We start from the raw sequence: 57,671 nt of genomic DNA on the forward strand, positions 1-57,671 counted from the left end.
ACCTCTCGTAAACCAAAACCTGCTACCCCTGCACACCCACTAAACTGCCTGATGCGCTGAGAAGCAAAACGTTTAGGTTTACGTCCCTGCTTGGTACTACCTACCACCTGCTACTTGCCTTGTTCTGGCTAGCGACATAAGCGCTGCTGGAAAAGCCAAGCCTTTAACTATAGCACCGCTTTTATAAAAAAGTCAAATTAATTTTTTGAACCATTTAATCAACGGTGCTTCAACACTTGTCTAAACATTGCGTTGAACACTGCCCTTTGGGCTAGGTGTCAACTGCTGTTAGCTAAAAACCGAAGTTTCATTAAGTGCTGTTGAAGCAGGAATGAAACTATAGGACAGCGACAACGCCTTGTCAAGCGATAGCTGCATTTATTATGCAAATACCTTAGGCCCGCCGTACCGCATGCGGACTTTATCTTCGCTTCACGTTAATAAAGATGATGTGACGAAACAATAATAAGCCTTATTAGCGTGCTTTCGGCTAGACGCTCTGACGTAACAGATTACTATTGTCTTTATAGTACTGCTGTAGTCTGCTCTATAACATCTAGGGTAAACCAGCGACTAACGCGCTTCGATGCAGCGTTTAAGCACAGACGGAAAAAAACAGTCTGTCGTTTCCTGCCTTACTCAAGTAAAGACTAGCAGAAGCGAGTTGATGCGCCTACACTGAAATTCTTTAAAACGATCAAATAATAACTATGCCTGAAGACATTCTCATTAATGTAACTCCTTTTGAAACACGTGTAGCTTTGGTGGAGCAAGGCTCGGTACAAGAACTGCACATCGAACGCAGCATACAAAGGGGGTACGTGGGTAATGTGTATTTAGGTAAGGTGGTACGCGTACTACCGGGGATGCAAAGCGCTTTTATTGATATAGGCCAAGAACGTGCCGCTTTCGTCCATATCGCTGACTTACGACAAAACCGCTCTGAACGCATGAACGGTGCCAACCCTACCCCCATAGAAAAAATACTCTTCGAAGGTCAGTCCCTGATAGTGCAAGTGACTAAAGACCCATTGGGCACGAAAGGAGCTCGTGTTTCCACGCAAATCAGTATTGCTGGTCGGATGTTGGTGTACTTGCCTTACGATCCTCATATAGGCGTTTCGCAACGCATTGAGGGCGAAGAGTTTAGAAATGAACTTAAAGCTAGAATTCAGCGTCTTTGTGACCCCGATGAAAAAGGGGGTTTTATCGTACGTACACAAGCAGAACAAGCCACTGATGACGAGCTGGCGGCCGATTGTAAGTATTTAAAGAAACTGTGGGGAATCATGCAGCAACGGTTGCGTAGTCAGCCAAGCCCCTCAACCCTTTATACCGATTTAGATCTGGCTCAGCGCGTATTGCGCGATATGGTGAACCCCGAAACTGAAAATATTATTGTTGATTCGCGTACGGTAGTGCAGCACCTTCAACACTGGGCTTCCACCTACACGCCATCTGTTTTGAATCGAATCCATCACCACACGGGGAGTCGCCCCCTATTCGATACGGTGAATGCGGATGAAGAAATTGCAAGGGCGTTATCCAGACGTGTGGATTTAAAATCAGGTGGGTACTTAATTATCGATCAAACTGAGGCCCTAACCACGGTGGACGTGAATACCGGTGGTTACGTAGGTGGACGAAATTTCGGCGACACCATTTTCAGGACCAACTTAGAGGCGACTGAAGCCATTGCACGCCAATTACGCTTACGCAACTTAGGAGGAATCATCATTCTCGATTTCATTGATATGGAGAATGATGAACATAAGCTAAGCGTTTTACAGGAGTTGCAAACGGCGCTGGCTAAAGACCGAACTCGTGTGACGGTTAGCGGTTTTAGCCAGTTGGGCCTAGTTGAGATGACAAGGAAGCGGACTCGCGAGTCATTAAGAAACCAGTTATGCGAACCTTGCCCAACTTGTCAGTCGCGAGGCTCTGTGCGCACAGCGCGGACCATTTGCTATGAAATATTGCGCGAAGTGTTACGAGAGGCCAAGCAATTTAATCCCAAAGAGTTTAGAGTTTTGGCTTCTCAAGATGTGGTGGATTTGTTTTTAGAAGAGGAAAGTCAGCACTTAGCTCAAGCGGGTGATTTTATTGGTAAGCCCATATCGTTAGAGGTTGACCCCATGTACACACAAGAGCAATACGACATTATTTTATTCTAAGCCGCTCGACCCACCGAGACCGTCACGTCGCTACCGCAACCGTGTAGAAAAAAGCCATCCGTATTCTTAAGGTCACGGATGGCTTTTTTCATTCAGAGGTCTGCATCGGACATATCGTAGGGTCCGCTAGGCCGTTCAATACGTCCCGTGGGTTTAACTCAAAGGAAGCATAGTAACTGTAAGCTTTGGCCAAAACATTCCCGTTACTAAAAGAGGTAAGGTCCACTAACACCGATCGACTTAAGGGTGCATCAGTGTGGGGTTGATAAATAACGGTGCCATAGCTGATTTGGTTCGGATCCAAGCGCCATACAAAATCCCCACCACACAGTTCTTTATTTCTAAACAAGTTACGCTGTACTTCAGCTAAGGTCATGCTGAACTTTTGATCTCCTCTGAAAAACGCGTCTTTGCGCAGATCAAACTCACGTAAGTTACTGGGTGCAGGTGAGGATGCACAACCCGCCAACAACGCTACTACACCCGCAATTACTATTTTTTTCATGAACATACCTTGCTTAACCTTATCTCTTGTTGACTGGCTGAATGCCTGACACTTAATTTGTGGCTTCATCTAAAAACTGCATTTTATAGAGTGAGGCATAGACACCATCATGTTCTATTAATTGCGCATGATTACCTTGCTCGATAATCTCACCCTTATCAAGCACCAATATTAAGTCTGCCTTCTGAATGGTGGTAAGACGATGGGCAATCACCAATGTGGTTTTGCCCTGCATGAGTAGATCCAAAGAGGCTTGTATCTGTCGTTCGGACTCATTATCTAGTGCTGAAGTGGCCTCATCCAATATTAAAATGGGGCTGTTTTTTATTAAGGCTCGTGCAATCGCTAAACGCTGACGCTGTCCGCCTGACAGCATATTGGCCTTTTCGCCGACGGGTGACTCTAGCCCATTGGGTAAGGCACGAACGTAGTCCGCTAAATTCGCTGCTTCCAAAATAGCCCATATTTCATCATCACTGCGACTGGCGTAAATACCATACGCAACATTCTCGCGAATCGTCCCTTCAAATAACACGACATCCTGACTGACCATTGATATTTGCTGACGTAGCGACAGTAGATCTAGCTCTTGTATATTGATGCCATCAATTCGTATCTCGCCGCTGGTGGGGATAACAAAGCGAGGCAGCATATTGGCCAGTGTGGTCTTACCGCTGCCTGAACGCCCTACCAACGCGACGGTTTGCCCAGGCTCGGCTTTAAAACTTAATTTATTAATGACCGGTGTGTCACTGCCTTCAAAGTAATGGCTGACCCCTTGATATTCAATGCTTCCCTTCACTGGCTGCTTAAATGAACGCTTGGCCTCCGTCGGCTCGACTTCAAAATCGATCAACGCAAACACACTTTCAGCTGCTGCTAACATGCGTTGCGTGGTTCCAGCGATTCCAGTGAGCCGACGAATGGGATCAAATAGCTGAGCCAACGCGCCCAGAAACGCGGCGAAACTACCGATCGTTAAGGTATCAACCGAGGCTTGATACAACGCCACCGCAATAACGCCGGCGGTAGCAATCGATATAAAAAACTGCGTAATCGGTGATAAAGCGGCATTGGCTGTGGCCGCTCGCATTGCAAAACGGCGCAACCTACCGTTTACATACACAAAGCGGTTGTGCTCTCGCTCGTAGCCATCGAATAACTTAATAACGCGTTGCCCTTCAATGGTTTCGCCCACTACTCGGGCCAACTCGGCATTCATGTTGACCGTTTCGCGGTTGATCGCCCGTAGACGTACAGAAACGATACGTGCCGTTATAAACGAAATCGGCAACATGATAAAAACAATGAGTGTTAGCTGCCATGACATATAAAGTAGCACGGCGATTAAGGCCACGATGGTTAGCGCTTCGCGCACTAATACAGTGATGACTTCGGTGGCAACGCTGGTCATGGTGCCGGCATCGATCGTAAAGCGATTTAATAACCGCCCACTATCGCCGCGCTTAAAGACCAAATCGGGTAAGGCGAGCAAACGCTCAAACATATCCGTGCGCATTTTCCGCAGCATATTGTTAGCGACTAGGGCAAGAAGGTATTCACTGGCGAACGACGCCACACCCCGCACAAACATCAAGCCAATTACCGTTAATGGAATACTCCAAATATATGACGGTTTGTTTCCAGTGAAGCCATCATCCAATAAGGGCTTCATAATGATGGCGAGTAAGGGCTTGGTTGCTGAAACGATGGTCACCAAGAAAATCGCGACTACAATTATCTTCCAGTACGGAGCTAAGCGACGATAAATGCGGGGCCAGATATCCGAATCGAATAAGCGTTTTTTATCGATGACGGTGGATTTCGGTTTTTTCAACAGTAAGCTCACTTATATACTAGAGGTTTGCACGCATTTTAGCCCTGTTAAGCAATGCGCTGCTAACCCATTTTTTGTCATGAAGTCGTTATCTATGACCACTGAATTTAATCGCTCTGAAACGGTAGTCTACTTACGCTTGCCAAATTGGATTGGCGATCTGTGTATGTGCCTCCCTATGTTACATGAGCTGATGAAGCAAGATCTACGTATCGTTGTCTGCGCACGGCCTTGGGCGAAATCGTTGCTCTCGGCCTATTCATTTGAAGGATGGGTGGATATTACGGGTAAGACTCGTCAAGACGCCGCAAACGTTCGTAAGCACAAACAGCAACATCATCATGGAAAAACGGTGGGACTTATTGTTCCCGATTCGATCTCAAGTGCTTTGGTGTTTTGGCTAGCGGGCATTCCTAGCGCTGGCTATAAAGATGAAGGGCGATCCATTATTTTAAAATGGCCTTTAGAAAAACCCTCCACTCCCATGCATGCCGTCGAGTTTTGGTACGATCTTGCCGTACGCAGCACCTCGATCTGGGGTGTAGCGCTGCCATCCACTCCTCCCGCCACGCTTGGACTAAAATTACGCGATGAGGCGGATGATTTAAGTGCCGAGGCGATTAGCGGAGCCGGTTTAACACCTGACAACTATGTGCTAATCGCCCCCACTGCCACCGGTCTGCATAAGGGGCAAAATAAAACGTGGAGTCAGTATGCAGAGCTTCATGAGTTGTTAACACTGCACGGTATGGCTGTTGTGATGTGTCCGCCTCCGAATGAAATTGAGTCCGCGCAAGCTGCTGCCCCCAAAACACCCACCATTCCGTCGCTGCCTTTAGATGCATTTAGCGCTTTATGTAGAAAAGCCGCCCTTGTTGTGTGTAACGACTCGGGTGTCTCTCATTTAGCGGCTGCGGCGGGGGCTAAGCAACTCACGCTGTTTGGTGTATCAAGCCTTTCTCGCACCCGCCCTTGGTCAGACAAGGCTCACACCTTAGGCGACTTAGGGTCATGGCCAACATTGCATGACGTCTCAGAACACGCCCTTGATCTCGTGAAATCAACCAGAGCCATAACATGAGTCTTTCCTCGTTTCTAACGCAGTTGATACTTCCTTTAAATTTAGGCATTGCCCTTTTACTGATCGCCACGATTTTCTTCATTTTTCGTGCTCGAAGGGTCGCTCTATGCTTATGCATGTCAGCAGCGCTTTGGGTTGGCGCCTGGTCGATGCCGATTACCTCAATTTGGGCTGGCGGCCATCTTGAGCAACGCTACCCATACGTGACAGCCGATGCCGCGCCTCATGCTGAAGCTATTATTGTCTTAGGGGGGCACACTGCAAACAATCGCAAGAATTGGTTTGAAACGCTAGAAACAGCAGGCACTGAGTCCAGAGTAGAGCGTGCTGCAAAGCTGTACCTAGCAGACAAAGCACCACAAATCGTCGTTTCGGGTGCCGCGCTGGATGGCGGCTTTAGCGAAGCGCAAATGATGGCACGATCATTAGAAGGATTGGGCGTTCCGACATCTGCTATTGTGCTTGAGACCGACAGTCACAATACGCGGGAAAATGCCGTATATAGCGTACGGCAACTGGAAGAAAACGACATTAGTACGGCATTGTTGGTGACCTCGGCACTACATATGCCCCGCTCTATTGCCACTTTTAACAAACAAGGCGTGAACATTATCGCTGCACCGGTAGCGCCACAAATCGTTGCCTCTAAACAACCGGGGTTCTCACGATGGAAACCGTCCATGCGCGCACTTCAAGCCAGCAGATCCATCATTAAAGAATATGTAGGCTTAGTCGTGTACTGGACTCGAGGCTGGGTGTAACCCCAAGAGCCCCGAATGAATGCCCTTTTCCGTCCAGTGGCTTAGGTGTAATGGATTTCAATGGCCTCTTCGCCTAGCCAATCATGCAGTTGCTCGAACATGGTATCGGCTAGTCGTACACGCCACTCTTCACCTAAGCGCACCGTACATGAGTAACGGGGGTACTGCAGCTCGACATCCACTCTGACCCCTGGAATGTTGTTCTCCGGTTCGGCACGGAAAGGATTCAATACTTTGCGTAGCTGCGCAACGTCTACCCCTTCTCCTACACTTAGGCATAAGCTTTTGGCTCGTGCCTCTCGCGCTGATTGCAAGTCCAGTATTTCATCCGCTGTGACACGTAACCCGCCCGTGTAGTCGTCGTGACTGACTTTGCCTTGAATAATGACGAGCTGATCCTCTCGTAAGTGCTGTCGGTTGGCCTCAAACACTTCGTTAAAAATGGACACCTCGACTTGCGCTGAACCGTCATCCAACAGCGCATAAAGCATGCGGCCGCGTCGTGTCATCCGAACTCTTACGGAAGCCAGTACGCCTGCAAACCACTGAGGCGACCGAGACGGTTCGAGACTGGCTAAGGGCCGCGGTGCGAATCGTCTAACCTCGTCTCGCCACGCATCGAAAAGATGTCCGCTGAAGTAAAAACCCATGGCCATTTTTTCTTGTCGCAATTGCGTTTGTAAGTCCCAGGGGCGCGTGCGGGCTAGCTCTTCCTCGACAATATCATCGGCATTATCGTCAAATAAACTGGCTTGATTCGCATTTCTTGCTGCCTGTTCCGCACCTTCCATCGCTCGACTAAGTGAGGCAATTAGCGCGGCACGATTATCAGAAATCGTATCAAAAGCACCGGCTCGAATGAGCGCTTCCACGGTACGGCGGTTTACCTGAGTACGATCGGCTCGGCGGCAAAAATCGAATAGGCTGGTAAAAGGCCCACCCTCTTTTCTAGCGGCGATGATGGCCTCAATCGCCGCTTGCCCTGCCCCTTTAATCGCCCCTAAGCCATAACGAATGGTTCGAGGAGGTTTACCTTGCTCGGTATGGCGGTCACGCACAGGCTCGAATCGATAGTTCGACTCGTTCACATTGGGCGGCAGAACGTCAATGCCATTTTGCAGGGCGTCTTGCCAAAAAATTTGCATCTTATCGGTGTCATCCATATCGGATAACAACGTTGCCGCTAGAAACTCTGCAGGATGATGTGCTTTTAACCACGCCGTCTGATAGGCGATTAACGCATAGGCCGCCGAGTGACTTTTATTAAAGCCATAACCCGCAAACTTCTCCATCAGGTCAAACAGCTTCACGGCTAAATCAGCATCGTAGCCTTTCTCTACAGCCCCTTTCTCGAATATCTCGCGGTGCATCGCCATTTCTTCTGGCTTTTTCTTACCCATCGCACGGCGAAGCAAGTCGGCTCCGCCCAGTGAGTAACCACCGATAATTTGGGAAATCAGCATGACTTGCTCTTGATAAACAATCACGCCATAGGTACTGGTAAGCACAGACTCGAGGTCAGAGTGGAAATAATCCACCTCAGCCCGTCCATGCTTACGATTCACAAAGTCCACCACCATGCCAGACTCGAGTGGGCCAGGGCGGTACAACGCCAGCATCGCCACAATGTCTTCAAAATTGCTGGGGCGTAAACCACGCAACAATTCTTTCATGCCCCGCGATTCAAGCTGGAAAACCGCTGTGGTATTGCCATCACATAAAATACGATACGCCCCCTCGTCATCTAAGGGGAGGGACATGAGATCAAACTCTTTTTGGTCTTCGTTAAAGGCCCGTACGTATTTCACCGCCCAATCGAGAATAGTCAGGTTACGCAGGCCTAAAAAGTCAAACTTCACCAACCCCGCGTCTTCTACGTCGTCTTTATCGTATTGCGATACCGCGTTCGCCTCTAAGCCGGGCTGACGATATAAGGGGCAAAAATCCACCAACCTGCCAGGTGCAATAAGCACCCCACCCGCGTGCATCCCCACGCTACGCGTCAACCCTTCAAGCGGACGCGCCAAATCGATCAAGGCTTTAACTTCTTCGTCCGTTTCATAGCGTTCTTTAAATGCGGGTTCATCAGAGAGAGCTCGACTTAAGGACCAAGGGTCTGCCGGACTAAAGGGGATGAGTTTAGACAAGCCATCGCACATACTGTAGGGCAGTTCGAGTACCCGACCTACATCTCGTACCACCGCCTTGGCCCCTAAGGTACCAAAGGTTGCGATTTGACTCACCGCTTGCTGCCCATACTTTTGCTTCACATAGTCGATGACGCGTTCGCGGTTATCTTGGCAAAAGTCGATATCAAAGTCAGGCATGGAAACCCGCTCGGGGTTTAAGAAGCGCTCGAACAGTAAGTCATAACGCAACGGGTCTAGGTCAGTAATGCCTAGGCTGTAAGCCACCAATGAACCCGCACCGGAGCCTCGTCCTGGTCCCACAGGCACACCGTTGGCTTTACCCCAGTTAATAAAGTCAGCAACAATCAGAAAGTATCCTGGGAAGCCCATTGAGATAATGGTGTCACACTCCCAATTAAGTCGCTCTAAATAGGTGGGGTGTTGCGCCGCGCGTTCTGCTTCGTCTGGGTACAACTGCTCAAGGCGTATATTCAGGCCACGCTCGGCCTCATGCTTAAGGAATTCATCCAGTGTCATGCCGTCTGGCGTAGGGAAATTAGGCAGCTTAGGCTCACCCAATACCAAGGTGAGGTTACAGCGCTTGGCAATTTCAACCGTGTTTTCCAAAGCGGATGGAATATCAGCGAAGCGCCGCTGCATTTCCGTAGAATCTAAGAAATACTGATCCGTGGTGAAACGGCGCACCCGTCTCGGGTTAGCCAACTGTTCACCTTCAGCAATACACACCCGCACCTCATGGGCGCGAAAATCTTCTGGATGAATAAACTGTATAGGGTGTGTGGCAACAACGGGTAACTGCACCTCGGCTGCTATGCCGCATGCTGCTTGAACATAGGCATCATCGCCTTCACTACCGGCGCGTTGTAATTCCACATAAAAACGATTGGGGTAGTGCGTTGCCCAAAACTGCGCATGTTCACGAGCGAGATCAACGTTTCCAGCCTCAAGTGCCAAGCCGATATCACCCAAGCGACCGCCCGAAAGCATAATTAGATGCTGTTGTCCTACCAACCACTCGCGCTTGACTTCACCCCTGCCTTTGAACTGATTTTCCAACCACGCCCGCGTTAGCAGTTCACACAAATCCAAATAGCCTTGGCTGTTCATCACCAACACTAAGACTCGACTGGGCTTGTCTCGATCAATGTCATTTTCCACCCAGAGGTCGGCACCAGCAATTGGCTTAACCCCGCTTTTACGAGCGCTTTTATAGAATTTGATTAAGCCAAAAAGGTTGGCTAAATCAGTAACCGCTAAAGCGGGCTGCTTCGCATCCACCGCTTTGCGAATTAAATCAGGGATACGCGCAATACCATCAACCACTGAAAACTCAGAGTGCGAACGTAAATGTACAAAAGCTTGGGTCATAAATATCTTTTAAAGAATAAGCGTCGTGGGCTGTATGGAAAATCGGCCTATCGTTGCATCGCGGCCCATGCCCGCTCCAGACGTTTAGCCGATATGGGCATAGGAGTGCGTAACTCTTGCGCAAAAAGCGAAACACGTAGCTCTTCCAGCATCCAGCGGAAATCATCCAGTTTAGGGTCGCTCGCCCCCTTGGCACTAACAACCGCTTTGAGATAACGGCTTTGCAAAGGCGAAATCTCTGCCATCCACTTAGCATCGCGCGCCGGATCAGCTCGTAATTTATCAATACGCGACTGCGCCGCTTTTAAATATCGCGGAAAGTGCGTTAAACGCGAGAGGTCATTGTCTCGTAGAAAGTGCTTATGAATTAAACGAGATTGATGCGCCTGCATATCCTCTACAACGTGTTTGTGACTTTTAACCGTGACTAACTTACGTTGCAGTGTAGTCCATTCCGCTAAGATTACTGCGCACTGTCTCGCAATTTCTTGAGTCAGTAACCCAAGACGAGAACGGGCTTGCTCTACCCGCTCGGCAAAGCTTACTTCGTTTGTTGGCAAGGGTTCAACAACACACACGGCATCAATGGCGGCATCGATAATTTGATCTCGCAGTTCTTCTTGGGTGCCTAAGGACATGTACAACAAACTCATTTTCGTAAGCTCGGGAATGTTCTTTTCTTGATATTTCACTTGCTCGCGCAAGGCGATTCGAAACAAACGTCGTAGACCGATACGATGCGTACGAGCGGCTACATCGGGGTCATCAAACACATCGACATCACAACTGTCTTGTTTATCTACCAGTGCTGGGTAGCCCACCACTGAACGCGGCCCGCGCTTTATCTCTAGTAACTCAGGCAGCTCACCAAAGGACCACGAGGTAATTGACTCATGATTCAGCGCTTTAGCCACCTCTCGGTCTGAAGAGGCGATACGTTGAAAGGAGGCTTGAGCTTGTTTCCCGTGCTCGGCACGTAACTTTTCGAGATTACGCCCACCGGAAAGCATACGCCCATGCTCGTCGATGACTTTGTAATTCATGCACAGATGTGGAGGCAAGGTCTCGATTTTAAAATCGTCGCGATCAAAGCGTTGTCGACGTTCTTGCCACACATCAGCGATGATGGCATCCACCAACGACAGAGTGGGTTGGCTTGCTCTCTCGAACCAACGCTCATGAAAACCCGCTGCGTAATCGGGGATGGGGACGCAATGACGACGTAGGCGCTGCGGCAATGACCGTAACAACCATTGCACCTTTTCCTTGAGCATTCCGGGCACGAGCCATTCGCACCGTTGCACATCAATTTTATTCAAATGATAAAGTGGGATGGTTAAGGTGACGCCATCACGCACAGAGCCTGGTTCAAAGTGATAGTCCAACGCCATACTAACGCCGTCCCACTCCACCTTGCGGGGAAACACGTCTGTGGTGATACCCGCCGCATCGTGTTGCATCAGATCGTCGCGACTTAGCCTTAAGGTCGCTGCCTGATCATTACTTAAGCCTTTAAACCATTTCTCAAGACTGGCAGTTTGGGAAATGTCGGCAGGGATCTTTGCATCGTAGAAAGCATAAATTAGCGCATCATCAATCAAGATATCGGGTCGTCTGGATTGATGCTCTAGCTTTTCAATTGCCTGAATTTGTTGACGATTATGCTTTAAAAAAGGCAGATTGGAATTGATGTCACCGGTTACCAAGGCATCACGAATAAAGATTTCACGCGCCTCAGTTGGGTTAATTCGACCATAATGCAGGCGACGCCCGTGATAGATCAGCAATCCGTATAAGGTCGCTCGCTCATTTGCGACAACGCGGCCAGCCCGCTTCTCCCAACGCGGATCGGACCAACTTTTCTTCAGCAAATGGCCTGCCACTTTTTCGATCCATGTGGGTTCAATACGCGCCACACATCGTGCGAATAAACGTGACGTATCCACTAATTCGCCTGCCATCACCCAGCGTCCGCCTTTTTTACCAAGTGTAGAGCCAGGATGAATAACAAAACGGATGTCTCGCGTGCCTTGATACACCGCCGCATCCTCTGATTTATGCCCGACATTGGCCAATAAGCCTGTGAGCAAAGCACAGTGAACCTGCTCGTAGGTGGCCTCTACGGTGTTGCTGCGCCAACCTAATTCGCGCACTAAGTTTAGCAACTGCTTATGGACCTCTCTCCACTCTCTAAAGCGCATCGGGGACAAGAAGTTCTGTTTTAATAAGGCGCTAAGCTTACGGTGAGAAAGCCGACTTTTCACCTGCTCACCGTACCAATCCCACAGTTTTACGAAGGACAGGAACTCGGATTGCGGGTCAATAAAGCGTTGATGTGCTCGTTCAGCTGCTTCCCGGTCATGCATGGGGCGCTCACGAGGATCTTGCACTGACAACGCCGATGCTATGATCAGCATTTCGTGTAGACATTGCTGATCCCTTGCTGCCAACACCATTCTGGCGATACGCGGGTCGACCGGCAACCGTGATAGCTCTCGTCCAACTTTCGTAAGGTTTTGCTGTTCATCAAGCGCGCCTAGTTCTTGGAGCAACTGGTAACCGTCGGCGATGGCTCGCCCTGAAGGTGCCTCGACAAAGGGAAACTGCTCGATGTCGTTCAGCCTAAGGGCTTTCATCCTTAAGATGACGCCGGCCAGTGACGAACGTAGAATTTCGGGGTCACTGAATGCCGCACGCTGCTTAAAATCATCTTCGGAATACAGGCGTATGCATACGCCCGGCCCTAAGCGGCCGCAACGCCCCGCCCGCTGGTTAGCCGAAGCCTGACTGACAGGCTCGATACGCAACTGTTCAACCTTGTTGCGCCATGAGTAACGCTTAACCCTTACCAAGCCGCTATCAATAACGTAACGGATACCCGGTACCGTTAATGACGTTTCAGCAACGTTGGTCGCCAGCACCACTCGCCTACTATTACCTTGCGGTTTAAAAATACGTTCTTGATCCGCGTGACTAAGTCGCGCATACAGCGGCAACACCTCGGTACCCAGTAGTTGTTGCTTACGCAAGGCCTCTGCAGCCTCGCGAATTTCCCGCTCACCCGGTAAAAAAACCAAAATATCGCCAGAACCGTATCGACCGCATTCGGCAACCGCTTCCACAATAGCGTCGTTTAGATCGCGCTCATCGTCTTTGCTTGTTTCTACGTCGCCTTCGGCACTCTTTTTATCAAGCAATACCGGACGGTAATGCACATCAACAGGGTAGAGACGCCCAGAGACTTCAATAACAGGCGCTGGCTTACCTTGAATTGCGAAGTGTTCAGAAAACTGCTTGGCATCAATGGTGGCTGACGTAATGATCAGCTTAAGATCTTTACGCTTGACCAGTAACTGCTTTAAGAACCCCAGGAGAAAATCAATGTTTAAACTGCGTTCGTGCGCTTCATCGACAATAATGGTGTCGTAGCGACGTAGCAAAGGATCTCGCTGGCTTTCGGCCAGTAAAATGCCATCTGTCATTAACTTAATGGCCGAGCGCGGACTTGTTCGATCAGCAAAACGAATTTGATAACCGACCCAATCACCGATTTCAGTGTTAAGTTCTTCAGCTATACGTTTTGCCACCGAGGTCGCTGCTAAACGACGTGGCTGGGTATGCCCTATTGTCTTATTAAGACCACGTCCGAGCGCTAAGCATATCTTAGGTATCTGCGTGGTTTTTCCAGAACCGGTTTCGCCACTTACAATAACAACCTGATTCGCTTTAATCGCCTCGGCGATTTCTTCTTTTCGTGCACTGACAGGTAGGTCTGGTGGATACGTAATGACCGGAGGGGTTACGGGTTTTCCCGAGACTTCAACTGGCTCTTGCATGAAACTCGCTTTTCATAAACAAACCTTCATTATAATTTTCTATTTTACGTTGATCACAGAAAGCACCCAACCTATTATGAGCAACACCGATAACGATACACTTTCTGCACTTGATGCGCCTGAGTTCGCGCCGGCACAGTTCGTACGCTGGTTTAGAGAGGTCGCACCCTATGTACATCGATTTCGAGGCAAAACCTTCGTCATCGGATTCGGCGGGGAGTTAATTAATGAAGGGTTATTAAACACATTAATTCCAGATTTATCGTTGCTTTCAGCGTTAGGGATTAAATTGGTTCTGGTTCATGGCTCTCGCCCTCAAGTTAACGAGCAGCTTTTGCTAAAAGGCGAGCAAACCATGTTTGGACGCAGTACGGCGCCCACCAGCCCTGCTGCCCTAGAATGCGCTAAAGAGGCTGCTGGTGAAATACGTTTAGATATCGAGGCCGCTTTTAGTCAAGGCTTACCCAATACCCCCATGTCCCATGCGCAAATTCGCGTTATTTCCGGTAACTTTGTTACCGCTCGACCGGTAGGGGTTATTGATGGGGTCGATTACCAACATGCTGGCACTGTACGAAAGCTAGATACCGATGCCATGCGCAAAGTGTTAGATCAAGAAGCCATTGTATTACTATCGCCACTTGGCTTCTCACCCACTGGTGATGCTTTTGATTTAGCCATGGAAGACTTAGCTCTTAAAGCCGCCGTAGCCTTAAGAGCCGAAAAACTGATCTACTTAACCCCAGACCATGTTTCCACCATTAGTGGAGAAACCGCTGTCGCAGGTGAGCTGGCACGGGTGGAAGCCGATCGCTTATTAGAAACCGCTACCTTAGATGTTGATTCTACTGTATTTGTGCAATGCGCATCGTTAGCGGTAAAGCGCGGCATACCCCGTGCGCACATTGTTCCCTACCCCTTAGACGGTAGCATTTTGCTGGAAATTTTCACGCATGATGGCGTGGGAACGATGGTCGTTGAAGATGCTCTTGATGATTTACGCCCCGCTACCCTTGACGATGTCGCCGCTATTTTACAGCTGATTGAGCCACTAGAAGCCGATGGGACGCTACTTCCTAGGGGGCGCTCTGTGGTCGAACGTGAGGTAGAGCGATTCACAGTGCTTGAACACGATGGCATTATCTACGGTTGCGTCTCTATTTCACCTTACCTAAGCGAAGGCATGGTAGAAATGGCCTGCTTGATCGTTCATCCCGAGTGGCAAGGCAGCGGCGAAGGCGAAATACTCTTACGCCATGCAGAAGGCCGTGCACGGGCGCTGGGCGCCAAACGTTTATTTGTTTTGACCACCCGAACCTCACATTGGTTTATGAAACGGGGGTTTACTCAAGGCGGTGTGTCCGACTTACCTAAAGAGAAACAAGCACTATACAACCGCTCTCGAAACAGTTTGGTCTTCATCAAGAAACTGTAGGCCTACCGCACGACATGACGCAAACGTCTACAATGCGAGTAGTACTAAACAATAGAATCAATGAGGTTTAAGCAATGACTCGAATGGTTGACTGTGTAAAGCTTAAGAAACAAGCTGAAGGTTTAGATTTTCCACCATATCCGGGTGACTTGGGTGTGAAAATCTGGCGCTCTGTATCCAAACAAGCTTGGAGCGAGTGGATGGATATTCAAACTCGTTTGGTCAATGAGAACCGGCTGAACCTAGCCGATGCACGTGCGCGCAAGTATTTGGCCGAACAAATGCAGCGCTTCTTATTTGACGGTGAAAATGTCGAGGCAGACGGTTTTGTACCGCCCCCTCAATAATAGTCTGTCACGTGGCACATAAAAAAACGGGTTCATTGATGATGAACCCGTTTTTATTACATCGCATTAAGGCGAAGCCATTAAGCGTCTTCTTGCTGATCTGCCTCTATCTGCTCACCGCGCGCCGTACGCTCTGCGTTCTTAGCACCGGTATGACGTACGTCATCGCCACGGACCATATAAATGATACGTTCAGCCATGTTCTTAGCATGGTCGCCAATACGCTCAAGGGCTCGAGCAATAAAGATTAAATCGATAGAGTGAGAAATGTAGCGCGGGTCTTCAATCATATACGTAATGACATGACGAAGCGCCCCTTTCCAGGCTCGGTCTACTTCTTTATCGCTGCGTACAATTTCTGCCGCATGAATAGCATCCTGACGCGCAAAAGCATCAAGAGCACTGTTAATCATGCCTGCCACTGACGCGCTCATGTGGCTCAGTTCTACCACAGGCTCGTAACTACGATGGCTTTCATGCAAACGACGCGCCATTTTTGCAATGCGCTCGGCTTCGTCTCCGCAACGCTCCATGTCGGTAAGCATCTTTGACACAGAAAGTAAGGTGCGAAGGTCGATCGCGGTAGGCTGATTACGCGCGATGATATAGGTAATGCGTTCGTCAATTTCAACTTCGAGCGCATTGACCTCTTTTTCACGTTCGCGCACTTTATCCACAAGTGTCAAATCACCTGTAAAAAGCGCTTCCATGGCTTCACGCACCATCGATTCGACGATTCCACCCATTTGTAAAAACAAAGAGCGGGTTGCTTCTAGGTCGGAATGAAACTGTTTATTGGTATGTTCAATCATAGGGACATGATACCTTCGAAAACACTGCGCAACAAAAATTAGACTACTAAGAATACAACGTAATTATGACAAAGGCATTAAGCCGATGGCAGCTCACGTTGCAATACACCGTTTTGCGTAGCAATTAACGCCGTTGTAGCCCCCTTTAACGCAAACAAACCACAACACACGACACCGGGAATATTGTTAATTTGCGCTTCTAAGGCCTTCGCTTCACGGATACGTAAACCCGCCACATCAATAATTTGACACCCGTTATCCGTAACAAACCCAGCACGTAATGTAGGCTCTCCGCCCAAGGCTTGCAACTGACGCATAACGGCTTCGCGTGCCATAGGAATGACCTCGATAGGCAGGGCAAAAGCCCCTAACACATCGACCTCTTTGCTATCGTCTGCAATACATAAGAAGTGCTCTGCAACAGAGGCTACGATTTTTTCGCGCGTTAGCGCCCCACCACCGCCCTTCACCATTTCAAGCTGGGCGTTGATTTCATCGGCCCCATCGACATACCACGTGATGGTCTCAACCTCGTTGAGATCAAAAACCGTAATGCCTTGCTTTTCCATGCGCTGGGTTGATCGCTCTGAGCTGGAAACAGCCCCCTTAAACAACGATTTATGCGGCGCCAAAGCATCGATAAATAGATCAACAGTAGAGCCGGTTCCCACCCCTAACACACTAGAGCCCTGAAGGCGGGGCAAGATAAATTCGACGGCTGCTTGGGCAACCTGCGCTTTTAATTCGGATTGGCTAACCATAGCACCATTAAAGAAAAATAAGAGAATTCAGTAAAACGTAATGTCATACCAGCACAACGGCTAGAGAGCCAGAAACTCGGCCATCTTAGCTTCGTTAAAACCCACCATGACAGAACCATCTGGCTTTTGTGTCACCGGACGACGCACTAAGGTAGGGTGATCCGCAATTAATGCCAACCACTCTTGATCCGATGTAGGGTTCTTGTCAGCGTCGTCTAACTTGCGCCACGTCATCGAGGCCCGATTCACTAACTTCGGCCAATCACCCAGTTGTTTCGCCCAGTCTAAAAATAGGTCGGGACGAATGGGGTTTGCTCGGTAATCGATAAACTCGACGTTTAGCTCATTCGCTTGAGCCCATTTAATCGCTTTGACACACGTGCTGCAATTTTTAATACCGTATAACGTAATCATTTGTATACCCTAAACCATAAAGTCATTGTTCGCGCCGAGAAGCACGCTGCTGCATACGGCTAGCCACAATCACAAACAGCCCCACCGTTACGATAAAGAGGGTAGCTAACGCATTGATTTCAGGCTTAAGTCCCAAGCGAACCCGCGAAAAAACCTCGACTGGAAGTGTTGTATAACCCGGCGCAGAAAGGAACGAGGCAATCACCACATCGTCTAAAGATAACGTAAATGCCAGTAACCATGCGGCCATCAGAGCTGGCGCGATCAAGGGCAAGGTGATCGTGAAAAACACTTTTAACGGGGTAGCACCGAGATCCAACGCTGCCTCTTCGAGGGAACGGTCGAAATCGCGAAGGCGAGATTGGATGACCACCGCAACGTAAGCCATGCACAATAGCACGTGCCCCACCCAAATGGTAAAAATGCCGTTGCCGTCGGGCCAACCGAAAACATTAGAGAACTCGACAAACATCAGCAATAGCGAAATGCCTAAGACCACTTCGGGTATCACCAGTGGCGCGCTCAGCAACCCCACATACAAAGGAAAGCCTTTGAACTTGCCCATACGGGCTAGAACATAGCCTGCCCACGTTCCTAATATCACCGCTGCTGTTGCCGTCAGTGCCGCAATAAAAAAAGAAAGCTTTGCTGCGGTTAATAACACGTGATCAGACATCAATGCCTTATACCAGCGGAACGAAAACCCAGACCACGACGTCATGATGGCCGAATCGTTAAACGAAAAAACCATCAAAAACAAAATAGGAAGGTATAAAAAGCCAAAACCAATAAACAAGCTAATGGCCTTTAACCAACGATTTGGCTTAACCATTAGGCTCTCCTTTGGTTTTGCAAATGACGCGCTTGGTTGTACTGGAACAGGATCAACGGCACGATCAGCAATAACACCATTACACACGTCACCGCCGCTGCCATCGGCCAATCGGAGTTATTAAAAAACTCGGTCCACATGATGCGGCCCATCATTAAGGTATTGGCACCACCCAACATTTCGGGAATGACGTACTCTCCAACGGTGGGGATAAAGACCAGCATTGAACCCGCCGTAATACCAGGTAGCGATAAGGGCAGCGTGACCGTTAAGAAAGCGGCAATAGGGCGAGCGCCTAAATCAGAGGCAGCCTCAAGCAATCGAGTGTCTAACTTCACCAAGTTGGCATACAACGGCAAAATGAAGAATGGCAAATACGCATACACCAAGCCGATGTAAACCGCCAAGTCGGTACGATAAATTTCGAGAGGGGTATCAATCACACCCAACCACATTAAGGCGCTATTGATTAAGCCATCGTTGCGCAACAACCCCACCCATGCATAGACGCGTAAGAGCAACGAGGTCCAAAATGGCAAAATCACGGCTAACAGCATGTAGTGACGTATAGAGGGGTCAGAACGTGCGATGTAATACGCCATCGGATAGCCAATCAGTGCACACCAAATCGTGGTGACAGCGGCCATCTTTACTGAGCTTAAATACGTTGCCAGATAAAGGTTGTCACTTAGCAATAAGGCATAGCCCCGTAAGTGCAACGTAAAGGACAAGCTTTCGTCTTTAATTTCGGCTAACGGTGTGTAAGGGGGAATACCAAACTGCAAATCAGCAAAACTGATTTTAAACACCAGCAAAAACGGCACAAATAAAAAAACACACAGCCACGCAAACGGAAGAGCGATAACCCACGTTCGCCCCGACGGTAAGTAACGACGCCAGTTAAACAATTTCATGATGGCAATACAATAGCGCTGTCATCCGACCAGCTTACATAGACTTCATCATCGATGGCAGGAGCGTCTGCTTGTGCCAAGGTTTGACTTGGCATATGGCACTCGAGCAATTTGCCTGAATCAAGGCGAACTTGGTAACGCGCGTAACTTCCCATCCAGGCGACGTGGCTAACCATACCGTGGCCCCAATTTTTTTCAAATGTGGGTTGATCATGATTTACAGTGATTTGCTCGGGCCGAATGGATACATGAACCTCCATGCCTAAGGGCTCGCTGACACCATGATTAACCAGTAACGAGCGAGAGAGGTCTTCGCTTTCGATTTCCACATGATCGGGCTCATCCACAACGATGGTACCGGTAAACAAATTAGTGGACCCGATGAAACCCGCGACAAAACGCGTCGCGGGGAAGGCGTAAACATCGTAAGGCGTACCACACTGCACGATTTGCCCTTCAGTCATGACGGCAATACGGTGGGCCATCGTCATGGCCTCTTCTTGATCATGTGTGACCATAATGCAAGTGACCCCTACCTGATCAAGAATCTTAATCAGCTCAAGCCGGGTCTTCGTACGTATTTGCTTATCTAAAGCCGACATGGGCTCGTCAAGCAACAGCAGCTTAGGACGTTTCACCAAACTTCGGGCTAAAGCGACCCGTTGCTGCTGCCCGCCCGATAGCTGATGCGGCTTACGACGAGAATACCCCGCCATTTGGACCAGATCCAACGCCTCGAAAACGCGTTCGTGAATTTCATTACGAGCCACGCCTTCTTGTTTCAGTCCAAAAGCCACGTTCGCCTCGACCGTCATATGCGGAAATAGTGCATACGACTGAAACATCATATTGATAGGACGCCGATAGGGCGGCAAATCGGTGATGTCTTCGTTATCAAGATAGATACGGCCCGAGGTTGCTTCCTCAAAACCAGCCAACATTCGCAGCAGCGTTGACTTGCCCGAGCCCGAGCTACCTAACAAGGCAAAGATTTCATGTCGTCGTACGGATAAGTTGACTGACTTCACAGCCACCGTGTCGTCAAAAATTTTGACGACATCATCGAAACGAACGAACTCATCTTCTATGCCTGACCATGACGAGGCGGAACGATTTTCCTGCATGCTAATTAACGCCCTGACTTAAGCTCTGCCCACAAACGCGTCTGCAAACGCTGCAAGGGCAAGGGCTGAGGCTTAATAACAAACAAGGTTTTTGCGACATCCGCAGGCGGATAAATCATTGGGTTATCGGCTACCTCTTTTACGACATGCTCGCGTGCAGTTTTGTTAGCATTTGGGTAAAACATGGTGTTCGTAATCGCTGCATGGACTTCGGGTGTCTCGATGTAATTGATGAACTCATGCGCTTCATCGACATTCGCCGCCCCTTTGGGTATAGCCATGGTGTCAAACCAAACGGGAGCGCCACCTTCAGGAATGTAGTAATCGATACGATAGTCTTTATTCGCTTCTGCAGCGCGGTGCGCGGCAATCATGACATCACCTGAAAAGCCATACACCATACAAAGGTCGCCTGCAGCGAGCTCGTCAATATAGCCGGACGAGCTGAACTGACGAATATAAGGACGTATTTGCTTTAATAAATCCAAAGCAGTGCGGTAGTCATCGGGGTCGCTACTGTTTGGGTCTTTACCTAAATAATGCAACACTGCCGGAAATACCTGTGCCGCTTCATCCAACATTGAAATGCCACAGCCTCGCAGCTTTTCAGCATTTTCAGGCTTAAATAACATATCCCAATCGCCCAGTGCGACATCCTCGCCCATCACTTCCTTAACCCGAGTGACGTTATAGCCGAGGCCATTCGTGCCATAGCCCCAAGGGATCAGGTACTCGTTGTCTGGGTCAACGTCGGCCAATACCGCCATGATGTCAGGATCAAGGTGTTCCCAATTCGGAATTTTTGTCTTATCGAGCTTCTGAAATAGACCGCCTTCAATCTGCCGAGCCGCATAGTGCGTAGACGGCACCACTACGTCGTAACCGGATTTTCCGGTTAACAATTTAGCTTGTAACGTATCATTGCTATCGTAGACGTCATAACGAACACTGATACCTGTGGCTTGTTCAAAGCCTGATAGCGTATCGGGCGCTGTATATTCAGCCCAGTTATAGACGTTAACGACTTTTTCTTGAGCTAAAACAGCGGTAGAAGACACCACTAACGCAGCCCCTAGCATTACCTGCTTGGCAAAAGCGAAATTCATCGCGGCCCCCATTAAATTCAAAAGCTTAGTAACCAAAAGGCGTGATGATATCGCTTTTTAGTTGCGATTGGGCGAGATTGCATGCGGGTGTTGTAGATAAGCCCGACTTAACTTTGTCCACCATGCAAAACCCTGTTCACCCTGCACTTTTACGAGTGAACGACGTAGACGATATAAATTACTCTGACGCCGCTGTTTTGTCATAATCACACGACGCGCACGATCAAAATCGATGATCCAAGCCTGCCCACTTTCGTTCAACAATATATTGTAAGCGTTCAGGTCAGCATGCCAAACCCCAGCATCATGCATCGCACGAATGGCCGTGGCGACAGCGTCTGGGTCTGCTGTACTTAGCACATCGGCCAAGGGCTGAACTTGCGGAATGCGTTCAACCAAAATGGCCGCGCGATACAGCAAACCAACACGCTGGTACGAGGCCGCCAAGGGTGCTGGTACGCAGTCTAATGTCTGACTTAGGTACAGCATGATTTGGTATTCGGCCCAAGATCGTGTCCGTGACGCGCCCGTCCAGACATACTGGTTGTGTATGAGCTTAGCGATGAGCCCACCGCGGCGATAATGGCGTAACACAGCTTGAACTTCTGACGGCAACGATACAAACCAAGCCGACTGTCTTCCACCACTCGACACCTTTTGGGCCGCTAACTCTGGAGTCAGGGGATCAAAAAAACGCTGTTGAAAGTTTGGCACGCGCTTTGTATTAATTAAGCAATTGCCGTCGATTCGCGTCGTTTCATTAACGTTGGTGGTGTTTGGCGGCATAGTTAGCTCTTTATTAAAAGCAGCATCATGATTACCAGCAACATGCAGGCAAAAATCAACTTCAGTTTGGGCTCAGACATTCCGTGGGCCAGCCGCACTCCGACGGGCACCAATAGGATACTTCCTAGCGCCAAGGGTAATCCAATAAACCAATTAACCTGCCCATGCGAGGCGTACGTAACCAGAGCCACTACTACGCCCGGTGTAATCATGGTCAAGGCAATGGCTTGCGCTCCGACCTGAGACAGCGCTAAAAAGCTGGTCAAAAAAGGAACGGCGACAATTGACCCACCCACCCCAAATACCCCGCCAGCAATGCCAGCAATGACACCCACTAAAGCAAAGTAAAACGGAGGGTGATCGGAGGCGGTCTTTCGGACTGAGGGCTCTTGTGTCCTAGAGCGTAAGCTTTGATACAGATAATAAATGGCCACCACCAACACAAAGCCAGCGTAAATAAGTCGCAGCGTAGAGGAAGGCATGCCAAGGGCCAGTTGCGCCCCCAACCAGGTGCACACTGAGGCACTTACCGCTCCGGCCAAGGCAGCTTGTCGGTCAATACGCGCGTACTGGTTGTACTTACGGATGGTAAGCAAAACGGCGGGTAACACCATAATTAGCGCAGTACCTTGAGCTAATTGCTGATCCATCTGTAGCAGCAAAACCAACAAGGGGATAGCTAAGAGACCGCCACCAATGCCCAGCACTCCACCCACAAAACCGATGCTAGCCCCGATGAATAAAAAAACGGGGATGTTCCACCCTACGCTGAGCGCAAGCATAGCCGTTAAACCTGTAAGCGAGACACCGCATCTTCGATGCGATCCACAGCCCAGATATCCATGCCTTCAATCGTTTGCTTAGGCGCATTGGCTTTGGGGATTAATGCAACACTAAAGCCCAGTTTTGCAGCCTCTTTTAAACGCTCTTGCCCGCGTGGTGCTGGCCGAATTTCCCCCGCCAACCCGACCTCACCAAACACAATCATTCCTTTGGGCAAGGGTCGGTTATTTAACGAGGACATAATGGCCAGCAATACTGCTAAGTCAGCAGCGGGTTCAGCAATGCGCACTCCCCCCACCGCATTAACAAAAACGTCTTGATCATAGGTCACAATGCCAGCATGGCGGTTCATGACCGCTAGCAACATCGCCAAACGGTTGCCTTCCAAACCCACCGACAAACGCCGTGGGTTAGGTACATGTGCCGTATCCACCAGCGCTTGAATCTCTACTAACAACGGACGCGTACCCTCTTGCGTAGCCATGACGCACGAGCCCGGCACATTCTGCTGATGCTGCGATAAAAACAAAGCCGAAGGATTCGTGACGCCACGCAAACCACGATCGGTCATCGCAAAAACGCCCAGCTCGTTAACCGCACCAAAGCGATTTTTAAAGGCTCGCACTAAACGAAAAGACGAGTGCGTATCTCCTTCAAAATACAAAACCGTGTCCACAATGTGTTCAAGTACACGAGGCCCAGCCAGAGAACCATCTTTCGTGACATGGCCGATAAACACCATGGAGATGCCCTGCAGCTTGGCAAAGCGGGTCAACTGAGAGGCGCATTCACGCACTTGCGATACGGACCCGGGTGCTGCACTGAGCTCGCCCGAATACAGTGTTTGAATGGAATCAATCACAGCCACTTTGGGTTTATGCTGCAGTAACGCATCGGTAATGGATTCCAGTCGGATTTCAGCCAACAATTGCACCCCAGCCGTGGGCAGCTCTAAACGCTGTGCGCGTAGAGCGACTTGTTCTGCTGACTCTTCCCCAGTGACATACAACACAGGCGTAACCGCCGCCAGAGAAGACATCGCCTGCAACAGCAAAGTGGATTTACCCACGCCCGGGTCGCCGCCAATAAGGATCACGCCCCCTGGAACGAGCCCGCCCCCTAAGGCCCGGTCGAACTCGGAAATCCCCGTGGGTTGACGCGGAAGCTCACGCGCTTGCACCTCGGATAGATCTTGTACTGGGCTGGCACCCGCTAAGGAAGCGAAGCGATGTGAGGTCGCCTTATCGGTGCTTGGCTCACGAAACTCTTGTAACGTATTCCATTCGCCACAATGCGGACACTTCCCTTCCCACCGGGGGGACTCACCTCCGCATTCTGTACACACGAAACTGATTTTTGCTTTTTTTGTGGCTTTTCGTTGAGTGACCATAAGTGTGGTTATCGTCCTGCCAAACTGCCGCCGCCATCAATCCCAAGTTCTTGACCTGTGATGTATCCGGCCTGATCGCTCAGTAAAAAAGTGACCGCGTTAGCCACTTCATCGGCTTGCCCAAAGCGCCCCATCGGAATGGAGGCCAAAGCACGCTTCTCAGACTCGCTTCCCTCTGGATGATCGGATCTGAACAATTCGGTCTCGATAGGGCCCGGTGAAACCGCGTTAACGGTAATGCCATAAGGCGCTAACTCAAGCGCCCACGTACGGGTGCAACCCAATAGAGCACTTTTAGCAGCCGAGTAACTGGTGCGCTCGTAAGCCCCGTGCGTCACACGGCTGCAGATATTGATGATACGCCCCTCTTTGCGCGCTTTCATTGACGGCACAAAAGCTTGAGTCACTTGTAGCGCTACACGCACATTCAAATCAAAAACCTCGTAGAGTGAGGCCAAATCAATATCGCCTAAGGGCTCCGGCCGCACGATTCCTACATTATTCACGATAGCGTCCACCGGGTACTTCTCGCGTATCACGCGTAGCATCTCTTCAGCGTCACCAGCATTCGCCAGATCACATGAATAGAGATATCCGGGAAAATCAATATCTTGAGTGTTTCGCGCTAAACCGACGACATGAGCGCCCAAATCGGCCAAACGCTGACTGATGGCCCAACCTATACCCTTGGTCGCACCCGTTACCAAGACACATTTATCTTTCATGCTTTGCCTCATCCTCGTTAGTCTGTAGGACTTTTCGCGGCACACGCTGTGCCACTGCGCATAGTAATTCATAACCCAAGGTTCCCGCAGCCTGAGCCACGCGATCTACGCTTGGTCCGTTTTGTCCCCATAACACGGCAACAGAGCCCACTTTTGCTTGGGGAATGTGGGTAATATCGACCATCAACATGTCCATCGAAACTCTGCCTACCAGGCTTGTGGCAATGCCATCAACGCTAATGGGTGTCCCGCTAGGGGCATGACGTGGATAGCCATCTGCATAACCACACGCCACCACACCTATTCGTAAAGGCGTGGTGCACGTAAAGCTATGCCCGTAACCAATGCCTTTGCCCGCCTCTACTTGTTGGACGCTAATTATTTCAGCTTTTAAGGTTTGAGCAGGACGCAAATTAAACGACTCGGCCGTGCGCTCACTTAACGGGGAGGAACCATAAAGACAAATTCCTGGCCGTACCCACTGCTTTGGCGCCGACGGCAAGTCAGACAAGATTTCATCACTAAGACTACCTGCCGAATTGCACACACTCACGACCCGAGCGCTATCAGGCACTACCGCATTAAAGTCACGCAATTGAGCCTTGGTGATTGGCACGTCATCGTCGGCACGCGCAAAATGCGTCATTGCCCCTAGGCTAGCTAACACACCCTGATCGACCAAAGCCTGAACCTGCTGATAGGCCTTAGGGAAGTCGTTCATGCTAAAACCCAAACGGTTCATCCCCGTATTCAGCTTCACCATTGTGTGTAAAGGTTTGGCTGGAGCAGCCGCCTTTAGCATATCAATTTGATACTGACTGTGCAGAACCACGGTTAAATCGTGCTCGCACGCCACCGCGATGTCAGACGCGTCGAATATCCCCTCAAGCAACATGATGGGCTTTGTCCAACCCAGTTCGCGGCACCGTAAGGCCTCGGTTAGATCAAGCATGGCTAAGCCATCAGCTTGAGCAAAAGCCGCTACAGCTGGATCAACGCCATGACCATAAGCATTGGCTTTAATCACAGCCCATATGTAGGGGCTCGCCCGCCCTACTGACTGGTAGTTTTCACGAAGCTTAGCGCTAACAACCGCCAAATTGTGACGTAGCGCAGGGATAGAAATAATGGCCGATATCGGACGGGGCATGCCTTTCTCCAACGAATACGAAAGTCTAAACCAGATTGTAGGAATACGCTAAGGGACAACAATACTGCTTAGTCCGGCAGTGTGCTTTATACTTGCGGGCTATGTCTGTGGATCATTACGAAAACTTTCCCGTTGCCTCGATACTCTTGCCAAAGGCGTTACGCCCTGCGGTAGTGGATATTTATCGATTTGCGCGCACGGCTGACGATATTGCTGATGAGGGCGAGCTCTCCGACGACGAGCGTCTCGCCGCCTTGAACACGTACCGAACGGCCCTCGACTGCGTGGCATCATCGACTCCGCTGCCTCACGCCTTAGCGCATGTAAACGGCGTTTTCTCTCCACTTAAAGCCAGCGTTGAACGCCATCAACTTAGCTATGCTCCTTTTTACGACCTGCTTTCCGCCTTCGAACAAGACGTGGAAACCAAGCGTTACAATGATATGCAAGGGGTGTTGGATTACTGCACACGTTCGGCTGACCCCGTGGGGCGCTTAATGCTTGCGCTGTTTAACGCGGACACCCCCCAACGTGTGCGCTGGTCCGATTCCATCTGTACCGCGTTGCAGCTTATTAATTTTTGGCAAGATGTGGCCATCGACTGGGAAAAAGACCGTGTCTACCTACCTCAAGACTTACTTCACAAGCACCAACTGAATGATGCCGTGATTGCTGAGTATTGTTCAGGAGCACGACGTGCCAGCACCGATGAGGCCTGGCAAAACCTAATGAAAGCCTTGCACGACGAAACAAAGCAAATGCTGCTTTTTGGTGCGCCCCTTATCCAACAACTACCTCGTCGTTTTGCAATGGAGCTAAAATTTATTATTCTGGGGGGGCTACGCATACTTGAACGCCTAGAAAGCGTTAAGTTTGACGTTTTTCAACACCGCCCCACCTTAACGAAAGCCGACTGGGCATTATTATGCCTGCGCAGCCTAAAACCTTTAGCTAAACACCAAACCTTCTAAATATAGTAGTCCTATTGCATGAGTCCAGACGAATACTGCCAGAACAAAGCTGCTCAAAGTGGTTCTAGCTTTTATTACGCTTTTTTGTTCTTGCCACCCGAACGCCGTAAAGCCATCACCGCGCTTTATGCCTTTTGCCGCGAGGTTGACGACGTGGTGGATGAAACGTCTGAAGCGTCTGTCGCTCGCATGAAGTTAGTTTGGTGGCGCGACCAAGTCGTTGAGCTCTACGAGGGCAAAGCCCAACACCCCGTTATGCAGGCGCTCGCCCCCCATGTTGAGCCGTACGACCTAAAAGCAGATGAGCTTTTAGCCGTTATCGACGGCATGGAAATGGACTTAAACGACGTACGTTATGAAACGTGGGATGATCTGAAAAAATACTGCTGGCATGTGGCCAGTGTGGTGGGTATTTTATCGGCGAAAATATTCGGTCAAACCGATCCCGCCACAACCGACTACGCGCAAAAACTCGGGCTAGCCTTTCAATTAACCAATATTATTCGTGATGTTGGCGATGATGCGCGCCGAGGACGCATTTATCTGCCCATACGTGAACTCAACGAGTTCAATGTTGACCCTGCCGACATCTTCGACTTAAAGCACAGTGATGCGTTTGAATCGCTCATGGCCTTTCAAACTCAGCGAGCCTATGGCTTATATCAAGACGCCATGCTCGCCCTACCAGAGGTGGATCGACGCGCCCAACGGCCTGGGCTATTGATGGCGGCTATCTATCATGCGCTGTTAAAAGAAATCGAGCATGACAAATGGGATGTCATGAACCAACGCATCTCGTTAACACCCATTCGTAAATTCTGGTTGGCGTGGAAAACATGGGTAAGCGGTGGACGTGGTTTGATCAAACGACTAAGCCAATGAAAGTCGCTATTATTGGAGGTGGATGGGCTGGCGCCGCTGCCGCCCATTACCTCTGTAAGCATCAATACAAGCCTACCGTATTCGAAGCTTCTCGCTATTTAGGCGGAAGAGCCAGACGGGTAGATAATAACGCCTTTGGTCACGCTATTGATAACGGCCAACACATACTGTTGGGCGCTTACACTGAAACACTAGCGCTGATGCAAGAGCTTGGCATTGAGCTTGACGAGGCTTTCCTCCATCTGGATCTCAGCATTGAAAGCGCCGACACCCGTTACCGTTTAAACGCATGGCCGTTGCCGGCTCCTTTACATTTATTAGGAGCCTTGCTGAGTAGCCGAGGCTTTAGCCTGAAAGATCGCTATCAAATTATCCGATTCAAACAACAACTCAGCCGTCAACACTGGCAAGTTGAAAGACACCAGAGTGTGCTGGACTTGTTGCAGCAACATCGTCATAGCAGCGCGTTAATCGAACACCTATGGCAGCCTTTATGCCTTGCTGCCCTCAACACACCCATCGACATAGCGTGCGCCCAACTTTTTGCGAACGTGATCAGAGACAGCCTAGGTGGAGCCCGCCGCGATACGCAGATGCTTATTCCTAAAAAGGACATGAGTTCACTCTGGGTAGAGAACGCAATGAACGGGGTCGAACTACGCTTAGGACAACGTGTGGTAACGCTTGCGCATACTAAAAGCCATGTACGAGTGAATGATGAGGTGTTTGACGCTTGTATTGTGGCAGTGCCCCCCTACGCCGCTGCACGGCTGTTAACCACGCTTAAGCCCACTCATAGTGAAACACGGCGATGGGTTAACGCCATGGACAGTATTAATTACCGCCCAATTGCTACGGTGTACCTAGAACCCGCCACGCCGTGGAGCGAAACCAAACCATTATTAATGCTGCACGAAAATAGAGCGCAACACGAGTTCGGACAGTGGTTATTTAATCATCAAGCAATACCGAATAGCTTTGCTCAATCGTTATTAAGTGTGGTGATCAGTGATGCAACCGCGTTTAGCGAGCTTTCAAAAGCCGATGCTATTACCGCTGTAGAAACACAGGTTCGACGACAAACAAGCCGACGGGCATCGCTACCAAGCATCGTAAGGTCTGATCTTATTATTGAGAAGCGGGCGACATTTGAAGCCACACCTTTTAGCTTTAGAGCAAACGAGACCACACCATGGCCACGTGTCTTTTTAGCCGGCGACTGGCTACAGAGTGACTACCCCGGTGTGCTGGAAGGCGCTGTGCGTAGCGGATTGAAAAGCGCCGCACAACTTAGAGCGTCTGCTCAGCAGGCTTTTGTCGAGTAATGACTCACAAAGCCTGCTGAGGGGCTGTTTATTTAGCAGCGTGGGTAGTGATGTAACGCTTCACTTCTTGAATATCAGCGTCCATTTCGATAACCCGTTGAGGTAAATCAGCTAATTGAACCAAGTGCTCAGGCACGGGCGCGGGCTTGCCTGTCGCCTGTTCAATGGTTTCTGAAAACTTAGCGGGCAAAGCAGTCTCTAGCACCAGCATAGGGATGCCGGGTTCGAGATAGGCTTTAGCCACTTTTACGCCGTCGGCCGTATGCGGATCAATCAGCACTTCACTTTCAGCCAACACCTCACGAATGGTGGCTAAGCGGTCTTCGTGCGTACTGACACCAGACTCAAAACCAAAGGTTTGGCGAATGTCATCAATGCGATCGCTAAAATCAAACTGTCCGGTCTCGTCCAGTTCTTTCCATACAGCACTGAGTGCTTCGGGGTCACGCCCTACCACATCATAAATAAAACGCTCAAAGTTAGAGGCCTTAGAAATATCCATGGAAGGACTTGAGGTAGCATACGTTTGCTCTGAGCCGCGCGGACGATAAATGCCAGTGCGGAAGAACTCTTCAAGCACATTGTTCTCGTTAGTGGCAAGAATCAGTTTGCGTATCGGCAAGCCCATCTGACGCGCAATATGACCCGCTAAAATGTTGCCAAAGTTACCCGAAGGAACGGCAAACGACACTTGCTGATTCGACTCGGTTGTGGCACGCAACCACGCCCAAAAATAGTACACAACCTGCGCCGCAATACGCGCCCAGTTAATGGAGTTAACAGCGCCTAAGTTCCATTGGGATTTAAACGGTAAATCGCCAGCTACGCCTTTGACAATGTCTTGGCAATCGTCAAACACGCCCTTAATGGAAAGGTTATGGATATTTTCGTCATGCAGCGAATACATCTGAGCACGTTGAAAGGCACTCATGCGACCTTGCGGTGACAGCATGAATACATTGACCCCTTTCTTCCCTTTTAACGCGTACTCGGCCGCTGAGCCTGTATCACCCGATGTAGCCCCTAGGATGTTAATGGTGGTGTTGCGCTGCTCGAGCACGAACTCAAACACTTGTCCCAAAAACTGCATCGCCATATCTTTAAAGGCTAAGGTGGGCCCTTGCGATAGACCAACCAATTGCAATGACTGATTAAGCGCTTTGAGGGGAACCATCTGTTCGCCCACGTACAGGCTGGGTTCGTACGCTGCTTGGGTCAAACGGCGTAAGTCATCTGATGAGATATCAGTGACATAGAGTGATAACACCTCAAACGCCAATTGATCGTATGAGAGGCTACGCCACTGCTCTAAGGTCGCTTCGGAAACCTGTGGGTAACTTTCAGGAACGGCCAAGCCACCATCGGGAGCGAGACCCTCAAGCAAAATATCTGAAAATGACTGAGGGTTCATGCCCCCCCGTGTTGAGACGTACTTCATCACAAGTTCTCCACGCGAAGACGAATCACTTTAGAATGCACAAACTCGAGACGCTGTATTTGCTCTATGGCCAAATCAATCGACCCCTCGCGTGCTTCATGCGTAAGGAAAATAATGTCAGCATTATCATCCTCTGCCGGCTCTTGGAACATGGAGCCAATGGAAATGTGCGCTTGCGCCAAAATACGTGATACCTCTGCCAACGCGCCTGGACGATCTTCCACGCGCAAGCGCAAATAATAAGACGAGAGCACTTCAGACATGGGTAGGACAGGCGTGTCGGCCATCGCGTCTTGCTGGAAGGCTAAATAAGGCACACGATGCATGGGGTCTGCAGTCAATAAACGGGCTACATCCACGACATCAGCCACCACCGCCGACGCGGTAGGAAGCTCGCCGGCGCCAGCGCCATAATAAACGGTAGAACCTACCGCATCACCGTGCACCATAACGGCGTTCATCGCGCCCTGTACATTTGCAAGCAACGAGTCTGCCGGCACTAAGGTTGGGTGCACACGCAGCTCTATGCCTTCGCCCAGACGATGGCGCGTAATACCAAGCAGTTTAACGGTATAACCCAGACGATCAGCATGCATGATGTCTTCCGCCGCCAATGTCGTGATGCCTTCGATATGCGCGGCGTCAAACTGCACAGGCACACCGAATGCTAAGGACGACAATAGCGTCAGTTTATGCGCTGCATCGACACCCTCAATGTCAAAGGTAGGATCGGCTTCTGCATAGCCCAAGTTTTGCGCATCAGTCAACGCATCGGCAAACGACAGGCCCTTGGTACGCATCTCGGAAAGAATAAAATTGGTAGTACCGTTGATAATGCCTGCCACCCATTGAATTCGGTTAGCCGTTAAGCCTTCTCGTATGGCTTTAACAATCGGAATGCCACCGGCTACCGCCGCCTCGTAGGCGACCATCACACCTTTGCGATGGGCTGCAGCGAAAATCTCGTTACCATGCAACGCCAACAACGCCTTATTCGCGGTAACCACGTGCTTGCCCTGCTCGATCGCTTGCATGATCCACTCTTTGGCAACCGTCTCACCCCCAACTAACTCGACAATAATTTCGATATCGGGATGATTCACAACCTGCATAGCATCGTCAGTTAGCATGACGTCATCAGTGAGTAACTCGCGCGCGACCTCTGTATTCCGCGCGGCAACAGCCACCACTTCGATACGGCAACCGGCACGACGCGTAATTTCATCAGCGTTTTCCGTTAATACTTTCCATGTACCACCGCCGACCACGCCCAAACCTAATAAACCAACTTTTATCGAACTCATTTGACCAACCCGTCCTTACGGAACATTTCTTTGATGCCGCGCACAGCTTGTCGTGTGCGCTGCTCGTTTTCAATCAGTGCAAAGCGCACATATTCATCGCCATACTCACCAAACCCGATACCTGGGGAAACGGCCACTTTGGCTTCGCTTAATAAGCGTTTGGAAAACTCAAGCGAGCCATCTGCCAAATAAAAATCGGGGATTTTTGCCCAAATATACATAGACGCTTTGGGGATATCGACATTCCAGCCAATCTCGTGCAGGCCTTTAGCCAAGACATCACGTCGATTGCGGTATTTATTAACGATTTCAGCGACACCATCTTGGGGGCCTTCTAATGCAGAAATCGCGGCCACCTGAATAGGCGTGAAAGTGCCGTAATCGTGATAGCTTTTAATACGTGCTAAGGCATGGACAAGGTTACGATTCCCTACCATGAAACCAATACGCCAGCCCGCCATGTTATAGCTTTTGCTCATGGTAAAGAATTCAACCGCGACGTCACGCGCCCCTTCGACTTGCATAATAGACGGAGCCACATAGCCATCGAAGGTGATGTCTGCATAAGCCAAGTCGTGTACGACTAAGATATTGTGCTCTTTCGCCAACGCCACTACACGCTCGAAAAACGACAAGTCCACACATTGAGCAGTCGGGTTACTGGGGAAGCCTAAAATCATCATTTTGGGCTTGGGAATCGCTTCGCGTACGGCTCGTTCGATTTCTTCAAAAAAGTCCAACCCTGGAATCATCGGCACCGAACGTATGTTTGCGCCAGCAATGACCGCACCATAAATGTGAATAGGATAGCTAGGGTTCGGCACGAGCACCGTGTCACCTTTATCAAGCGTCGCCAGCATAAGGTGAGCTAAACCCTCTTTGGAGCCAATGGTTACAATAGCTTCCTCGTCAGAATCCAACTTAACATCGTAACGACGGTCATACCAATTGGTGATCGCTTTACGTAAACGTGGAATACCTTTCGAAACCGAGTACCCGTGCGTGTTGGTACGTGTTGCAGACTCGACCAATTTATCAACAATATGTTGAGGTGTGGAGCCATCAGGGTTCCCCATCGACATATCAATAATATCTTCGCCTCTGCGGCGCGCAGCCATTTTTAATTCGCTAGTAATATTAAAGACATACGGAGGCAAACGTTCGATACGAGGGAAACTAGTCATTGTGGTCCTTGGGATCTGCAAAAGGCGGGGGTATCAACCCAAACGTACGAGTTTAATCCATGAAAGGAAAAGAAGAAAATACTGTTATTCATTCGGTGCTCGCGCTCTTTGCGCTATGATCATAAAAGTAATTTGGAGAGAGCTTGTGCAACTACAGAAAGAGACCAATCCCGCCCTGAACACCATCACGGCTTACGACACAGATTATGTGGAAATAAACCGGAAAAAATACCATTCTAGCGTCTATTTTCGACCTGAAGGCGAGATATGCCCCCTAGAAGCTCAACGGGTTGACGAGCTCACCGAGTCGTTGCTTAAAACCATTACCGGTGTGGATCAAATCAAACAAGACCCCATGGCCTTTCTGGATGGCGATCAGCCCATATTACCAGCCGACGCCCCAGAGGTCGTGTTAATCGGCACGGGCGAAACGCAGCAATTACTTGCCCCTCAGATCACTGCGCCGTTATTGAGTTTGCGTATCGGTGTGGAAGTCATGGATACGCGTGCCGCAGCACGAACCTATAATATTCTGATGTCCGAGGGACGCAAAGTGGTTGCTGCCCTTTTAATATAAGCATAGATAGGATTTTTCATGAGTCATATTACGGTAGGCCAAGCCATTCCTGAGTTTACAGCGCAAAGCGACCAAGGTGAAATTAGCAAGCAATCGCTAGCAGGACATGCTTACGTGCTGTATTTTTACCCTCGTGATAATACGCCGGGTTGCACAACCCAAGCGCAAAACTTCAGAGACCTTAAAGAGCAGTTCGATGCACTCAACGTTAACGTAATCGGGGTATCTCGCGACTCAATGGCCTCGCACCAGCGCTTCATCGACAAACAACAATTGAACTTTCCACTCATCGCCGACCCCGATGAAAGCCTTTGTGAACTGTTTGGGGTCATGAAATTGAAAAATATGTACGGTAAACAAGTACGTGGAATCGAACGTAGCACCTTCCTCGTGAACGCTGACGGTGTCCTCGTTCAAGAATGGCGAGGGCTACGCGTTCCGAATCATGTACAGCAGGTTCTCGAAGCCGCTCAAAACCTGTAAACCAAGTGGTCATGGCCGATCCCATTACGAACTCGGCTTTGTTAATTCAGGAGCAACAACTACATGCCTTTACCATCGCTGCCTACACGTCTTGGTTCAATTCTTAGCACTGAAGAAATTAATGCAGCAAAACGTGCAGTACCCCCTGCCCCTAAAGAAAAAACAACCCCACCTGCTAACGTAGAAGCAACGGAGCCTATCTCCGCAGTAGTACCGCCGTTAGTGGATAATAAGCTTACGCCTCCTACGCCAGTCGAGGCTTCAGATACGCCTGCGCCAGCGGCTCCACGCCGTCAAACACCACGAAAAAAACCAAACGTCAAAACAAAACCGATGACACAGCCCACTACCGCTACTGAGGCGAGTAGGCTCTTTGTTCTCGACACCAACGTGCTACTTCATGACTCGAACTCTCTGTTCAAGTTTGAAGAACATGATGTGTATTTGCCGATGATGGTCTTGGAAGAGCTTGATCATCAGAAAAAAGGGATGTCCGAAGTCGCGAGAAATGCGCGTCAGGTTAGTCGCAACCTAGACGGTATCGTGGCAAATCACGCCTTGGATAACGGTCTCCCCCTTAATGCCTTAGGTAACACTGAGGCCCGTGGCTTGGTTCACTTTCAAACCAAAGCGATTCATTCCACGTTACCGTTGGACCTGCCTTTAGGCAAAGCCGACAACAACATATTAAATGTGGTTCATGCGCTAAAGGACGAGTTTAAAGATCGCCAAATTGTGATGGTGTCCAAAGACATCAATATGCGATTGAAAGCCAAGGCGCTCGGTCTGGCCGCCGAAGACTATCTGCATGATCACGTACTCGACGACTCTGACCTACTTTATGACGGCGTACGTCCGCTGCCTGCCGATTTTTGGAGCAAGCACGGCAAAAAAATGGAGTCATGGCAACAAGGCGGCACGACCTTCTATCGAGTTCATGGCCCACTATGCGCCCAATTCAATGTGAATGAATTCGTGTTCACCGAAGGCGAAACCCCGTTATACGCGCAAGTCAAAGAGGTCGCTACTAACACAGCTGTGCTGGCGACACTGCGAGATTACAGCCATAACAAAAATAATGTGTGGGGAGTAACGGCCCGCAACCGTGAACAAAACTTTGCCCTCAATCTGCTCATGAACCCAAATTGCGATTTCGTCTCGTTGCTGGGCCAAGCAGGCACAGGAAAAACGTTATTAGCGCTGGCTTCAGCTTTAACACAAACATTGGAAACCAAACTGTATAACGAAATTATTATCACGCGAGCTACGGTTCCAGTCGGTGATGAAATCGGTTTCCTACCCGGTACTGAAGAAGAAAAAATGGCGCCTTGGATGGGCGCTTTGGAAGATAACCTTGAGGTCTTGCACGCTGGAAGCAATCAACACAATTCGTTGAGTAGTAGCGAGACCACCCGCAGCTCAACCATGGAGCTGATCCGCTCTAAAATCAAAATCAAATCCATTAGTTTCATGCGGGGCCGCACCTTCCAAAATAAGTTCTTAATTATCGATGAGGCGCAAAACCTTACCCCTAAGCAAATGAAAACCATGGTCACACGAGCAGGCCCAGGTACCAAGATAGTGTGTTTAGGAAATATCTCGCAAATTGATACCCCTTACCTGACTGAAGGCAGCTCGGGCTTAACCTATGTTGTTGATCGCTTTAAAGGCTGGCCTCACTCGGGGCACATTACCTTGCAACGCGGTGAGCGTTCACGCCTTGCTGACTATGCCAATGATGCGTTATAGCCGCTGTTAAGTCGTAAAGCGCTTAGCAATTTCTGTTTCGTTGTAGGCACTTCGGTGCCTACATTACTTTTAGGGATGAAAATCATGTTTAGCTCTTTGCCCATCGGCATCACTATGGGTGACGCTGCCGGAATCGGCCCTGAATTGATCGTGTCTCTCTTTGCCAAGGGATTGAGCCACCCTGCGGTAGTTTATGGCGACAGTGGCGCCCTTGAGCGTGCTGCGCGGCTATTACAGCTAAACGACACCCTACAAATCATTCAAGATGACCCCGAAAACCCGACACCACCCACTCGAACGGGGCACATTGTGGTCAGAAACCGATGGAAAGCGCTTCCATCCGATCTGGCTTATGGCCACATTAACGCACAAGCGGGTCGTGGAGCCTACGAGTACCTATGCCACGCGATCGATGATGCGCAAGCGCAAAAAATTAGAGCTATTGTTACTGCCCCGCTGCATAAAAAAGCCATGCAAGCTGGGCAAATCAACGCACCGGGCCACACTGAAATTCTTGCCGAGCGCACCCATACGAACGATTTTGCCATGATGCTTGCCAATCCCGAACTGCGTGTGTTGCTGGTGACGATTCATGTGGCATTAGCCGACGTCCCTAAACTCATTAGCACTGATAGCGTGTTGCGTAGCATTAGGCTAGCCCACCAAGCCTGCCTACAAGAAGGAATCAGCCGACCGCGCGTGGCCGTAGCAGGACTTAACCCTCACGCCGGAGAAGACGGTCGTTTTGGCACTGAAGAAATCACGGCCATTATCCCCGCCATACAGGCGGCAAGAAGCGAAGGGATAGACGCCTCAGGCCCATGGCCTGGCGACACCATTTTCATGAAAGCGCGTAAAGGCGATTACGATATTGTGGTGGCCCAATACCACGATCAAGGCCTGATACCTGTTAAATACTTAGGTGTAGAACAAGGCGTTAACGTTACCGTCGGCCTACCCTTTGTGCGGACTAGCGTGGATCACGGCACCGCTTTTGATATTGCCGGTCAAGGTATCGCCGACCCTAGCTCACTACACGCGGCGTTTGAAGCGGCCCTACGCATGACCGCCCACTCTGGTTAGTTTCTTTACATTTGCACGTAGTTTAGGAAGCGCGTGCTGGCCCCCTGAAAGGCCACACGCACCGAACCGATAGGACCATTACGCTGCTTACCAATAATGAGTTCTGCTGTTCCCTTATCCGGAGAGTCGGGGTTATACACCTCATCGCGATAAATAAAAATAATTAAATCCGCATCTTGCTCAATCGCACCCGATTCGCGCAAATCACTCATGACTGGACGCTTATTCGGGCGTTGCTCAAGACTTCGGTTTAACTGGGACAACGCAATTAATGGACAGTCTAGCTCTTTGGCTAAGCCCTTAAGCGAACGACTGATTTCCGAGATCTCAGTTGCTCGGTTTTCGCTAGACGAGTTGCCAGACATAAGTTGTAAGTAGTCGATAATGATCAGACCCAACTTACCGCACTGACGAGAAAGACGTCTTGCTCTGGCTCGGACCTCCATGGAAGACAAACCGGGCGTTTCATCAATGTAGACTTGTGCCTCTTGCACCTGCTGCACGGCGTGCGTTAGTTTGGGCCAGTCATCAGCGTCAAGCTTACCCGTGCGCATTCTATGCTGATCAAGCATACCCACTGAGCCCACCATACGCATCGCAAGCTGTACCGCGCCCATCTCCATCGAAAACACTGCTACCGGAAGCCCTTGCTGTATGGCAACATGTTCGCCTATGTTCATGGATAACGAGGTTTTACCCATGGACGGACGCCCCGCCACAATGACCAAATCACCTGGCTGCAAACCAGAAGTCATACGATCTAAATCCACAAACCCCGTCGGCACACCCGTGATCTCGGAGTCGCCTTCACGATGATAAAGTTCGTCAATACGCTCTACCACCTGTGTCAACAGCGGTTGGATCTCTTGAAAGCCAGCATTTCCGCGCGCGCCCTCTTGAGCGATTTGAAACACTCTGGATTCGGCATCGTCTAAGATCTGACGAGCCTCTTTACCTTGAGGGTTAAACGCCGCGGAAGAGATCTCGTCTGCCACCGTTACCAGCTTTCGCAACATGGATCGTTCGCGAACAATTTCAGCGTAACGACGGATGTTCGCTGCGGAAGGCGTGTTATGAGCCAGTGCATTCAAATACTGCAACCCACCCACTTCATCCGCTTTTGCCGACATGGCTAATGATTCGTGTACTGTCACCACATCAGCCGGACGAGCTAAACCAATCAGGCGCGTAATATGCTGCCAAATGATCCGGTGATCAAAGCGATAAAAATCGTCATCGACAATGATATCGGCGATACGATCCCAGGCGGCATTATCCAGCAGCAGCCCGCCAAGAACGGACTGCTCGGCCTCGACTGAGTGAGGTGGCACGCGTAGATAATCAAGTTTAGGATCCGTGCTTTGGGTTTCGCTATCCAACATTAACCTCTGTAATTCCATAGAAAAAAGCCGGCATGTGAGCCGGCTTTTTCTGATGCTCGGCACACTACCCTAATAGGAAATGTACCATGTAACGCAACGATTTAGTCTAGGTCGCCTTCAACCACAACCTTAAGCGCTACGGTTACGTCGGGGTGTAGCACAACATCAACTTCGTATTCGCCAACCGCTTTCAATGGGCCATCAGCCAAACGGACTTGCGAGCGTACGATGTCGCTAAAACCAGCGCTAGCCAATGCTGCAGCAATGTCCATTGTGGTCACTGAACCAAATAGACGGCCGTCAACACCCGCTTTTTGCAACAATGTAACGGTTTGCTCTGCGAGCTTGTTACCAGTAGCTTGGGCTGCTGCCAAACGCTCTGCTTGTGCTTTTTCAAGCTCAGCACGACGTGCCTCGAACTCTTGAATAGCAGTGGCAGTAGCACGACGGGCGATTTTGCGTGGAATTAAGAAGTTACGTGCGTAGCCATTGCGTACACGAACCACATCACCGAGATCACCCAAATTTACGACTTTTTCGAGCAGAATAACTTGCATAACGTATTACCTCCCGGATTATTGATGATTATCGGTGTAAGGCAACAAAGCCAAGAAACGCGCACGCTTAATTGCTGTGTCGAGTTGGCGCTGGTAGTTTGCCTTAGTACCTGTTAAACGGGCGGGAATAATCTTGCCGTTTTCTTGAATGAAGTCACGTAGCGTATCTAAATCTTTGTAATCGATTTCTTTAACGCCAGCAACAGTGAAACGGCAGAACTTACGACGTTTGAATAGTGGGTTCTGCTGACCAAATTTACGGCGTTTATCTTTGCCTCTACGACCAAAAGCCATGATATACCTCTGTATTTTTCCGGTATAAACCGGTAATTATTTAATAGCGGTAACGACACCGCCTAATTAACTTACACAACAACCGTTGCATTCCCCGGGAACTGGATTTCCACAGTCTGTATATGTAGAACAGTTCGAACCGAAGACCGATGCAACGGGGCAATAAAACCTTGAATTTCCAAAATTGCCCCTAAAGGCGTATCGGCTAATTGCAAAGCCATATCACCCAACGCTACGGCTGACATCGTGAAATGCAATCGGCGGTTTAAACCGGCCTCTTCCACTTCGGATTGATGTTCCAACTGTAATTCGATAACTGGCATTCCCGCTGGTGTGTAGCGCAGCACGCTAATATCAGCGATAGCCCCATTAAACGAAAGTTGGTTCACGTAACGCGTGGTCTTTGTAAATTAAGACTCGGAAGCTTCTTCGTCTGCTTCTTCAGCTTGATCTTCGTCTTCGTCGGAATCAGCAGGTTTCGCTGCACCGTCGGTTGTTGCGCGACGACCTTCTTCACGCTCGACTGATTTCATCATGATCGATGCGCCTTCAGGGGCACCATCAGTTTTAGCGATGAGGTAACGCAAGATAGCATCGTTGTAGCGGAAAGAATGCTCGAGTTCGTCAAGAGTGCTTTGACCAATCTCGATGTTAAAGCAAACATAGTGTGCTTTAACTAACTTCTGGATTGGGTAAGCCAATTGGCGACGGCCCCAGTCTTCTTGACGGTGAATTTTACCGCCTTCAGAGGTGATGATCGCCTGATAGCGCTCGACCATGGCTGGCACTTGTTCGCTTTGGTCGGGATGCACAATAAACACTACTTCGTAGTGACGCATGAAACAACTCCTTATGGATATCGCCTGAAAAATCAAGCAACTAATGCCTTATTTCAGACACGACAGCCCGCCCAATAAACCTTGGGTCGAGCAAGAAAGGAAAGATTTTAACTCGCCTAACTAAAGAACACAATGCTAAAACGCCATCTGTGGCGTGTTAGCACTGATGAATCGTTAACCCTCTACCAATGCGTAAGCAGAGTGATTATGGATGGACTCAAAGTTTTCTGCCTCGACACGGTAGCTGGCTACGCCAGGCTGATCGCGCACGGCAACCGCTACATCGCGGACGAGATCCTCAACAAACTTAGGATTCTCATAAGCGCGCTCGGTAACGTATTTTTCGTCAGTACGCTTTAATAATCCCCATAGCTCGCAGGATGCTTGCGCCTCGACGCGACGTATTAACTCGTCCACATTTAACTGCGATGGATCGGTACTCAGTATCGACACCGTGACGTGCGAACGCTGATTATGGGCACCGTATTCGGAAATCGCTTTAGAGCACGGGCACAAGCTTGTGACAGGAACCAAGACAGTCAACTCAAACTCGGTGTCTACTGTACCTTCGTCAGTACGCATAACATTCGCAGACCATGTCAGCTCGTAATCAAGCAAACTGGTAACACCTGAAACGGGTGCTGCCTTGTTCACAAAATAAGGAAACGAGGCTGTGATATCCCCAGCTTGCGCGTTCAGAAGGTCAAGCATCTCAGCGGCCACATCACAAAATAAGGTGGCTGTTAGTGGCGTACGACGATGTTGCTCTAGAAGCGCTAAAAAACGGGACATATGCGTGCCCTTTTCTTCGGGCGGCAAAGCAACGGTTAGTTCCCAATCAGCAACGGTAGGCGTCGCCTCACCCATTACATCGATCAACATTGGGTAGCGCACATCACGCACACCTACTTTTTGTATGGCGATGCGACGGGTGTCAACGCTACTTTGCACATCAGGCATTTGAGCGACAACCTCGGAGATACTATTCATGATGAAAAATCCATGATACGTAATACATTACGTATCCAGTTGTTTGTAAACAGTTAATTATGGGCTAGATTAGGGTTCGATATCCACTATACCCTCTAAACCTCAAGGGCATCTGAACCTATTCTAGGCTTCAACCGTTGTAGTTAAGCCAAAGTGACGCTGAATCGATGCCACGATGCCACCGGCATCTAAGCCAAGCTCTGCCGCCAATTGCTTTTGATCACCGTGATCAATAAAGTCATCGGGATAACCTAAATGGAGCATCGGTTTCACAATATTCTTTTGAGCAAAGCATTCGTGCACCGCACTTCCCGCCCCACCCATCACGGAAGCATCTTCCACCGTTACGAAGTATTGATGGGACTGTGTTAGCTCAAGCAGAAGGGCTTCATCTAACGGTTTTACAAAACGCATATCCACCACAGTGGCATTTATTGATTCGGCGGCCTGCAACGCTTGGTTTAACAATGTGCCGAACACGAGTATCGCCGTCTGTTCGCCTTCTCGACGAACGATGCCTTTACCCACGGGTACGGTTTCAAGCGTGGTACTGAGCTCTGCTCCTACACCCGCCCCCCGCGGATAACGCACTGCGGAAGGGCCTGGATGCTGATAACAGGTGCTTAACAATAAGCGCGTTTCATTTTCGTCAGACGGCGTACTAATGATCACATTCGGTATGCAACGCAAAAAGGCAATATCGTAATTACCAGCGTGAGTGGCACCGTCTGCACCCACTAGCCCTGCTCGGTCTAAGGCAAAGGTGACGTCCAAATCTTGTAAGGCCACGTCATGAATGAACTGATCGTACCCACGCTGTAAAAAAGTGGAGTAAATAGCCACTACGGGTTTTTGCCCTTCACAGGCAAGTCCGGCAGCAAAAGTCACTGCATGCTGTTCAGCGATACCCACGTCAAAGTAGCGATCGGGAAACAAGGCTTCAAACTGCACCATGCCGCTGCCTTCGCGCATAGCAGGGGTAATACCGTATAAACGCTTATCAGCCTCTGCCATATCACAGAGCCATTGACCAAATACTTGGGTATACGTTGGAGCCGTTGGCGCCGTCGACTTCTTGATACCCACTTTAGGGTCAAATTTACCGGGGCCATGATAAAGCACAGGGTCGGCTTCTGCTAACTTGTACCCCTGCCCCTTACGTGTCACCACGTGCAAGAACTGCAAACCGCCCAATTCGCGAAGGTTCTCTAAGGTTGGAATTAACGAGTCTAGGTCGTGCCCATCAATGGGGCCGACGTAGTTAAAACCGAGCTCTTCAAATAAGGTGGTGGGTGCCAACACACTTTTAGCGTGACCCTCAAAACGCTTAGCAAGCTGAAGCATAGGCGGGACATGTTGCAAAACGGCCTTGCCCATGTGCTTGGCTTTGGCATAAAACTGCCCCGACATCAATCGTGCAAAATATCGATTTAAGGCTCCGACAGGCGGAGAAATCGACATATCGTTATCGTTCAATACGACCAATACATTAACGTCAGGCGTGACACCTGCATTGTTCAGCGCTTCAAAAACCATTCCGGCCGTCATGGCACCATCACCAATTACGGCAATGTGCTGACGATCTACACCCGTGTTTCTGGAAGCGACTGCCATCCCTAATACGGCCGAAATGGAAGTCGATGAATGGGCTGTACCAAAGTCATCATATTCAGACTCACTACGCTTGGGAAAACCGGAAATTCCGCCAGCTTGACGTAAGGTGGACATCGCCTCCCGACGCCCCGTCAATATTTTATGCGCGTAAGCTTGATGGCCCACATCCCACACAATTCGATCATGAGGCGTATTAAACACATAATGCAACGCCGCAGTGAGTTCCACCGTACCTAAATTCGAGGACAAATGCCCTCCGGTTTGTGAAACGGACTGCAATACAAACTCTCGTAACTCTACCACTAGCGAGTCAAGCTGATCGCGATCAAGCTTGCGCAAGTCTGGGGGAGATTGAATTTGTTCCAAGGAAACTGTAGCCATACGAAATCTACTGAGAGGGTGTCGTGACTTATACAAGCCAATTTAATTAAGCATCAGACAATCTAGCATTGTAGACCTAATCTGAGTTCAACCCGAAAACCACTTGTGCTTAATGATTACGTCCCACGATGTAATCGGCTAAATAAGCAAGATACTGACCTGATTGCCCCAACGGCCGAATCGCAACGCGCGCCTGCTCGTGCAACGACGCCAAGAACGCTTTAGCCTCGTCCATACCCATTAATGATACATAAGTGGGCTTGTTGTCATTCGCATCTTTACCTGCCGTTTTACCTAAGGTTTTAGTATCCGCTGTTACGTCAAGAATATCATCCATAACCTGAAAACCTAAACCCATGGCATCGCCATAGTCACTTAGCATTTGCCGTTGGCTGGAACTAGCGCCCGCGACAACGCCTCCGAGTAGAATACTGGCCTTAAGCATCGCTCCGGTTTTCATGCGATGCATGGTTTGTAATTGGGCAGCAGTAAGCTGAATACCCACACTATCGCAATCAATCGCCTGGCCGCCCGCCATGCCAAGACTGCCTGACGCCTTCGCTAACACCGAGACAGATTGAACCACCAAGGCGGGTGCTACAGGCATGCTAGCGAGCAGTTCGTAAGCCAAAGGCTGCAACGCATCACCGGCCAGCATCGCTGTGGCCTCGTCGAACTGAATATGCGTAGTAGGTTGCCCACGACGCAAGGTATCGTTATCCATGCAGGGCAAATCGTCGTGCACGAGCGAATAGGCGTGAATTAGCTCTACCGCCGCCGCTGCATGATCCAATGCTTTCTCTTGCGCTAAGCCGGAGGTATTCGACTGCATTACCGCTTCACCCGCGCCATACACTAACGCCGCACGTACTCGCTTTCCGCCTCCTAAAACCGCATATCTCATGGCTTTATGTAGAGAGGACGGTTCCGTTTCGGCGGAAGGCAAAAATGACGATAATACGTCTTCAATATGCGCCACCTTGGCGGCTAACCATTCACTGTGATCTAAGGTAAGGGTGGACATACTTATTCCTCAGAACCATCGATATCATTGAGCGGACGTAATAATTGCCCTTGCAGCACTTTCACTTGCTGCTCTGCCTGATCCAATCGTTGCTGACACACGCGAGCCAGCTCAACACCCCGTTGGTAAGATGAGATCGACTGCTCTAAAGGAAGGTCACCACTTTCCATACGCTGCACAAGCGCTTCTAACTCGGCAAGCGCGGCTTCGTAATCGGTAGGCAATGGCGCCCCCTCGTTGGGCACGGTCGTGTCGTTCATGAATTTGTCCTAAGTTTTTACGCATCAAAAGGGCCCAATACAGTGAGCCCTTAATTAACTACATCAATGTTGGCTATTTTAACGGTAAGAGCAAAAAGCACACCCAGTAAGATATCTGGTTACGCTTTGGTTATTACGGGGCGACTGGGATCACTTACCCATTCGCTCCACGAGCCCGGATACAAACTTGAACCGTGCAAACCCGCGAGCTCCATCGCGAATAAATTATGGCATGCGGTAATTCCCGAGCCGCACTGATGAACAATCGCTGACGGATTGTTATCGTCTATCATTTCCTGAAAATCAGTGCGCAACTGGTCTACCGTCTTAAATGTACCATCGGCATTTAAATTGTAACCGTAGGGGCGATTTAATGCATTGGGAATATGCCCAGCGACGGGATCCATGGGCTCGAGCTCTCCGCGATAACGCTCGGGAGCGCGTGCATCGATCACCGCAAACTGTGGTTCGCTAATATTTCGCAACACGTCGTCAGCCGTCACAGTAGGCATAGAAGGCTGGCTCGGAACCGCGAGACTTTGCACCACTTGCGCTTCGGTAAGACGAGGCGCGCGCTCGCCTGTTTCGACCTCTCCACCAGCCTGCTGCCACGCTTGCCACCCCCCATCCAGAATGGCAACGGCTTCGTGCCCCATCCAGCGCAACATCCACCAGAGCCTCGCCGCAAACAGACTATCGCCAGCGTCATACACCACGACTTGAGTGCGAGAGGTTAAACCCTGTGAACGCATCAAGGCCGCAAAATCGCTACGGGATGGCAGCGGGTGTCGGCCATTGCTTCCATTTGCTTCACCCACAAGCTCAGTTTCATTATCTAAAAACAAAGCTTGCGGTATATGGCCTTTCAAGTAGGCTGCACGCCCTGCGTTGTGATCCGATAAGTTGTGTCTGACATCAAAGACCAACCAGCCAGATGACTGACGGTGTTGCTGAAGTTCTTGAGGGCTAATTAAATACCTAAACATGATGCTCCTTGATATCGGTCAATGTGCTTCGGTTTCACTTGTCGCCTTACGACGCATCAGCCTATCTTCGCTGTGCGTTCGCCACAAGGAAATCATTCCTGAGCCAATAATCAGCGCCATTCCTACCCAAGCAATCGCGTCTGGAATATCCGCCCAGAAAATAATGCCAAGAAAGGCAGAAAAAATAATGGTGGTGTATTGCAGCGCCGCCGTCAACAAGGCAGAACCCTTGCCAAACGCCCGAGTCATGGTTAATTGCCCGATAAACCCTGAGCCTCCAACACCCAGCAAGGCCAGCCAGCCTTGCCAACCCACTGCACTCCAGCCTAGCACGCCAAGACCAACAAAACTGGTCAAGCAGACAAAACACGAAAACAAGAAAACCGTACGCCACTCGGGCTCGCCAAGACGGCCCAGCTCGCGCACTTGAAGCATGGCCGCCGCTGCAAAAACACCCGCACACAAGGCGACCAACGCGGCAAACCACTCGTCATCACCAATACTGGGGCGTAGAATCGCCAACACCCCCAGAAACCCCAGCAAGACGGCCAGAATACGTATGGGGTCGCGTTGCGTCCCCCCGAAAAATAACATCCATATGCCAATAAATAGCGGAGCCGTATACGTAAGACTGACTGAGGTAGAGAGACTTAAGATGGTTAACGAAAAGAAACCCATCCACATTGAGCTCACGCCAAAAATGTTACGTAGCACGTGCGCTTTCCAACTGGGCGGCCGCAGGGGTCGTTGACGTAACCTAGACCACACAAAGATGAAAATAATCGAAGGCAGGCCTCGAAATAACACAATCTGTGCCAAATTCGCGTCGAGCTCTGCTGACACCTTGATGCACGCCCCCATAATGGCGAACATCACGCAAGCAAGCAACATCCATAACGATTGCATGTACCTATCCCGCTGGAACGGAAATGAAAATAGAAAAAAGCCCAAGCTAGAACTATACTCCGCGTATCTAACATTCAGGCGCGTATAACGGTTTAAAATTCACGTCTACGCTTTACACTACCGTACTTTAATCAGTTTCTGCCCATTGCGGTCTTAAGCCCATCGGAACTGACCATCGCTTGATCGGTCTTATACATTTTGCAACACCACAGGAATTAGCAATGACACGCATTCTCTTATTTCTTGCTACCAACTTAGCGGTTATGTTGGTGCTTAGTTTTTCCATGAACGTCTTAGGCATCGGACGATACCTAACGGCAGAAGGAATCAACCCAGGAAGCCTACTCGTATTCTCTGCCATTGTGGGTTTCACCGGCGCTATTTTTTCGCTGTTAATCAGTAAATGGATGGCTAAACGCAGCACTGGCGCGCGTGTTATTGATCCTCAAGCCCCCAATAGCCCCCAAGAAGCGTGGTTGGTTGAAACCGTACATCAACTTGCAGACCGAGCCGGCATAGGCCGCCCCGAAGTTGCCATTTACGACGGCGCCCCTAATGCTTTTGCGACAGGAGCATTTAAAAATGATTCACTGGTTGCCGTTTCGACTGGTCTACTCCAAAGCATGACCGAAGAAGAGGTTATGGCTGTTTTAGGCCACGAGGTCGCTCATATTGCTAACGGAGATATGGTCACACTCACTTTGATACAAGGCGTGGTGAACACCTTCGTTATTTTCTTTGCTCGCCTCGTCGGTTACTTTGTAGACCGTGTATTGCTTAAAAACGAACGTGGCTTTGGGCTGGGTTATTACGCCACCACCATCGTCTGTGAAATCGTATTCGGGCTATTGGCTTCGATTATCGTCGCATGGTTTTCGCGTCAGCGCGAATTCCGTGCAGATGCCGGTTCGGCTAAGTTATTAGGCTCAAGCACACCTATGGTGCGCGCCTTAGCACGCCTTGGGAATGTCGAGCCTGGAGAACTACCTAAAGCGTTTGAATCGTCGGGCATTTCAGGAGGCGGTGGTCTAGGCGCCCTGTTTGCCTCCCACCCACCGATAGAACAACGCATTGCCGCTTTGCAACAACGTTAAAACCGTAGCCGCTGCAAACCTTAGAAAACCAAGGTTTGCAGCAAAAGCTAGGGACTGCAATCTAACGACTCACAAGCGGTTAATGAGCCTGCCCCCAATTATCCCCCTCTCCTACCTCAGAGAGTAACGGGACATCTAAGGTTGCAACCTCACCCATCAGCCGAGGAAGTTCGCTTTTAAGCAGCTCAACCTCATCAACAGGGGCATCAAACACCAGTTCGTCATGCACCTGCATCACCATCAATGTTTTAAGCTGCTTCTCGTCGATCCAAGCCTGTACAGCCACCATTGCCTTTTTGATCAGGTCAGCTGCTGTTCCTTGCATGGGCGCGTTAATTGCTGCACGCTCTGCCGCTGCCGCTCGGGCTCCTTTTGCCCCTTTTAACTCTGGAAAAGAAAGCCTTCGGCCAAACACAGTCTCGACATAGCCTTGCTCTTTGGCCGTGACTTTAATACGTTCCATGTACTGCGCCACACCCGGATAACGACTAAAGTATCTGTCTATATAGGCTTTGGCGGCGCTGCGCGTGATACCCAAGTTATTGGCTAGTCCGAACTCGCCCATTCCATAAATCAAACCAAAGTTAATGGCTTTGGCCGCGTGCCGCTGTTCGGGGCTGACGTCTTCAGGCTTCACACTAAAGACCTCAGCAGCGGTAGCTCTATGCACATCTCCACCCTCGGCAAACACACGTATTAAGTTTTGGTCTCCGGATACGTGTGCCATGATGCGAAGTTCGATTTGCGAGTAATCGGCAGCAACAATCTTGCCCTGCGACGAGACGAAGGCATCACGAACTCGTCGACCTTCTACTGTACGTACCGGAATGTTCTGCAGGTTCGGGTCGGATGAGGCTAAACGTCCTGTGATAACAGCTGCTTGGGCATATCGAGTATGCACCCGCTGAGTTTTAGCATTCACCATACGCGGCAGTTTATCGGTATAGGTCGATTTCAGTTTTGCAATGCTACGATGCTCGAGCAAAAGCTTAGGCAAAGGATAATCTTGCGATAAGGTCGTTAATACCGCTTCGTCGGTAGAAGGGGCGCCGCTCGCCGTTTTACGCACCACAGGTAACTGCATGCGCTCAAACAAAATCTCCCCTACCTGCTTAGGCGAATTCATGTTGAATGGCTGTCCAGCGAGCTCGTATGCCTTCTCTTCTAAGCCTAATAAGCGCTCGCCTAGATCATGACTTTGCTTGTACAGCACTTGGCTATCGATCGCTACGCCATTGCGTTCGATGGTTGTTAAAACCTCGGACGTCGCCACCTCAAGTTTGTAAGTAGCCTCTAACCCCTCGTGGGCTGCAATTAAGGGGCGTAAGACATGGTGCAAGCGTAAGGTTAAGTCGGCATCCTCAGACGCATAATGCGAGGCCACGTCGATAGAGAGCTCATCGAAACCAATCTGTTTCGCCCCTTTACCGCAAATGTCTTCGTAACTGGTTCCGGTAACACCTAGCCAGCGCTGTGCCACGTCTTGCATATTAACGCGCAGGTGCGACTCTAAAACATAGGCTTGCAACATTGTGTCTTCAAATAGACCTCTAAGCTGGATGTCTTCAGACAAGAACACATGCGCATCGTATTTAGCATTGTGCAGAACTTTGGCATGGCTCGCCGAGCTTAGCCAAGGCTTCAGCTTAGTCAGCACTTCTGCCTTATCAAGCTGAGGCCCCACATCGTAACCTCGATGGGCTAACGGTATGTAGCATGCTGTGCCGGGCTCTACACTAAGCGACAACCCGACTAAGCTTGCCTGCAAAGGATCAATCGATGTGGTCTCGGTATCAAGGGCGGTAATCTCAGCATTTTGTATCTTCTCCAACCACACATCAAGTGCCTCGAGCGTGGTCACGGTTTCGTAATTGACCGATTCTGGCGCTTTCGTCAGCGCAGGGTCTGGCAACGCTAAGGCGGTTGGTGTTGGGCTGGCCTTTACGCCACCGGCGGTAACACGAGAATCTTGAGCAGGGATTCGGTCGGGATCACCACTGAGGTCGCGCAACCACGTACGAAAACCGTAATCATCGTAAAGCTGGATTAAGGTGGCCGTGTCTTGATCTAACGGTTTAAGCACCTCTATACCTGACGCTATTTCATCCACTTCGCAATCTAACTTTACGGTGACAAGTTTTCGGGTTAGTTCGAAACGCGGGATGAAATCGCGTAAGTTTTGTCCTGCCACCCCTTTAATCTTGTCAGCATTCTCAATCAGCTTGTCTAAACTTCCGTACTCGTTAAGCCATTTCGCTGCGGTTTTAGGCCCCACCTTCGGCACACCGGGGATGTTGTCAGACGTGTCCCCAATTAGCATGAGGTAATCAATGATTTGCTCTGGTTTCACACCATAACGGTCCACTACGCCTTGCACATCTTGGCGTTCGCCGTTCATCGTATTAATCAATTCGACATGCTCATTGACTAGCTGAGCCAAATCTTTATCGCTGGTTGAAACAATGGTGTGCACCTCTTGCTCAGAAGCCATGACACTCAATGTGCCAATCACATCATCAGCTTCCACGCCGGGTGTGCAAATAACAGGCCATCCCAAGGCTTTAACCGCTTTGTGTATAAGCGGTATCTGCTCGGCAAGATCTGTTGGCATAGAGGGCCTGTTGGCTTTATAGTCACTAAAGAGCTTGTCTCTAAACGTTCCGCCTTTAGCGTCAAACACACAAGCCATATAATCAGGCGAGTAGTCTTGCAGAATTTTGCGCATCATCGAGATTACGCCGTAAAGGGCTCCCGTGGCCTCTCCACGCGCATTTCGCAGATCCGGCATGGCGTGATACGCTCGATACAAGTAGCTGGATCCATCAACTAGCAACAAGGTTTTTTTCATGTCTCACAACAAAATTGTTCGTTTACCGGCTTCAGAACAAATTCCGACCATTTCGTCAGAACTACAACACGCCGCCGAGGTCTTGGAAGAAGTGGGCTTCGGGATAAGCGTATTTGGTAGTGCTCGAATCCCGCCAAATCATAAGTATTACAAACTAGCACAAGAATTGGGTAAGCGCTTAGCCGAAGCTGGCATGATGTTAATCGCTGGCGGTGGCCCTGGCCTAATGGAAGCGGCTAACAAAGGCGCCTATCAGGCTGGCGGTCGTAGTGTAGGATTAAATATCCGACTTCCACGAGAAACCAGCAATAATCAATATCAAACTCACAGCCTACAATTCGAGTACTTTTACTCGAGAAAAGCCACCTTCTTTATGCATAGTTCGGCGTATATTGCTCTGCCAGGTGGTTTTGGTACGTTAGACGAGTTATTTGAAGTCATGACCTTGGTCCAAACTCGAAAATTACCACCCGCACCCATTGTACTGATGGGAACCGAGTTCTGGGGCGGCTTAATTGACTGGATCAAAGATCAACTTGTAACGAACAAGTTGATTTCACCTGAAGACCTTAATCTACTTACCATCACCGACGACATGGGCGAGGTAATGAAAGTCATTAACGAGTGTTGTTCACAGTTTGCGATTGAACCCGATTGCGCACCTGCCCTACCTCAGTAAACGATAAAACTCACATACCTGATAAAAGGTGATTGTAGTAGGTACAAAAAAAGCTCTTGGTATTCACCAAGAGCTTTTTGCGTTTACAGCGGCTTGCACTAACAAGCCACCGTATGAAGCTTAAGCATCACGCAAACTGCGACGACGCTCGTGCTCTTTCAAATAACGCTTACGTAAACGTATAGACTTGGGCGTAACTTCAACCAATTCGTCATCATCAATAAAGTCCACGGCATACTCTAAGGTCAAGCGTATGGGTGTAACTAAATCGATGTGCTCATCTTTACCTGACGCCCGCACGTTAGTTAGCTTCTTCTCGCGAATGGGATTAACGACAAGATCGTTATCTCGGCTATGAATACCGATAATCATGCCCTCATACACCGGATCATTAGGCGAAACAAACATCTTGCCACGCTCTTGCAACTTCCAAATAGCGTAGGCCACAGCCTCTCCGTCATCTTGACTGATCAGCACCCCATTACGACGCTCGCCAAGTGAGCCATCGCGCATCGGTTTGTACTCGTCAAAAATATGACTCATTAGCCCTGTACCACGCGTCAAGGTCATGAAGTCGCCTTGGAAGCCGATCAAACCGCGTGCAGGAATTCGATACTCTAAACGTGTGCGGCCACGACCATCGGGCTGCATATCAAGCAAGTCACCGCGACGACGACCTAGCTCTTCCATGATGCCGCCCTGATGACCGTCTTCAATGTCTACCGTTAACAGCTCGTAAGGCTCGTGCTTCGCACCATCAACTTCTTTAATCATCACCTGAGGGCGAGACACAGCTAGCTCGTAGCCTTCGCGACGCATGTTTTCAAGCAAGATGGTCAAATGCAATTCACCACGGCCACACACCTCAAAAACGGTGTCATCGCCGGTCTCGTTCACGCGCAATGCAACGTTTGACTTCAATTCGAGGTCAAGACGGTCGCGAATTTGGCGACTGGTCACAAACTTACCTTCACGTCCTGCCAAAGGCGACGAATTTACCATGAAGTTCATGGTTAATGTAGGCTCGTCGATACGTAACAATGGCAACGCTTCTTGATGATCCACATCCGTAATCGTGCAGCCAATACCGATCTCTTCAATACCGTTAATTAACACGATATCGCCAGCTTGAGCCTCAGGAACTTGTTGACGATCCACGCCCTTGAAAGTAAGCACCTGATTGACGCTAGCCTTAATCGGCTCGCTGTCTGGACCAAACTTAACAACTACGTTTTGACCCGCTTTAATACGCCCGCGGTTGACACGCCCTACCCCGATTTTACCAACATAACTGTTGTAATCGAGAGAGCAGATTTGTAATTGCAAGGGACCATCAGGGTCGTCTTCACGTTGTGGCACGAAGTCTAAAATGGCCTGAAACAAAGGACGCATATCGCCAGAACGCACATCATCAGTGTGTCCAGCATACCCAGCTAAGCCAGATGCATAGATAATGGGGAAATCCAATTGCTCTTCGGTTGCGCCCAACTTATCGAATAAGTCGAAGGTTTCGTTAACCGCAAAGTCAGGTCGGGCACCCGGGCGATCCACCTTGTTGACCACAACAATAGGCTTCAACCCAAGCTCTAGTGCTTTACGCGTTACGAAACGCGTTTGAGGCATCGGGCCTTCGACCGCATCCACCAATAGCAAAACACCATCAACCATCGACAATACCCGCTCAACCTCTCCACCAAAGTCAGCGTGTCCAGGGGTATCAATAATGTTGATGTGCGTACCATCGAATTCAGCCGCACAGTTCTTGGCCAAAATGGTGATGCCACGCTCTTTTTCAATATCACCCGAGTCCATAACTCGGTCACTAACGTGCTCGTTAGCGCGGAACGTGCCTGACTGTTTTAATAGCTGATCGACCAAGGTGGTTTTACCATGGTCTACGTGGGCGATAATTGCCACATTGCGCAGGGCGCGACTCATAACTGTTCCTTCTGATTAAGGTTGGCAGGTTGTAGTTCTGCCGGCAGGTCTGCGAGCTCGATCAAGGTGGTCTCAGGCTCAGGTAATGCCTGTAGCGCTTCTAAACCAATTGCCGCATCCAGATGAAATGGACCCACCTGTGTGCGACGTAATTCGATTAAATGCCCAAAGCAACCTAACTGACGACCAATATCCTGAGCAAGAGTACGAATGTAAGTACCCTTACTACACAAAACCGAAATGCGGGCTTGCTGATCGCTACACTCTAAAAGCGTAATATCGTGAATCGTAACGGTACGAGGAGGACGCTCTAGTTCAATGCCTTGACGGGCATACTCGTACAGCGGCTTACCATCACGTTTTAAAGCTGAAAACATCGGAGGAATTTGCTGAATTTCCCCGCGAAAAGTATTGAGTACTGACTCGAGCTGATGCTCGTTTACACTTTCAGCAGAAGGTTCAGCCCTTGCTACTACCGTGCCGGTTAAATCACCAGAATCTGTTTCAGAACCGAATTGTATCAAAGCCTCGTAAGCTTTATCCGAATCAAGTAGCTGTCCGGATAATTTTGTTGCTCGACCGAAACAACAAACCAAGAGGCCCGTAGCAAAAGGGTCTAATGTGCCAGTATGGCCGGCCTTACGAGCATCCATCGCGCGACGCGCTCGCTGTAAGGCGTGATTACTAGACAGGCCCTCAGGTTTATCCAACAAAAGGACACCATCAAGCAACCGTCCGCGTCGTCGGCTTGCCATCGTATAAATTTCCGTAAGATAAACGACAGCCCGACTTAGGCGTTGTCGTCAGGGTCATCTGGAACCGAGTCGGCACCAAAATTAAGAGGACGATTGGCTTCTTCGATCAGCTTGCTCATGGCCATGCCACGAACCACATGATCATCGTAAAAGAAGCGCAACGTTGGAACGGTGTGAATATGCAGCATTTTATATAGCTGCGAATGAAACCAACCCGCCTTAGCGTTCAACACTTCAGTAGCCGTTTCAGGCTCAGCACCAAGTACCGTGAAATGAACTTTTGCGTGGGCATAATCAGCCGATAGCTCTACGGCGGTAAGGGTGATTAATCCAGCGCGAGACATATCAATTTCACGCTGGATTAAGATAGCCAAATCTTTTTGAATTTGGTCGGCTAAGCGGACATTACGTCCGCTGCCTAATTTCGCTTTATGTCGTGCCATAAATTACAGTGTTCTAGCAATTTCTTTGATTTCGAAGATTTCGAGCTGATCGCCCACTTCAAGATCGTTGTTGCCACGCAATGTAATACCGCAATCAAAGCCTTGACGTACTTCGCGTACATCGTCTTTGAAACGACGTAACGATTCGAGGTAACCCGTCCAATGCACCACGTTATTACGTAGCAGGCGCACTTGTGAGTCACGCTTGACCAAGCCTTCTGTAACCATACAACCGGCGACACTACCAATACGAGAGATATGGTATACCTCGCGTATCTCGACCATACCGATCACCTCTTCGCGTTGCTCTGGTGCCAACATACCTGACAAGGCTGCCTTCACTTCATCAACCGCATCATAAATGATGTTGTAGTAACGAATGTCGACATCATTCAGTTCGGCCTGCTTGCGAGCCGTTTGTTCGGCGCGCACGTTAAAGCCAATAATAACGGCATTAGACGCAATAGCTAGGTTAACGTCGCTTTCGGAAATACCACCCACAGCAGCGTGTACGACTTCGACTTTCACCTCGTCCGTTGCCAATTTAAGCAAAGACGACACCAACGCTTCTTGCGAACCTTGAACGTCAGTTTTAATGATCAGTGATAGCGTTTGAGCTCCGTCACCGATATTGTCAAACAAGGACTCAAGCTTAGCGGCCTGTTGACGCGCTAATTTCACGTCTCGGAACTTACCTTGGCGGAACAACGCGATTTCACGCGCCTTACGCTCGTCAACCATTGCAACAAGCTCATCACCTGCTGCTGGCACTTCTGTCAGACCTTGAATTTCGACAGGAATGGATGGACCAGCCACCGCTACCGCTTTACCTGACTCGTTCACCATGGCTCGAACACGACCAAAACTGGCACCGACAAGCACGGTATCGCCGCGATTCAACGTACCACTTTGGACCAAAATAGTAGCAACAGGACCACGCCCACGATCAAGGCGAGCCTCGATAACAGTACCCTTAGCTGGCGTATTCACCGCAGCAGTCAACTCAAGCATTTCTGCTTGCAACAGGACCTGTTCGAGCAGTTCATCAATACCCTGACCCGTACGAGCCGATACCGGCACAAAAGGCACATCACCACCGAACTCTTCAGAAACAACCTCTTCAACAAGAAGCTCTTGTTTCACACGGTCAGGATTAGCTTCAGGCTTATCTACCTTTGTAATGGCTACAACGAGTGGGACTCCGGCAGCTCGTGCGTGGTGAATCGCTTCGCGAGTTTGAGGCATCACGCCATCGTCAGAAGCCACAACCAAGATAACCACGTCAGTGGCTTTGGTTCCGCGAGCACGCATCGCCGTAAAGGCTTCGTGTCCAGGGGTATCTAGGAATGTGACGTTACCTGAATCCACTTTAACGTTATAGGCACCAATGTGCTGAGTAATACCACCGGCTTCACCCGACGCAATTTTGGTGCGACGAATGTAGTCAAGCAACGATGTCTTACCGTGATCCACGTGACCCATTACGGTCACTACAGGAGCACGAGGCTGCTCGTCAATTTCACCTACAAAAACGTCGTCAAGGAATGACTCTGGATCGTCAAGCTTAGCAGCGATCGCAATATGCCCCATTTCCTCGACTAGAATCATTGCCGTTTCTTGATCAAGAACTTGGTTAATGGTAACCATTTGCCCCAGCTTCATGAGATGTTTGATCACCTCAGCCGCTTTAATGGACATTTTATGAGCTAAGTCGCCAACCGTGATGGTCTCTGGGATGGCGATCTCACGAGCGATAAACTCAGCAACTTGTGGTTGCTGCTCTTGCTGATTTTGGCCACGGCCACGACCTCGCTTACCACCACCTCGAGTGTTAGCACGCCAACCCTCGCGACCCACAGCGGCTGAAGCCACTTCGGCCTTAGATGGCGTTTTACGACGGCTGGTATCACCCGCCCAACCCGCCTCGCCCTTAGCTGGTGCTTTGGTTAGGGTTTTCTTACCCTCATCGCCCTTGGCGTCTTTCTTTGCGGCGCCTTTCACAGCACCCTTACGCTCTGGCGTTTGGGGCTCTGCGGCACGCAAAACCTTACGGGGACGGTTTAACATTTCACTGATAGCCGCGGCTTCAGCAGCGGCGGCCAAACGGGCGCGATCGCGCTCAAGATCCCCTTCAGGGTCTGAGGATTGCGCAGCAGAACGACGTTGATCAGACCCTGTACGAGTCGATGTTTTAGTCGCAGCACGTGCTGGCGTCGCAGGGCGATCAGCTGGTCGCTGAGCACCTTTAGCCCCCGTCTGGCGCGCTTCGGCTTTAGTGTTGGAGGTTTCTTTAGCGGGCTTATGTTTAACGGCCACGTTTTCCTGTTCTTTGGTTTGATCTGCCACGGCAGGCGTTACCTCTTTTGCCTGATCTTGACTGTCAGACACCTTATGCTCAGCCGTTTTTACCTCAGCAGCCGATTCCTGTTTAGTCTCGGCTTCGCTTTCACCTTTCGGTGTAGGCTGATCTGTTTTCTCGGCACCAGCCTGTTCTGCCTTAATGGATTCAGGCTTTTCGACTGGCGATGTATCTTGCTTGGGCTCGGCTTTTTGCTCACTTACCGTCGGCTTAGGATCGGGTGTGGCGTCTGGCGTTTCTTTAACAACGTCAGTAGGAGCTTGCGCTTGAGGTTGTTCCGCACTGACCGTATCAGCGACGGATTTAACCTCTGGGGTGACAGCGGAATCAACCGCCGGCGTATCAATAGGGGCTGCTTCACTGGCCACTACTGTTTCTTCAGCAGCGGCGGCTTCAGCAAGAAGCTCAGCTGGGTCACGTTTTACAAACACGCGTCGTTTACGTGTTTCGACCTGAATAGTACGGGAACGCCCAGAACCATCAGCTTGACGAATTTCAGAGGTCTTACGACGGGTTAAGGTAATTTTATTACCCTCGCCTCCCCCATGGGCTCGGCGCAACGACTCCAGCAGCTTCGCCTTATCTGCTTCGGTGACGGCATCGTCTACCGATTTGAGCTGCACACCGGCTACACGCAATTGTTCCAACAGTGTATCGGCGGGCATTTTCAGTTCTTGAGCGAACTGGGCGACTGTGTTACTCGGCATTCGACTCTCTCTTGCTTACAACTACTTATTCTAATAAATACAACCCCATAGGCTGGCTCATGTGTGCCAGCAGCATAGCGAATTACTCATCGTCTTCGAACCAGTGGGCTCGAGCACGCATGATCATTTCACTTGCTTGCTCGTTATCGAGACCTGTGATCTCTGATAACTCATCTGTTGCTAGCTCTGCTAAATCATCGAGATCGACAATTTCTTTCTCAGCGAGCTTAGCAATAATATCTGGGGTCATACCCTCGATTTCTTGAAGATCTTTAGCGACTGCTTGCACTAGCTCTTCTTTGGCGATGGCTTCTGACAACAAGGCATT

General features: G+C 49.8%; 50 protein-coding genes (1 of these 50 running past the window's edge). 14 read left to right on the plus strand and 36 right to left on the minus strand.

The window, feature by feature from the left end:
- Positions 1 to 710: 710 nt before the first annotated feature.
- On the plus strand, positions 711 to 2,174 hold the full coding sequence (gene rng / locus AC2UZI_RS10135) for a ribonuclease G (protein ID WP_486943755.1): 1,464 nt from the start codon (positions 711 to 713) through the stop codon (positions 2,172 to 2,174).
- Between the two features lie 88 nt (positions 2,175 to 2,262).
- Here the strand turns inward: rng and AC2UZI_RS10140 are convergent, their stop codons facing one another.
- Both AC2UZI_RS10140 and msbA read right to left on the minus strand, forming a co-directional pair.
- Positions 2,263 to 2,679 carry a hypothetical protein gene (locus tag AC2UZI_RS10140; RefSeq protein ID WP_486943756.1) on the minus strand — a complete coding sequence of 139 codons (417 nt, stop codon included), beginning with the start codon at positions 2,677 to 2,679 and terminating at the stop codon, positions 2,263 to 2,265.
- A gap of 52 nt (positions 2,680 to 2,731) precedes the next feature.
- The gene (gene msbA / locus AC2UZI_RS10145; protein ID WP_486943757.1) at positions 2,732 to 4,516 is read right to left on the minus strand and encodes a lipid A export permease/ATP-binding protein MsbA; all 1,785 of its coding nucleotides are present in this window, start codon (positions 4,514 to 4,516) and stop codon (positions 2,732 to 2,734) included.
- 94 nt (positions 4,517 to 4,610) lie between these two features.
- On the opposite strand from msbA, the gene AC2UZI_RS10150 reads away from it, so the two are divergent.
- Both AC2UZI_RS10150 and AC2UZI_RS10155 read left to right on the plus strand, forming a co-directional pair.
- Positions 4,611 to 5,597 (plus strand): glycosyltransferase family 9 protein, encoded by a 987-nt coding sequence (locus tag AC2UZI_RS10150; protein ID WP_486943758.1) that lies wholly within the window; start codon positions 4,611 to 4,613, stop codon positions 5,595 to 5,597.
- Entirely contained in the window at positions 5,594 to 6,358 is a 765-nt protein-coding gene (locus AC2UZI_RS10155) for a YdcF family protein (protein WP_486943759.1), read from the plus strand. The genes AC2UZI_RS10150 and AC2UZI_RS10155 overlap by 4 nt, the downstream gene beginning before the upstream one ends.
- Positions 6,359 to 6,399: 41 nt before the next feature.
- On the opposite strand, the gene dnaE is transcribed toward AC2UZI_RS10155, so the two are convergent.
- Positions 6,400 to 9,876, minus strand: coding sequence for a DNA polymerase III subunit alpha (dnaE, locus tag AC2UZI_RS10160; protein WP_486943760.1), 3,477 nt, complete (start codon positions 9,874 to 9,876; stop codon positions 6,400 to 6,402).
- A 47-nt stretch (positions 9,877 to 9,923) separates the two neighbouring features.
- The gene (hrpA, locus tag AC2UZI_RS10165) at positions 9,924 to 13,712 is read right to left on the minus strand and encodes an ATP-dependent RNA helicase HrpA (protein WP_486943761.1); all 3,789 of its coding nucleotides are present in this window, start codon (positions 13,710 to 13,712) and stop codon (positions 9,924 to 9,926) included.
- 76 nt (positions 13,713 to 13,788) lie between these two features.
- On the opposite strand from hrpA, the gene argA reads away from it, so the two are divergent.
- Complete coding sequence (argA, locus tag AC2UZI_RS10170) at positions 13,789 to 15,147, plus strand: amino-acid N-acetyltransferase (RefSeq protein WP_486943762.1); 1,359 nt, start codon at positions 13,789 to 13,791, stop codon at positions 15,145 to 15,147.
- A 74-nt stretch (positions 15,148 to 15,221) separates the two neighbouring features.
- On the plus strand, positions 15,222 to 15,494 hold the full coding sequence (locus AC2UZI_RS10175; protein ID WP_486943763.1) for an oxidative damage protection protein: 273 nt from the start codon (positions 15,222 to 15,224) through the stop codon (positions 15,492 to 15,494).
- Between the two features lie 80 nt (positions 15,495 to 15,574).
- Here AC2UZI_RS10175 and phoU read toward each other — a convergent pair whose 3' ends face one another.
- From phoU to alr, 12 genes are all read right to left on the minus strand, one after another.
- Complete coding sequence (phoU, locus tag AC2UZI_RS10180) at positions 15,575 to 16,306, minus strand: phosphate signaling complex protein PhoU (protein ID WP_486943764.1); 732 nt, start codon at positions 16,304 to 16,306, stop codon at positions 15,575 to 15,577.
- Positions 16,307 to 16,383: 77 nt separating this feature from the next.
- On the minus strand, positions 16,384 to 17,067 hold the full coding sequence (rpiA, locus tag AC2UZI_RS10185; RefSeq protein WP_486943765.1) for a ribose-5-phosphate isomerase RpiA: 684 nt from the start codon (positions 17,065 to 17,067) through the stop codon (positions 16,384 to 16,386).
- Between the two features lie 60 nt (positions 17,068 to 17,127).
- Positions 17,128 to 17,487, minus strand: coding sequence for a Spx/MgsR family RNA polymerase-binding regulatory protein (locus AC2UZI_RS10190; RefSeq protein WP_486944007.1), 360 nt, complete (start codon positions 17,485 to 17,487; stop codon positions 17,128 to 17,130).
- A 16-nt stretch (positions 17,488 to 17,503) separates the two neighbouring features.
- On the minus strand, positions 17,504 to 18,313 hold the full coding sequence (locus AC2UZI_RS10195) for an ABC transporter permease subunit (protein WP_486943766.1): 810 nt from the start codon (positions 18,311 to 18,313) through the stop codon (positions 17,504 to 17,506).
- Entirely contained in the window at positions 18,313 to 19,227 is a 915-nt protein-coding gene (locus AC2UZI_RS10200; RefSeq protein ID WP_486943767.1) for an ABC transporter permease subunit, read from the minus strand. Before AC2UZI_RS10200 ends, AC2UZI_RS10195 begins: the two co-directional genes overlap by 1 nt.
- Positions 19,224 to 20,351: an ABC transporter ATP-binding protein gene (locus AC2UZI_RS10205; RefSeq protein WP_486943768.1), complete on the minus strand. Its 1,128-nt coding sequence runs from the start codon at positions 20,349 to 20,351 to the stop codon at positions 19,224 to 19,226. Before AC2UZI_RS10205 ends, AC2UZI_RS10200 begins: the two co-directional genes overlap by 4 nt.
- Positions 20,352 to 20,356: 5 nt before the next feature.
- Complete coding sequence (locus AC2UZI_RS10210; protein ID WP_486943769.1) at positions 20,357 to 21,457, minus strand: polyamine ABC transporter substrate-binding protein; 1,101 nt, start codon at positions 21,455 to 21,457, stop codon at positions 20,357 to 20,359.
- A gap of 57 nt (positions 21,458 to 21,514) precedes the next feature.
- Entirely contained in the window at positions 21,515 to 22,243 is a 729-nt protein-coding gene (locus tag AC2UZI_RS10215) for a 3-deoxy-D-manno-octulosonic acid kinase (RefSeq protein ID WP_486943770.1), read from the minus strand.
- A gap of 2 nt (positions 22,244 to 22,245) precedes the next feature.
- Positions 22,246 to 23,025, minus strand: coding sequence for a sulfite exporter TauE/SafE family protein (locus AC2UZI_RS10220; protein WP_486943771.1), 780 nt, complete (start codon positions 23,023 to 23,025; stop codon positions 22,246 to 22,248).
- A 5-nt stretch (positions 23,026 to 23,030) separates the two neighbouring features.
- The gene (radA, locus tag AC2UZI_RS10225) at positions 23,031 to 24,416 is read right to left on the minus strand and encodes a DNA repair protein RadA (protein WP_486943772.1); all 1,386 of its coding nucleotides are present in this window, start codon (positions 24,414 to 24,416) and stop codon (positions 23,031 to 23,033) included.
- 8 nt (positions 24,417 to 24,424) lie between these two features.
- Positions 24,425 to 25,141: an SDR family oxidoreductase gene (locus AC2UZI_RS10230; protein WP_486943773.1), complete on the minus strand. Its 717-nt coding sequence runs from the start codon at positions 25,139 to 25,141 to the stop codon at positions 24,425 to 24,427.
- Positions 25,131 to 26,291: an alanine racemase gene (gene alr / locus AC2UZI_RS10235; protein ID WP_486943774.1), complete on the minus strand. Its 1,161-nt coding sequence runs from the start codon at positions 26,289 to 26,291 to the stop codon at positions 25,131 to 25,133. The genes AC2UZI_RS10230 and alr overlap by 11 nt, the downstream gene beginning before the upstream one ends.
- Positions 26,292 to 26,392: 101 nt before the next feature.
- Between alr and hpnC the strand changes: the two genes are divergently transcribed.
- The 3 genes from hpnC to hpnE are packed head-to-tail and all read left to right on the plus strand — an operon-like array spanning position 26,393 to position 29,469.
- Positions 26,393 to 27,262, plus strand: a complete 870-nt coding sequence (hpnC, locus tag AC2UZI_RS10240) for a squalene synthase HpnC (protein ID WP_486943775.1) — start codon at positions 26,393 to 26,395, stop codon at positions 27,260 to 27,262.
- Between the two features lie 18 nt (positions 27,263 to 27,280).
- Positions 27,281 to 28,144, plus strand: coding sequence for a presqualene diphosphate synthase HpnD (hpnD, locus tag AC2UZI_RS10245; protein WP_486943776.1), 864 nt, complete (start codon positions 27,281 to 27,283; stop codon positions 28,142 to 28,144).
- The gene (gene hpnE, locus AC2UZI_RS10250) at positions 28,141 to 29,469 is read left to right on the plus strand and encodes a hydroxysqualene dehydroxylase HpnE (protein WP_486943777.1); all 1,329 of its coding nucleotides are present in this window, start codon (positions 28,141 to 28,143) and stop codon (positions 29,467 to 29,469) included. Before hpnD ends, hpnE begins: the two co-directional genes overlap by 4 nt.
- A 28-nt stretch (positions 29,470 to 29,497) precedes the next feature.
- Here hpnE and thrC read toward each other — a convergent pair whose 3' ends face one another.
- The 3 genes from thrC to alaC are packed head-to-tail and all read right to left on the minus strand — an operon-like array spanning position 29,498 to position 33,395.
- Complete coding sequence (gene thrC / locus AC2UZI_RS10255) at positions 29,498 to 30,907, minus strand: threonine synthase (RefSeq protein WP_486943778.1); 1,410 nt, start codon at positions 30,905 to 30,907, stop codon at positions 29,498 to 29,500.
- On the minus strand, positions 30,907 to 32,211 hold the full coding sequence (locus AC2UZI_RS10260; RefSeq protein ID WP_486943779.1) for a homoserine dehydrogenase: 1,305 nt from the start codon (positions 32,209 to 32,211) through the stop codon (positions 30,907 to 30,909). Before AC2UZI_RS10260 ends, thrC begins: the two co-directional genes overlap by 1 nt.
- Positions 32,208 to 33,395 (minus strand): alanine transaminase, encoded by a 1,188-nt coding sequence (gene alaC, locus AC2UZI_RS10265; protein WP_486943780.1) that lies wholly within the window; start codon positions 33,393 to 33,395, stop codon positions 32,208 to 32,210. The genes AC2UZI_RS10260 and alaC overlap by 4 nt, the downstream gene beginning before the upstream one ends.
- Positions 33,396 to 33,540: 145 nt before the next feature.
- On the opposite strand from alaC, the gene AC2UZI_RS10270 reads away from it, so the two are divergent.
- From AC2UZI_RS10270 to pdxA, 4 genes are all read left to right on the plus strand, one after another.
- The gene (locus AC2UZI_RS10270; RefSeq protein WP_486943781.1) at positions 33,541 to 33,972 is read left to right on the plus strand and encodes an Mth938-like domain-containing protein; all 432 of its coding nucleotides are present in this window, start codon (positions 33,541 to 33,543) and stop codon (positions 33,970 to 33,972) included.
- Between the two features lie 18 nt (positions 33,973 to 33,990).
- Positions 33,991 to 34,455, plus strand: a complete 465-nt coding sequence (locus tag AC2UZI_RS10275) for a peroxiredoxin (RefSeq protein ID WP_486943782.1) — start codon at positions 33,991 to 33,993, stop codon at positions 34,453 to 34,455.
- Positions 34,456 to 34,518: 63 nt separating this feature from the next.
- Positions 34,519 to 36,204, plus strand: coding sequence for a PhoH family protein (locus AC2UZI_RS10280; protein ID WP_486943783.1), 1,686 nt, complete (start codon positions 34,519 to 34,521; stop codon positions 36,202 to 36,204).
- A gap of 84 nt (positions 36,205 to 36,288) precedes the next feature.
- Positions 36,289 to 37,287 carry a 4-hydroxythreonine-4-phosphate dehydrogenase PdxA gene (gene pdxA / locus AC2UZI_RS10285; RefSeq protein ID WP_486943784.1) on the plus strand — a complete coding sequence of 333 codons (999 nt, stop codon included), beginning with the start codon at positions 36,289 to 36,291 and terminating at the stop codon, positions 37,285 to 37,287.
- Positions 37,288 to 37,292: 5 nt separating this feature from the next.
- On the opposite strand, the gene AC2UZI_RS10290 is transcribed toward pdxA, so the two are convergent.
- The 11 genes from AC2UZI_RS10290 to AC2UZI_RS10340 form a co-directional block, all read right to left on the minus strand.
- On the minus strand, positions 37,293 to 38,687 hold the full coding sequence (locus AC2UZI_RS10290; protein ID WP_486943785.1) for a replicative DNA helicase: 1,395 nt from the start codon (positions 38,685 to 38,687) through the stop codon (positions 37,293 to 37,295).
- A gap of 83 nt (positions 38,688 to 38,770) precedes the next feature.
- A complete protein-coding gene (rplI, locus tag AC2UZI_RS10295) occupies positions 38,771 to 39,226 on the minus strand; it encodes a 50S ribosomal protein L9 (RefSeq protein ID WP_486943786.1) in 456 nt (151 codons plus the stop codon).
- Positions 39,227 to 39,244: 18 nt separating this feature from the next.
- Positions 39,245 to 39,520 (minus strand): 30S ribosomal protein S18, encoded by a 276-nt coding sequence (gene rpsR, locus AC2UZI_RS10300; protein WP_486943787.1) that lies wholly within the window; start codon positions 39,518 to 39,520, stop codon positions 39,245 to 39,247.
- 71 nt (positions 39,521 to 39,591) lie between these two features.
- Positions 39,592 to 39,909 (minus strand): primosomal replication protein N, encoded by a 318-nt coding sequence (gene priB, locus AC2UZI_RS10305; RefSeq protein ID WP_486943788.1) that lies wholly within the window; start codon positions 39,907 to 39,909, stop codon positions 39,592 to 39,594.
- Between the two features lie 21 nt (positions 39,910 to 39,930).
- Complete coding sequence (rpsF, locus tag AC2UZI_RS10310; protein WP_486943789.1) at positions 39,931 to 40,359, minus strand: 30S ribosomal protein S6; 429 nt, start codon at positions 40,357 to 40,359, stop codon at positions 39,931 to 39,933.
- Between the two features lie 174 nt (positions 40,360 to 40,533).
- Entirely contained in the window at positions 40,534 to 41,349 is an 816-nt protein-coding gene (gene folE2 / locus AC2UZI_RS10315) for a GTP cyclohydrolase FolE2 (RefSeq protein ID WP_486943790.1), read from the minus strand.
- 123 nt (positions 41,350 to 41,472) lie between these two features.
- Positions 41,473 to 43,344, minus strand: a complete 1,872-nt coding sequence (dxs, locus tag AC2UZI_RS10320) for a 1-deoxy-D-xylulose-5-phosphate synthase (RefSeq protein ID WP_486943791.1) — start codon at positions 43,342 to 43,344, stop codon at positions 41,473 to 41,475.
- A 109-nt stretch (positions 43,345 to 43,453) separates the two neighbouring features.
- Entirely contained in the window at positions 43,454 to 44,368 is a 915-nt protein-coding gene (locus tag AC2UZI_RS10325; RefSeq protein WP_486943792.1) for a polyprenyl synthetase family protein, read from the minus strand.
- 2 nt (positions 44,369 to 44,370) lie between these two features.
- Entirely contained in the window at positions 44,371 to 44,628 is a 258-nt protein-coding gene (locus AC2UZI_RS10330; protein WP_486943793.1) for an exodeoxyribonuclease VII small subunit, read from the minus strand.
- 119 nt (positions 44,629 to 44,747) lie between these two features.
- A complete protein-coding gene (locus tag AC2UZI_RS10335) occupies positions 44,748 to 45,614 on the minus strand; it encodes a sulfurtransferase (protein ID WP_486943794.1) in 867 nt (288 codons plus the stop codon).
- 18 nt (positions 45,615 to 45,632) lie between these two features.
- Positions 45,633 to 46,520 (minus strand): DMT family transporter, encoded by an 888-nt coding sequence (locus AC2UZI_RS10340; RefSeq protein WP_486943795.1) that lies wholly within the window; start codon positions 46,518 to 46,520, stop codon positions 45,633 to 45,635.
- Between the two features lie 221 nt (positions 46,521 to 46,741).
- On the opposite strand from AC2UZI_RS10340, the gene htpX reads away from it, so the two are divergent.
- Positions 46,742 to 47,614: a protease HtpX gene (gene htpX, locus AC2UZI_RS10345; protein ID WP_486943796.1), complete on the plus strand. Its 873-nt coding sequence runs from the start codon at positions 46,742 to 46,744 to the stop codon at positions 47,612 to 47,614.
- 79 nt (positions 47,615 to 47,693) lie between these two features.
- Here the strand turns inward: htpX and polA are convergent, their stop codons facing one another.
- Positions 47,694 to 50,462, minus strand: a complete 2,769-nt coding sequence (gene polA, locus AC2UZI_RS10350; protein WP_486943797.1) for a DNA polymerase I — start codon at positions 50,460 to 50,462, stop codon at positions 47,694 to 47,696.
- Here polA and AC2UZI_RS10355 point away from each other — a divergent pair.
- The gene (locus AC2UZI_RS10355) at positions 50,461 to 51,141 is read left to right on the plus strand and encodes an LOG family protein (protein WP_486943798.1); all 681 of its coding nucleotides are present in this window, start codon (positions 50,461 to 50,463) and stop codon (positions 51,139 to 51,141) included. The genes polA and AC2UZI_RS10355 overlap by 2 nt on opposite strands.
- Positions 51,142 to 51,261: 120 nt before the next feature.
- Here the strand turns inward: AC2UZI_RS10355 and typA are convergent, their stop codons facing one another.
- From typA to nusA, 5 genes are all read right to left on the minus strand, one after another.
- Complete coding sequence (gene typA, locus AC2UZI_RS10360; RefSeq protein ID WP_486943799.1) at positions 51,262 to 53,079, minus strand: translational GTPase TypA; 1,818 nt, start codon at positions 53,077 to 53,079, stop codon at positions 51,262 to 51,264.
- Positions 53,076 to 53,834: a tRNA pseudouridine(55) synthase TruB gene (gene truB, locus AC2UZI_RS10365; RefSeq protein WP_486943800.1), complete on the minus strand. Its 759-nt coding sequence runs from the start codon at positions 53,832 to 53,834 to the stop codon at positions 53,076 to 53,078. The genes typA and truB overlap by 4 nt, the downstream gene beginning before the upstream one ends.
- A gap of 35 nt (positions 53,835 to 53,869) precedes the next feature.
- Positions 53,870 to 54,277, minus strand: a complete 408-nt coding sequence (gene rbfA, locus AC2UZI_RS10370; protein WP_486943801.1) for a 30S ribosome-binding factor RbfA — start codon at positions 54,275 to 54,277, stop codon at positions 53,870 to 53,872.
- A 3-nt stretch (positions 54,278 to 54,280) separates the two neighbouring features.
- Positions 54,281 to 57,343, minus strand: a complete 3,063-nt coding sequence (gene infB, locus AC2UZI_RS10375) for a translation initiation factor IF-2 (protein WP_486943802.1) — start codon at positions 57,341 to 57,343, stop codon at positions 54,281 to 54,283.
- Positions 57,344 to 57,425: 82 nt separating this feature from the next.
- Positions 57,426 to 57,671, minus strand: the 3' end of a protein-coding gene (nusA, locus tag AC2UZI_RS10380; RefSeq protein WP_486943803.1) for a transcription termination factor NusA. The gene runs 1,239 nt beyond the window's last position; the window shows 246 of its 1,485 coding nt (coding positions 1,240-1,485); the start codon falls outside the window, past its right edge; the stop codon is at positions 57,426 to 57,428.

This window comes from Paenalcaligenes sp. DL 463 (genome assembly GCF_057475185.1).

What these genes read in the sequence shown, in the direction of transcription:
- rng (WP_486943755.1), top strand. Translation starts at nt 711, where the DNA reads ATGCCTGAAGACATTCTCATTAATGTAACTCCTTTTGAAACACGTGTA.
- AC2UZI_RS10140 (WP_486943756.1), bottom strand. Translation starts at nt 2,679, where the DNA reads ATGAAAAAAATAGTAATTGCGGGTGTAGTAGCGTTGTTGGCGGGTTGT.
- AC2UZI_RS10150 (WP_486943758.1), top strand. Translation starts at nt 4,611, where the DNA reads ATGACCACTGAATTTAATCGCTCTGAAACGGTAGTCTACTTACGCTTG.
- AC2UZI_RS10155 (WP_486943759.1), top strand. Translation starts at nt 5,594, where the DNA reads ATGAGTCTTTCCTCGTTTCTAACGCAGTTGATACTTCCTTTAAATTTA.
- dnaE (WP_486943760.1), bottom strand. Translation starts at nt 9,876, where the DNA reads ATGACCCAAGCTTTTGTACATTTACGTTCGCACTCTGAGTTTTCAGTG.
- hrpA (WP_486943761.1), bottom strand. Translation starts at nt 13,712, where the DNA reads ATGCAAGAGCCAGTTGAAGTCTCGGGAAAACCCGTAACCCCTCCGGTC.
- argA (WP_486943762.1), top strand. Translation starts at nt 13,789, where the DNA reads ATGAGCAACACCGATAACGATACACTTTCTGCACTTGATGCGCCTGAG.
- AC2UZI_RS10175 (WP_486943763.1), top strand. Translation starts at nt 15,222, where the DNA reads ATGACTCGAATGGTTGACTGTGTAAAGCTTAAGAAACAAGCTGAAGGT.
- phoU (WP_486943764.1), bottom strand. Translation starts at nt 16,306, where the DNA reads ATGATTGAACATACCAATAAACAGTTTCATTCCGACCTAGAAGCAACC.
- rpiA (WP_486943765.1), bottom strand. Translation starts at nt 17,067, where the DNA reads ATGGTTAGCCAATCCGAATTAAAAGCGCAGGTTGCCCAAGCAGCCGTC.
- AC2UZI_RS10195 (WP_486943766.1), bottom strand. Translation starts at nt 18,313, where the DNA reads ATGGTTAAGCCAAATCGTTGGTTAAAGGCCATTAGCTTGTTTATTGGT.
- AC2UZI_RS10200 (WP_486943767.1), bottom strand. Translation starts at nt 19,227, where the DNA reads ATGAAATTGTTTAACTGGCGTCGTTACTTACCGTCGGGGCGAACGTGG.
- AC2UZI_RS10205 (WP_486943768.1), bottom strand. Translation starts at nt 20,351, where the DNA reads ATGCAGGAAAATCGTTCCGCCTCGTCATGGTCAGGCATAGAAGATGAG.
- AC2UZI_RS10210 (WP_486943769.1), bottom strand. Translation starts at nt 21,457, where the DNA reads ATGAATTTCGCTTTTGCCAAGCAGGTAATGCTAGGGGCTGCGTTAGTG.
- AC2UZI_RS10215 (WP_486943770.1), bottom strand. Translation starts at nt 22,243, where the DNA reads ATGCCGCCAAACACCACCAACGTTAATGAAACGACGCGAATCGACGGC.
- AC2UZI_RS10220 (WP_486943771.1), bottom strand. Translation starts at nt 23,025, where the DNA reads ATGCTTGCGCTCAGCGTAGGGTGGAACATCCCCGTTTTTTTATTCATC.
- radA (WP_486943772.1), bottom strand. Translation starts at nt 24,416, where the DNA reads ATGGTCACTCAACGAAAAGCCACAAAAAAAGCAAAAATCAGTTTCGTG.
- AC2UZI_RS10230 (WP_486943773.1), bottom strand. Translation starts at nt 25,141, where the DNA reads ATGAAAGATAAATGTGTCTTGGTAACGGGTGCGACCAAGGGTATAGGT.
- alr (WP_486943774.1), bottom strand. Translation starts at nt 26,291, where the DNA reads ATGCCCCGTCCGATATCGGCCATTATTTCTATCCCTGCGCTACGTCAC.
- hpnC (WP_486943775.1), top strand. Translation starts at nt 26,393, where the DNA reads ATGTCTGTGGATCATTACGAAAACTTTCCCGTTGCCTCGATACTCTTG.
- hpnD (WP_486943776.1), top strand. Translation starts at nt 27,281, where the DNA reads ATGAGTCCAGACGAATACTGCCAGAACAAAGCTGCTCAAAGTGGTTCT.
- hpnE (WP_486943777.1), top strand. Translation starts at nt 28,141, where the DNA reads ATGAAAGTCGCTATTATTGGAGGTGGATGGGCTGGCGCCGCTGCCGCC.
- thrC (WP_486943778.1), bottom strand. Translation starts at nt 30,907, where the DNA reads ATGAAGTACGTCTCAACACGGGGGGGCATGAACCCTCAGTCATTTTCA.
- AC2UZI_RS10260 (WP_486943779.1), bottom strand. Translation starts at nt 32,211, where the DNA reads ATGAGTTCGATAAAAGTTGGTTTATTAGGTTTGGGCGTGGTCGGCGGT.
- alaC (WP_486943780.1), bottom strand. Translation starts at nt 33,395, where the DNA reads ATGACTAGTTTCCCTCGTATCGAACGTTTGCCTCCGTATGTCTTTAAT.
- AC2UZI_RS10275 (WP_486943782.1), top strand. Translation starts at nt 33,991, where the DNA reads ATGAGTCATATTACGGTAGGCCAAGCCATTCCTGAGTTTACAGCGCAA.
- AC2UZI_RS10280 (WP_486943783.1), top strand. Translation starts at nt 34,519, where the DNA reads ATGCCTTTACCATCGCTGCCTACACGTCTTGGTTCAATTCTTAGCACT.
- pdxA (WP_486943784.1), top strand. Translation starts at nt 36,289, where the DNA reads ATGTTTAGCTCTTTGCCCATCGGCATCACTATGGGTGACGCTGCCGGA.
- AC2UZI_RS10290 (WP_486943785.1), bottom strand. Translation starts at nt 38,687, where the DNA reads ATGGAATTACAGAGGTTAATGTTGGATAGCGAAACCCAAAGCACGGAT.
- rplI (WP_486943786.1), bottom strand. Translation starts at nt 39,226, where the DNA reads ATGCAAGTTATTCTGCTCGAAAAAGTCGTAAATTTGGGTGATCTCGGT.
- rpsR (WP_486943787.1), bottom strand. Translation starts at nt 39,520, where the DNA reads ATGGCTTTTGGTCGTAGAGGCAAAGATAAACGCCGTAAATTTGGTCAG.
- rpsF (WP_486943789.1), bottom strand. Translation starts at nt 40,359, where the DNA reads ATGCGTCACTACGAAGTAGTGTTTATTGTGCATCCCGACCAAAGCGAA.
- folE2 (WP_486943790.1), bottom strand. Translation starts at nt 41,349, where the DNA reads ATGAATAGTATCTCCGAGGTTGTCGCTCAAATGCCTGATGTGCAAAGT.
- dxs (WP_486943791.1), bottom strand. Translation starts at nt 43,344, where the DNA reads ATGGCTACAGTTTCCTTGGAACAAATTCAATCTCCCCCAGACTTGCGC.
- AC2UZI_RS10325 (WP_486943792.1), bottom strand. Translation starts at nt 44,368, where the DNA reads ATGTCCACCCTTACCTTAGATCACAGTGAATGGTTAGCCGCCAAGGTG.
- AC2UZI_RS10330 (WP_486943793.1), bottom strand. Translation starts at nt 44,628, where the DNA reads ATGAACGACACGACCGTGCCCAACGAGGGGGCGCCATTGCCTACCGAT.
- AC2UZI_RS10335 (WP_486943794.1), bottom strand. Translation starts at nt 45,614, where the DNA reads ATGTTTAGGTATTTAATTAGCCCTCAAGAACTTCAGCAACACCGTCAG.
- AC2UZI_RS10340 (WP_486943795.1), bottom strand. Translation starts at nt 46,520, where the DNA reads ATGCAATCGTTATGGATGTTGCTTGCTTGCGTGATGTTCGCCATTATG.
- htpX (WP_486943796.1), top strand. Translation starts at nt 46,742, where the DNA reads ATGACACGCATTCTCTTATTTCTTGCTACCAACTTAGCGGTTATGTTG.
- AC2UZI_RS10355 (WP_486943798.1), top strand. Translation starts at nt 50,461, where the DNA reads ATGTCTCACAACAAAATTGTTCGTTTACCGGCTTCAGAACAAATTCCG.
- polA (WP_486943797.1), bottom strand. Translation starts at nt 50,462, where the DNA reads ATGAAAAAAACCTTGTTGCTAGTTGATGGATCCAGCTACTTGTATCGA.
- typA (WP_486943799.1), bottom strand. Translation starts at nt 53,079, where the DNA reads ATGAGTCGCGCCCTGCGCAATGTGGCAATTATCGCCCACGTAGACCAT.
- truB (WP_486943800.1), bottom strand. Translation starts at nt 53,834, where the DNA reads ATGGCAAGCCGACGACGCGGACGGTTGCTTGATGGTGTCCTTTTGTTG.
- rbfA (WP_486943801.1), bottom strand. Translation starts at nt 54,277, where the DNA reads ATGGCACGACATAAAGCGAAATTAGGCAGCGGACGTAATGTCCGCTTA.
- infB (WP_486943802.1), bottom strand. Translation starts at nt 57,343, where the DNA reads ATGCCGAGTAACACAGTCGCCCAGTTCGCTCAAGAACTGAAAATGCCC.